Origin of the sequence: Clostridium sp., assembly GCF_047718555.1 — a bacterium.
Lineage (GTDB): Bacteria > Bacillota > Clostridia > Clostridiales > Clostridiaceae > Clostridium_I.
In genome coordinates, this window is record NZ_JBDNRK010000026.1 from 1 (window position 1) to 55,483 (window position 55,483).

The window sequence follows — 55,483 nt, forward strand, 5'->3', positions numbered from 1 at the left end:
ATGTGCTGATGGTACTGCAGGGGTAGCCCTGTGGAAGAGTAGGTCGATGCTGGGTAATGGATCTTTAGCTCAGTTGGTTAGAGCAACCGGCTCATAACCGGTTGGTCCGGGGTTCGAGTCCCTGAAGGTCCACCATATGGGGGTATAGCTCAGCTGGGAGAGCATCTGCCTTGCACGCAGAGGGTCAAGAGTTCGAATCTCTTTATCTCCACCAAACAGTCCATTAGGGCTGTTTTTTATTTTACTATAAAATTAAAAGACCTTTCTTATATATTTTATAAGAAATTATCTTAATTATTAATGATTATTTAAAGTCAGTATTAATGTGAAGTTTTATCTATTTTCCATAATACTGGCTTTTGTTTATATTAAAATATATAATATTTTTAAGAGAAATAAATATAGTATATTCTATTAATTTAAGTGAGGTAGACTTTTAATGTTTTTTTATAGAATAAAACAATTCATCTTATATATTAATGCAAAGCCTACTAAAGATGATTTTAAATATATAAAACAAAATTTAAATAATAATGAATTAATGTTATTTAAAAATCTTTCTCTACATGAACAAAAGCATTGTATAAATGTGGCTAAAGATATTGAAAAAATTTGTTATGATAAGAAAATAAATTCTTCTTATTTAATAAAAATAGCATTATTACATGATATAGGAAAGATAAAAGGAAATTTAAATATTATAGATAAGTCTATATTGGTAATTTTAGATTATTTATCTAAAGGAAAAATGAGAAAATTTAATGGTGTAAAAAAAATTAATATATATTATAATCATGGTAAAATAGGAGCGGATATTCTAAAAAAATATGGATATGATAAAAGATTTCTATACTTAATTGAGAATCATCATAATAAAATAAATAATGATGAATTAGAAATAATTAAATTTTGCGATAATAAAAATTAATTAATAAATAAATCATTTTACTAATTGAATATAAGGTAAAATATTTTGGAGGTAAACTTATGAATTCTTATGAAAGAAGAAATTATATAAAAGATATTTTACAGGAAAAAGAGGATCCATTAAAGGGTAGTATGTTAGCAGAAAAACTTGGAGTTACAAGGCAAATAATAGTTAAGGATATAGCTATATTGAGGGCAGCTGGAATTGATATTATTTCCACTCCAAAAGGATATATAATATCTAAAAATAAAAGTAATAGAATAAAAAAAGTTATAGCAGTGTGTCATAAGTCAGAGGAAATAGAAGATGAGCTTTTAACTATAGTAAAATTTGGTGGAATAATAGAGGATGTGATTATTGAGCATAAGCTTTACGGAGAAATAAGAGGAATACTAATGATTAAAACCATTTTCGATGTAGAAAATTTTATATCGAAGTTGAATAAATATGAAGCTGAACCTCTATCAATTTTGACTGGGGGTGTTCATATTCATACTATAAGTGTAGAAGATGAAGATTCTCTAAAAAATATATTAAATGAATTAAATAAAAAGAGATATTTGGTATCTGATTAGTATAGTATATAATATATGATTAAAAGAGATTTAATTGATGAAATTTATCCGATGACTAGTTGCTGGATAATTCATCTAAACTTTGTGGAAGTACAAACTTCCACAAAATAAGATTCATTGATAAATTAATGGAGAGTGATGTTTTGAAAAAGCAGATTATACTTGTAACTACTATTTTTTTTATAATAGTTGCTTTAATATTCTCTGACAGAATAGTAAATTTTATAATAAATGTTCAGTGGTATAAGGAAGTGGGATATTTATCTATATATTTTACAAAATTATTTTCTGTACTAAAATTAATGATTCCTATGTTTGCAATTTTGTACTTCGTATTTTATTTATATTATAAAAGCATTAGAAAGAGTCTCATCACTTATAGAAAAGAATTAAACGTTGAGATTAATAAAAACAAAATGGAAAAAAGAATTTTTATTATAATCAATTTTATAATATCTTTTGTAAGTTCCTTCTATGTTTCTTCTAGGTATTGGTATAAAATATTACAATTTCAAAGTTCATCACCTTTTAATATAAAAGATCCAATCTTTAATATAGATATATCCTTTTATATTTTCAAATTACCATTAATAGAATCATTGTATAGAGTTATCATGATTTTATTAATATTTTTAATTGTTATAACATTTAGTGTATATTTTGTACTACTTACTAGAGATAGATATATGTATGGAAAAAATAAATTTAATAGTATTCATAATTTCAAATATATAAAAAGTGGAATAACTAAGTTTGCAGGAAGGCAGCTTGCAATAGTTTCAGCAATAATATTTATAATGTTAGCTGTTGGATACATTATAAAAGGATGGAATTTAGTTTACAGTTCTAGGGGAATATCCTTTGGGGCCAGTTATACTGATATAAATGTGTCTTTATTATTTTTTAGATTAATTGCGTTAGTATGTTTAATTTCGTCAGTTATTACTGTTGTAAGTTTATTAAAAACTAAAGTAAGACCTATAATTATTTCTATTACTTTAATAATCGTTCTTGTGATTTCTGAAAATGCCATTTCATTTATGGTACAAAATGTAATTGTAAAATCAAATGAGAGAATTTTAGAAAATAAATATATAAAATATAGTATGGATTTTACTAAAAAAGCATTTAATTTAGATAAAATTCAGATAAAGCCATATGGTATTAAAGATAGTTTATCACAGGAAGATATAAATACTAATATGGATACTATAAATAATATAAAATTAAATTCCTTTAGACAATCTTTAGAATTTTATAATCAAGTTCAAGTATATAGATATTATTATAATTTTAATGATGTTGATGTAGATAGATATGATATAGGTGGAAAACAGACAGAGGTTTTTATATCACCAAGAGAGATTGACCAAAATGCACTAACGGGTAATGCTGGAACATGGCAAAATAAACATCTTAGTTATACTCACGGATATGGCCTAGTAATGAGTAAAGTAAATTCTATTACTAGTGAGGGACAACCACAATTTCTAATGAAGGACATACCTACCAATAATAATTCTGGTATTACTTTAGACAATCCAAGAATTTATTTTGGAGAAAATACAAATGATTATGTTATTGTTAATAATAGATTAGGAGAATTTGATTATCCAAAGGGTAGTTCAGATACAACTTATAATTATAATGGAAAAGCTGGATTAAAGGCCAATTTTATAAATAGATTATTGTTTACAATTAACAAGAGGAATTTTAATTTTATAGTTTCTAACTCTATAAATTCAAGTAGTAAAATTTTAATCAATAGAAACATATTAGACAGAGCACAGAAAATAGCACCTTTTTTAACTTATGATAAAGATCCATATGCCATTGTATATAATGACAGAATTTATTGGATAATGGATGCTTATACTACTTCTGATAGATATCCGTTTTCTCAGCCTGTAAATAATATAAACTACATAAGAAATTCAGTAAAAGTTGTGGTTGATGCTTTCAATGGTGACATTAATTTCTATCAGATAGATAAAGAAGACCCTGTTGCCAATAGCTATAATAAAATTTTTAAAGGATTATTTAAAGATGTAAATACACTTCCACAAGGAATAAGAGAACATTTTAGATATCCAGAGGATCTATTTAATATGCAATGTAATATATTTGATAAATATCATGTAACAGATCCTAGTGTTTTTTATAATGGTGAAGATTTGTGGTCCGTTTCTGAAAATCAAAAAAGCATAAATGGTGCAAAAAGTGTGAATGACTCATCTTATGTTATTATGAAACTTCCAGATGAGAAAAAGGAAGAAGCTGTTTTACTTGAATATTTTAATATGAAAAATAAAGAAAATATGGTAGGTATACTTGCAGCAAGAATGGACGGAAATAGCTATGGAAAATTAATCATGTATAGTCTACCAACAGAAAAAACTATATATAGTCCTTATTTATTTAAACAAAGAATAAATCAAAATCCTGATATATCTAAGGAAATAGCACTTTGGAATACTCAGGGGTCAGAGGTTCAATTTGGAGATACGTCAATTATTCCTATAAATAATTCACTGCTTTACGTGGAGCCGCTGTATTTAAGAGCTCAAGGTAAAAATAGTATACCAGAAGTAAAAAGAGTTATATTATCTTCAGGAGAAAAGTTTGTAATGGCACCTGATATAGGTAGTGCTTTAAAACAATTATTTAATAATAACGATGAGAATAATGCGGTTGACACAAGTGAAAATAAATCTGTTATAAGTGATGAAAGATTAAAGCAGGCTAAGGATATTTATGATAAAGCAATTGAGTCACAAAAGAATGGAGACTGGGTAAAATACGGTGAGTATATTAAAGATTTAGGAAATGTACTAGAAAATAATAAATAAAAAGCTTACTAATTATAAACTTTATACTAATATGTTTAAAATTTATTTAATGGTTAATAATGTTAAATATATTATAGTATTTGGAGAATATTAGGATGAAGTTTAAGAGTATTGGTAGATTTTTATTATCATGTTTAATATCTATAATTATGACTTGTTTTTTTATTATGGTGCCGTCATTTTTATTTGGATCTGTATCAAATCAGGATAAGGCAATAGAAACTTCTTCAAAGGTTGCAGATGAAAATTCTATTAAAAATCAAGTAATAAAGAATATGCAAAATCAGATAAAAGACAATATATCTATATTTTCGCTTAATGACTGTTTCAAAAAAACATATTATATAAGTCAAAATGGTATAAAAATGTATAAAAAAATTGGAGATGAAAGTAGTTTAATAAAATGTTTAGACAGAGATAGTGAAATTGTAGCCTATGAAGAAAAAGATGGATATATTTATTGTGAAGATAATTTTTCAGTTAAAGGATGGGTAAAGAAAGATAATAATAATTTAAAAGCTATGCCTCTTGAGTTTAGTAACTATATAATAGACGTAGATCTAACAAAACAGATTGTTAATATATACAGCAATGGAAATGTTATAAGAAAAAAGATTGCTTGTTCTACTGGCATATTAGGTAATGCGGATACCGAAACTCCTGTTGGTATTTTTAAAGTAAAGAAAAAATTAGTTTATCCAAATGGACTTAAGCTTAATAATAATGATGGAACAAATGAAACAGTAATGTATCCTGTGCAATTTTTTTCAAATTATTTAATACATTCGGTTCCAATTGATGAAATTCAGCATAATAATAAAGTAGAACAAGAAGAAAATAAAGTAGAAAAATCAAAACTTGGAAAGACTGCTTCTCATGGATGTGTTAGAGTATCTATGGATGATGCGAAATGGATATACAATAATACTCCACAAAATGCTGAGGTTTATATACATTACTAAAATAATTGTCAAATTGCTTTAATTTTATATTTATAAAATTTTTAAGATAATAAAATAATTAATATTATTTATAAAATTTAACTTTTATATGTAAGATAATTGATAAATTATATTTAAATAGATATATATTAATAAAAATATGATTATTATGTAAACTAAAATTAGAAAAATAAATATAAATTATTATTGACATAGTATTTTGGTGAGCATATAATGATAATAAATTTATAAAACCTGTGAAGAGAATAGTAACTTGATGAAATTTTTAGAGAGTCGATGGTTGGTGTAAATCGATAGTTATCATTTAGTGAATCCACCTCAGAGGGATTGCGATGAGCAATACGGTATTAATAGCCGTTATTTAAATTAAGAGGATCAATTTATTTGATCAATTAGGGTGGCAACGCGGAGCCTTTCGTCCCTTTATTTGGGACGAAAGGCTCTTTTTATTTTCCGGAGAATAAAAAGGTCTACTTTAATAATTCCAAAATATATAATATTTGGGGCAATATTATAAAAATATTTATTTTATTAAGGGGGCAATAAAATATGCATAAAAAATTATTTATTCCAGGGCCTGTAGAGGTAAGTGAAGATGTACTTTTAAAAATGGCAACACCAATGATTGGCCATAGAGGTAAAGATGCATCAGAACTTCAGAAAAGAATAAGTGAAAAATTAAAAATAGTATTTAATACAAAAGAAGAAATATTACTTTCCACATCATCTGGAAGTGGACTTATGGAAGGTGCAGTTAGATCTTGTACTAAAAAGAGAGCAGCAATATTTTCAATTGGAGCTTTCGGAAAAAAATGGTATGAAATTGCAAAATGTAATGGTGTGCCTGCTGATCTATATGAATTTGAGTGGGGAGAGGCATTGAAGCCTGAATTTGTAGATGATGTTTTAAAAACAGGGAAATATGATTTGATTACTATTACTCATAATGAAACTTCTACAGGAATAATGAATCCAGTTGAAGAGATTGCTAAGGTAGTCAAAAAGTATCCAGATATAATCTGGTGTTTAGATACTGTAAGTTCTATGGCTGGTACGAGAATTGATGTAGATGAATTGGGAGTTGACATCTGTGTAACATCTTCACAAAAAGCTCTAGGATTACCTCCAGGAATAGCAGTATGTTCATTTTCAACTAGAGCAATAGAAAGAGCAAAACAAGTTGAAAATAGAGGATTTTACTTTGATCTTTTGAAATTACATGAAGCTATTATAAAGAGAAATTATCAATATCCATCAACACCATCAATTTCTCATATGTATGCTTTAGATTATGCTCTTGATAAAATGTTAGAGGAGGGCATGGATAATAGATTTAAAAGGCATATAGAGATGGCAAACTATGTAAGAAATTGGGCTGAAAAATATTTTGATGTGTTTGGCGATAAAAATCATCTTTCCAATACTGTTACTGTAATAAAAAATACAAGAGATATTAGTATAGCTGATTTGAATAAGGCTCTAGGGGAAAGAGGTCTTACTCTTGCAAATGGTTATGGAAAAATAAAAGATAAAACTTTTAGAATTGCTCACATGGCAGAATGTTCATTGGATGATATCAAAGATCTTATAGAAAATATAAATGATATACTGAAATTGAAATAAATCTGAGATAGGCAAGTAATCTTTCTAAATGTGGCAAGTAATAAAATATTTAATTGGTGCTAATGTTTTGGATTACTTGCTTAATTCAATAATAAATTTTTGGGGGGGCAAAAACATGGTAAGAATATTGGCTAATGATGGAATGGAAAAAGGGGCAATAGACGCATTAGAAGAAAAGGGTTATGAAGTTTTAAAAGATCATTTTGAGGGCGATGAGCTTTTAAAGCAAATAAAAAGTATAGATTGTCTGGTTGTTAGATCTGCTACTAAAGTTAGAAAAGATTTAATTGATATAGCAGCTAGTACTGGAAAACTTAAACTTGTAATAAGAGGTGGAGTTGGAATTGATAATATAGATGCTGCTTATGCACTAGAAAAGGGTATAAAGGTTAATAATACTCCTAATGCAAGCAGTATATCAGTTGCAGAAATGACCTTTGGGCATATGCTGGCTGTTGCAAGAAAAATTCACTTATCCAATGTAACAATGCGAGATGGTAAATGGGAAAAGAAAAAGTATGAAGGTACTGAGTTATATGGAAAAACTTTGGGACTGATTGGTTTTGGAAGAATAGCAAAAGAAGTTGCAAAAAGGGCTGTTGCCTTTGGTATGAAGGTAATTTATTATGATATATGTACTACAGAGAATAATGAAAAATTTATCTGTACTAATAAAGAAAGTGTTTTAAGGGAATCAGATTTTATATCACTTCATATTCCTTATAAAAAAGGAGAACCTTATGTTATAGGGGAAAAGGAATTTGAAATTATAAAAGATGGTGCTTATATAATAAACTGTGCCAGAGGAGGCGTTATTGACGAAAATGCATTAGTTAAAGCTTTAGACAACGGCAAAATAGCTGGAGCGGCATTAGATGTATTTGAAAAAGAACCTCCTGTTAATGAAGCAATAATAAAAAATCCCAAAATATCTTTAACTCCTCATATAGGTGCTGCTACTGTAGAAGCGCAAGGTAGAATAGGAGAAGAGATTGTGAGTATTGTAGAAGATTTCTTTAATAATAAGAACTAATTTTAGGAGGAGTTAAAGTGGTTAAAATTAAGTCTTTCAATGCACTAAGGCCCCAAAATATATTTGTGGAAAAGGTAGCTGCTCTTCCTTACGATGTTATGAATTATGAAGAAGCTAAAAGAATGACAGAAGGAAATCCCTATTCCTTTCTCCATGTGGATAGAGCAGAAATAGATTTTAATGAAGTAATAGATCCATATGATCCAAAAGTATATGAAAAAGCAAAGGAAAATCTAAACAATTTAATAAATAAGGATGTATTTGTTAAAGATGGTAAACCTAATATATATATATATAGGCAGATAATGAATGGAAGAATTCAAACTGGAATAGTAGGCTGTACAGCCATAGATGATTATATAAATGGAACTATAAAAAAGCATGAGTATACAAGAGAAGATAAGGAAAAGGATAGGATAAATCATGTAGATAGCTGTAATGCAAATACAGGTCCTATATTTTTAACCTATAAAAAGAATATAGAAATAAGTAATATAATTGATAATGAAACAAAAACCATTCCATTATATAATTTTACTACAGAAGATGAAATTACTCATATTGTATGGGTAATAGAGAAAGAGGAAATAATACAAAAATTAACTAGTTTATTTGAAAAAGTTGATTCTTTATATATTGCAGATGGCCATCACAGGGCAGCCGCCGCTGTTAAAGTTGGTGTAAACAGGAGAAAAGAAAAGATAAATTATGGAAATGAAGAGTTTAATTATTTTCTATCAGTTTTATATCCTGATAAAGAATTAAAAATTTTTGATTATAATAGAGTGGTTAAAGATTTAAATGGATTAACATTAGAAGAATTGTTAAATAATATATCTGAAAATTTTGAAATAGATAAATTAGATAATGAAAGTGCGTTTAAACCTAGTGAAAAACATACTTTTGGTATGTATGTTGAAAATTCATGGTATAAATTAAAAGCTAAAAATAACACTTTTAACGATAAGGATGCTGTAGAATCATTAGATGTTTCTATTCTTCAAAATAATTTATTATCTCCTGTTTTAGGTATTAAAGAACCAAGAAAGGATAAAAGAATTGATTTTGTAGGTGGTATAAGGGGCATTGAGGAACTGGTTGAAAGAGTAAGAACTGATATGAAAATAGCTTTTTCATTGTATCCTACTACCATAGATGAACTCATGAGAATTGCAGATGAAGGAAAGGTTATGCCTCCAAAATCCACCTGGTTTGAGCCTAAAATAAGAAGTGGAATATTTATACACACCTTGGATTAGTTTTAGGCATGTGAAAAGAAATAATAAATCGAAGATTATAGCATACTGACTAATTATTTCTTTGGAATATGCCTTGTATATAAAAAATTCTAAAAGTAGTGTCCTTTATACGTTTGATTTGGTATTATAATTGAATTTTTAGTATATAAATGATAAACTAACATGGTGAGTTAAAATATTGTAAATATTTTAGTAATAAATTGTAATTAATAATCTATGTTTAATATTGTTTGTTAGTTAATGTAATTAATAAATTTTATACAAATTGTGATAAAAATTTTTATATAATATTTTTAATACCCTTAAGCGGAAGGAGGAATCTATAAAACTTATAGTAAAGTTTTATAGTAACATTATGTTAGATTTAAAAAGAATAAGAACAAATCCAGAGGAAATCAAAAAATCACTTTCTAATAGAGGTGAAGATTTTGATTTAGGTGATATTGATAAGGTTGTAGGTCTAGATGAGAAGAGAAGAAAAATTCTTGTAGAGGTTGAAAATTTAAAGAGCACAAGAAATAAGGAATCTGGAGAAATTGCAAAGTTAAAAAGAGCCGGTGAAAATACAGATAGTCTAATGGCTGATATGAAAAAACTTTCTGAAGAGATAAAAACTTTAGATGGAGAAGTAGTAAAAGTAGATGAAGAATTAGATTATATAATGATGAGAATACCAAATATACCTCATGAAAGTGTACCAGAAGGTAAATCTGATGAGGACAATGTTGAAATAAGAAAATGGGGAGAACCAAGAAAGTTTGATTTTGAATTAAAAGCACATTGGGATATTGGAAAAGATCTTAATATATTGGATTTTGAAAGAGCAGGAAAAGTAACTGGATCACGATTTACTTTTTATAAAGGTCTAGGTGCAAGACTGGAAAGATCAGTTATAAACTTTTTCTTAGATACACATGTTGAAAAGCATGGTTATACAGAAATTCTACCACCATACATGGTAAATAGAGATAGTATGACTGGAACCGGTCAACTTCCTAAATTTGAAGAGGATGCATTTAAGGTTGAAAACAATGGGTTTTTCTTAATTCCTACCGCAGAAGTACCTGTTACAAATCTATTTAGAGATGAAACGCTAAAGGGAGAAGATTTACCTATAAAATTTGCTGCGTATAGTGCATGTTTTAGATCAGAGGCTGGTTCAGCTGGAAGAGATACTAGAGGGCTTGTTCGCCAACACCAATTCAATAAAGTAGAGCTTGTTAAATTTGCCAAACCTGAGCAGTCCTATGCAGAGCTTGATAAACTTACTGCAGATGCAGAAGAAATACTTCAGATTTTAGGTATTCCTTATAGAGTAGTTAGAATATGTAAAGGTGATCTAGGGTTTACTGCTGCAATAAAATATGATATTGAAGTTTGGATGCCAAGTTATAATAGATATGTGGAAATATCAAGCTGCAGTAATTTTGAAGATTTCCAGGCAAGACGTGCCAATATAAGATATAAGGAAGATGCTAAATCTAAGCCACAATTTGTTCACACTATTAATGGTTCAGGATTGGCTGTTGGTAGAACTGTGGCCGCTTTACTGGAAAATTATCAAAATGAAGATGGAACTGTAACTATACCAGAAGCTTTAAAAGCATATATGGGCGGAAAAGATTTAATAAAATAATATATATAATTTGCAATTAAAATTGTTCATTTAATAAATAAAATTTAGTTAGAATTTGTTTAGATGCAATGAATATGATTTATTGCAATATATAATTAAAAAACAACTATGAAAATCATGTAGTTTTTATTGATTTTTATAGTTGTTTTTATTTTATTCAAATCGTAAGGAATCTACAGGATTTAATTTTGCTGCTTTTCTAGCAGGTATAATACCTGCAATCATAGCAACTACTATAGTAAATATGATTGTAAATAATACGGTAGATGCATGTATATCTACTATTTTCATGCCTTCTTCAAAACCGCCTATTTTATTTGCAATAAGTATTTTATTAATGGCAGTTCCAATTATTAAGGCAATTATAGTACCAGCAGCAGCCCCCACAAAGCCAAGGCTTCCAGATTGAACTATAAACATTCTTCTTATATTTTTTCTAGAGGCTCCCTGTGCTTTCATTATGCCTATAGATTTTGTCTTTTCATATACTGCCATTGACATGGTATTGATAACTCCTATGGAAGCAACTAAAAGAACTATAACTCCAGCAGCTGTGAGAAGAACTTTAACAATAGTCAGCATATTATTCATTTGATTTGCTTGGGAAACATTTGATTGAGTTTTATAACCTAATTTTGTAATAGAATCATTTACTGCTGAAGCTTCTTCCATAGATTTAGCTTCAATTTGTGCATTTGTATATCCATGCTTATTTAAATAGTCGCTATCATTCATGTAGTAGTTTTGAATTTTTGAAGCTAATTCATCAGAAGCAGTAATAGTATATCCACCACTTTTGAAAGCTTTATTCACTACACCAGCTATTTTTGACTTTATTATAAGAGGATTTTTTTGTGGAACACCTTCTATTACAGGAAGAGAAACTTTTATTTCTATGTCAGTTCCAATAACATTTTTGTAATCTTTTATTCCCATTTTATCCAGTAGGCTCTGGCCTATAAGTACAGAATCCTTATTGCTTTGTTGCAATATTTCCCCAGCAATAATGGGATTTGAACCATATTTTCCAACCTTTTTCTTATCAGCGTTAACTTCATTTTTTTCTCCATCAGTAAATATAGAAAAATTTAAATTATTACCATTTATATCAACTTTTTTACTTGTTTTATTTTGTAAAGTGATTTCTGTGGCTGTTGTATTTATGGATGCTGTAACTTCTGAAACTCCATTTATGTTTTTAAATTTGTTAAGATTACTCACATCTATTATCTTACTTTTAGTATCATTTCCAGAATTATTTATGGATATTGTTCTAAAAGAATCTACTTGTTTTATTTGATCGCTGCTTATTGTTTGAATGCCTTGGCCAAGTCCTCCCATTACTATTACTAGAAGAGTACCTATAGCTATACCAAAACAAGTGAGGCTTGTTCGAAGCTTTCTTTTGTTAAGATCACTGAAAGCCATTTTTATACAATCAATTAATTTCATTTAAATCACCTTCCTTATGAATTTAATGCATCTACAGGATCCATCTTTGAAGCCTTTATTGATGGATAGATACCAGCTATTATTGATATTAAAATTGAGAATAAAAGAGAGCCTAATATAAGCCAGGAAGGCATGACAAAATTAATTGTTTCTTTTATATTTTTACTTTGTAAAAATATTCTTAGTGCCAATTGAATTATATTTATATTAATGGTGCTGAATATGAGTCCCATTATACCTCCGATAAAGCCTATTATACCAGACTGCATTAAGAATATTCCGTGAATATTACTTCTATTTGCACCTATAGATTTCATAATTCCTATGGACTTAGTTCTTTCATATATAACCATTACCATAGTATTTATTGTACCTACAGCTGCAACAAACAATACTATTAGTCCTAAAACTGCAAGTATAACCTTTATTACTTTAAAGGATCCTTTAATCTGTTCTATTATTTTTTGATAGCTTGAAGAATAATAGCCCATATTTTTTACTGAATTTGATATATTTGATACATTATTCATATTATCAGTATATAAATCTACAGAATCATAGCCATTAGTATCAATATAGTTTTCCTGAAGAGAATAATAACTTTTTACTTTATCTACTATATCTATTGAGGTTATTAATACATCTTTAGTTTCAAATTTATCATTTATAACTCCAATTATTTTTGCTTTAACTTGAAGTGGGGGTATAGTGATGTTGGGATTTTGTGTTTTATTTTGAATTATAGTTATATCTTTTCCTATGACACTTTTATAATCTTTTATACCCATATTATTAAGATAATTTTTACCTACCAATATCGAATTCTTATCTGAACTACTTAAATTTCTTCCCTCAATTATAGGATTTAAATTATTATTGTTATTGTCTTTTCTAATAGATTGAATTGAATCATTACTAAAAATACTATTGTTATTGTATAGGCCTACTATTTTAGTAGCATCTTTACTTTCATAATTATCTATTTTAATACTGCCAATAGGAGATGTTACATTGGCTTTTACTTCATTTACTCCAGATATGTTAGAAAGTTTTTTTACTAAATTAGTATCAATTTTTTTAAACATAGAATCTATGTCAAAATCTGAAAAATCAGTGTTTTCGTCGTCAAAATATTTCAGAGGTGCCACAGTTACTTTTTTTAATGAAGCATTATTTTCAAATTTACTTAAAATGAGATTTTCGCCGGAAGTTCCAAGGCTTACTAGAGTAACTATAAGCATAGTACCAACTGCAATTGCAAGTGCAGTAAGAAATGTCCTTAGTTTTCTCCTTCCTAGGTCTCTTGATGCCAGTTTTAATCCGTCATTAAATTTCATCTATTGACACCTCCTGAACTTGTCCGTCTTTAATTTTTATTATTCTTTTAGAGTTTCTTGCTTCCTCCATATTATGTGTAACCATAATTATAGTGTAACCTTTTTTATTTAAATCCGTTAAGAGATTCATTATAAGTTCACCATTTTTAGAGTCAAGGTTTCCAGTAGGTTCATCAGCAAAAATTATTTTTGGTTCATTTACAAGAGCTCTTGCAATACTTACCCTCTGTCTTTGTCCACCAGACATTTCAGTAGGTCTGTGCTTTATTTTATCTCCTAGGCCAACCATCTCAAGAGCGTTCTTAGCCTTTTCTTTTCTTTCTCTTCCACCTACTCCTGCAAATATAAGAGGCATCATTACATTTTCCAGTGCTGTCTGAGTATTTTCAAGATTAAAAGCTTGGAAAACAAAGCCTATTGTTTCATTTCTGTATATGGACATATATTTGTCCTTTAATTTACTAATATCTTTGCCGTCAACATAAATACTTCCTGAGGTAGGGGTATCAAGACCTCCTACTAGGTGCATAAGAGTGGATTTACCAGAACCAGAGGGTCCAACAATAGCTACAAATTCACCATCGTTTATTTTAACATTTACATTATCTAAAGCTGTAACTATTTCCTTTCCCATTTTGTAAGTTTTTGAAACATTTTTTACTTCTATCATGATATACCTCCTTAAAATTTTAAAATTTACTATTTTATTACTGCTAATGAGTAAGTAAAGCTAAATATTAATAGCAAACTAATAAACTTGGTTTTAATAAATACGTTATTGTGTTATATGTAAATAGTACACTATATAAATATTAATGTCAAATATATTTATTAATAAATATATTTGACATTAATATTCTTAGGTTGTGAAAATAAGTAATAAAGCATAGAAAATCTTTAGTAATGCTTAATTTTTTATGTAAATAATTTATATAGAATTTTAAAAAGAAATTTGTAGTAAATTAAATTTACTAAGATTATTATATAGATTGTTCATTTTAACTTACATGACTTATGGATTACAGTTATAGATTTAATCTTACAAGTTTGTAAGATTGATTTTTTAATTATATAGACGATAAGAAGTGATAAAATCCCATGGAATTCTAAAAGATTTATATTATTTTAGATTTATTATAAATGTTCATAAAAAAATTGTTGACAGCATATATATGACCTGATATAATAATACATGTCGTAAGACGTGGAAAGATGGTCGAGTTGGTTTAAGGCACCGGTCTTGAAAACCGGCGTGCGAGTGATCGTACCTAGGGTTCGAATCCCTATCTTTCCGCCATTTTAATTTAAAAGTAAATTTTGAGGGCATGGAGAAATACTCAAGTGGCTGAAGAGGCGCCCCTGCTAAGGGCGTAGGGCGGGTAACCGTCGCGAGGGTTCAAATCCCTCTTTCTCCGCCAGTAAAACATCTAACAAAAGTTAGATGTTTTATTATTTTTTGTACAAAATATTAACTTAATGTTAAGTTATGTAAAATTATGATTTTTAATGTAAATGATCCTTAATAATCATGTATAAAAATAAGTTTATAAATTATACTTTAAATAAGTTTCAATTTAGCAATAACCAAGTAAACTAATCTATAAACATAACTTTGTTCATAAATATTTTATAAGCATACATATACGATAATGTTTACTTAAGTTATTTGCTAAAAAGTACTACATTATTAGGGGGTAATATAACATGTTAAAAAGAGTAAAGAGAATAGTGGTTTTATTATTAACAACTACCATGCTATTTACAACAAGTATTACTGCATTTGCAGGAGTTACTGATGATTGGACTGAAGCTAAGCTTACAGATGCAGCTAAAAATGGAGCTTGGGATAAGTGGGTACAAACATGGGAAACAGTAAAAAAAGATCCTATAGAAATATCATTGACACCTGGTAAAAATGCAAGTGAATTGAATTTTGCTTGGTATTCAAAAGTTTCTGAGCTCAATCCAAAATTTAAAATAGGCAAAAAGCAGGATCTTAGTGATGCAAAAGAATTGACTGTAAATACTGCAGCTGCTGTTACAGGATATAATAGTAATAAAACTACAGCTACAGGACTAGAAGAAAATACGACTTATTATTATAGCTATCAGATAAATGGTGTTTGGGGAAAAGCTACTCCTTATAAAACACAAAGCACAAAGAGCTTCAGTTTTCTATATGTTGGTGACCCGCAAATAGGTTCTTCAAGTAGTAATACTGCTGAAGGTGCTGCTACAGCTCAAGGTCAAGATGCTGCAGTAAGAAATGATAGTTTTAACTGGAACAACACTATAAATTCAGCTTTAAAAGCACATCCAAATGTAAGCTTTATGCTTTCAGCAGGAGATCAAGTCCAAACATCAAGTCCAAAAAGTAACGAACAGGACATTGAATATGCAGGATATTTAAGTGCGGATGCATTAAAATCACTACCTGTTGCCACAACAATTGGTAATCATGATTCAAAAAGTCCAAACTATTCATACCATTTTAATAATCCAAATGCATCTACTTTAGGTGCAACAGGAGCAGGTGGAGATTATTATTATTCCTATGGTAATACATTATTTATAACTTTAAATACTAATAACTCAAATGTAGCAGAGCATGAACAAGTTATTAAAAAAGCTATTAGCGAAAATCCAAATGCAAAATGGCGTGTAGTAACAATACATCAAGACATATATGGATCTGGTGATTCACATTCCAATGAAATATCAGTAATTAATTTGAGATATGCTATAGTTCCTATACTTGAAAGGAATAAAATTGATGTTGTTTTAACAGGACATGATCATACTTATTCAAGATCTTTAATATTAAAGGGTGGAGTAAACGATCAGTCTAAAATGATAGATCAAGATACCTATGATGCTCAGTATGATAATGATGTAAATGGACAACCAACAACTCAAGCATATAAAGATTATTTGACTAATGTTGATGATAATGAGGCAATTCAACCGGTTACACAAGATGTTACTTATAAAAACGGAAATGTAGTAGATCCAAATGGTATATTATATATGACTGCTAACTCAGCATCAGGTAGTAAATACTATAATTTAGTACAGCAGAAACAAGCTTATATAGCTGCAAGATGGCAGGAAAATATTCCAACTTATTCTACTATTGATATTGATGAAGTAAGTTTTACAATAAATACTTATAGAACAGATAATGGAGAAAAGATTGACAATACTTATTCAATTATAAAATCTATTGATAAATCAAGTTTAAATGAATTAATTGCTGCAGGACAAGAAAAAGTTAATGCTAAAGATACTTATACTCCTTCAAGCTTTAATAAATTAGAAAAAGCATTAACAGCTGCAAAAGCAGTTTCAAGCAAGCCATCTGCTACTTCACAAGAAATTGCTGATGCTTATACAAATTTAAAAGAAGGAATTAATGGTATTGAGCAAAAAGGGGACAAGTCACAATTAAAAACTTCAATAGATAATGCAAATGCTCTATTAAATAGTGCAGTTGTAGGAACTGGCAAAGGTCAATATCCATCTGAAGCAAAAGACAAATTTAGTGCAGCAATTGCAGCAGCTAATACTGTTTTAAGATCAGATGATGCTAATCAATCAGCAGTAGATGCAGCCGTTGATACTTTAGAATCTTCAGTAGAAAGCTTCAAAGCAGCAGTTATTAAGCAAGATCCAGTTGTAACAAACAATAATCAAAATGCAACAAATGCACAGAGTTCTAACAGTAATAATACAAAATTAGAAGGTGTTAAAACTGGTGATAATTTCAATGTATATCCTATAGTTGCTGTAGCTGGTGTAGCTGTAGCAGGATTAGTTTATGTAAATAGAAAGAAATTATATAAGCTGGCAAAATAGATACTTACATTTAAATATTAATTAATAATTAATGCATATCCTAAAAATTATAAAAGATTTTTAAAACTACATTTAAAATTAGATTCAAAATAATAAAAACACTATGAGAATCAAAATTGTATGAATTTCATAGTGTTTTTAGAATTATGAGAGTTTAGTTATAAATCTTAGTTATAAAATATTTTTTGGAGAACTATGTAATTTAAATAAAACTGGAGGATATTAAATTATGCTTTCAAAAGTATTTAGTAATAAATTAACTAATATTAAAAGAATAGTTATAATTATATTAGCATTAGGATTTTTTATATTCTTATATTTTTTTAATCAAGTGAATAAAGTAGAATTAACTAATCAAAAGGGTACAAGTTTTGATAAAGCTGTGGTTGAAGAAGTTGTAAAGGATAATATACAAAAGGATGGATCACGTGTTGGAAACCAAGAGGTAAGAGTTAAGATGTTAAGTGGTGATATGAAAGGAAAAATATTAAATGCCACTAGTTTTTCAGGATATCTCTATGGAGCAGATTGTAAAAAAAACATGAAGGTTATAGTTTCATTAAGTAAATCGCAAAATAATTATGCAGCTTCTGTTTATAGTTATGATAGAGAACCAATTTTATATGGTTTTGTTGGATTATTTATTCTAATACTTTGGTTAATTGGAGGTAGAAAAGGATTTAAATCAGCTATAGCCCTTATATTTACATTTATTTGTGTAATATTTTTATTCATACCAATGCTATATAAAGGATATTCACCATTTTTAGCTGCTGTCATTGTAGGAATTTTAACTACTATAGTTACAATGTACTTAATTGCTGGTTTAAGTGTAAAGACAATAGCATCTATTTTAGGAACAGTTATGGGTGTAGTTATAGCGGGGATATTCGCCACTGGATTTGGTTATTTTGCAAAAATATCAGGTTATAATGTAACAGAAGTTGAGGAATTAGTATATTTGGGAGCTAAGGCACATTTAGATGTAGGTGGTATCCTATTTGCAGGAATACTTATAGCTTCATTAGGTGCAGTTATGGATGTCAGTATTTCAGTTGCATCAACTATAAATGAAATTTATGATAAAAATGCTGAATTAACCAGTAGAGAACTTTTTGCATCTGGAATAAATGTGGGTAGAGATATGATGGGCACTATGTCAAATACTCTTATATTAGCTTTTACTGGTGGTGCTATTAATACTTTAATTTTAATCTATTCCTATGATATGAAATATAATCAAATTGTTAATATGTATTCCGTTGGAATAGAGGTTATGCAAGGAATTTCTGGAAGTATAGCGGTTATTTTAACAGTGCCTCTAGTGTCCTTTATAACATCAAAATTACTTAAAAGTAAAGTTATGAAAAGATTTATATAGAGGTAAAATATGAATAGACGCATAAAAATCATTATAAATATAGTTTTAACTTTGGTAATAGTAATTTGTATTTTTAGTATAGGTTATAAATATTTTCAATACTATAGAGATAGTAAAAATTATTCCAAAGTTCAAATCTTTAAACCAAAGGTACAACAAAATGCTGGAGACAATTCTAATGAAGACAATTTAAAGCGTATTAATTCAGATTATAAAATGTGGTTTAGTGTTACTGGTACAGATATAAACTATCCCGTTGTACAAGGAAAAGATAATGAATTTTATCTACATAATAATTTTTATAGAGAAAAGAGCGACTCTGGAACTATTTTTATTGATTATAGAAGTAATATTGATTCAGATAAAAATATTATTATTTATGGCCATAATATGAAAAATGGAACTATGTTTAATAAAATAAATGATTTTAAAAAAGAAGATAATTTTAAAAATGGAACGATAAAAATTTTAAAGAATAATAAAGAATATACTTATGAAGTTTTTTCTGTATTTACAGTAAATGAAAATTATGCTGACTTGAAAATTAATTTTGTTTCAGATCAAGATTACATAAATTATATTAATTATTTGAAACAAAAATCTATGTATAAAAAAGATATTGAAAATAATTACAATAATATATTAACTTTATATACTTGCAGCTATGAATTTAATGGAGCTAGAACTATCGTATGCGCAGTTTTAAAATAAATAGAAAGATAGTTTTATAATTATGTTGATGACGGAGGGAACTGAGGAATTTTATTTGCATTTCTTTATGTAATGTGATAAAATCTGTTATGTTAATAATTATGTGCGTTAGTAGCTCAGTTGGATAGAGTAGCTGGCTACGAACCAGTTGGCCGGGGGTTCGAATCCCTTCTGACGCACCAGCAATATCAAGGGTTTGATAAAACAAACTCTTGATATTTTTTATTTGACGGGAGATTTTGACGGTGAATGAGATGTAAAATAAAAATCTCATTATGTATTCTTGTTTTATAAAAAAAATTATTTTTATTATTGATACGTATAAATATGATAATTTGTATATGATATTTATTAGTCCGTAAAGGTTAGAAAATTTATTTCACGGGCTTTGTGAAGATGCTTATAGCTTTTTTTTATATAGCGTTTTCTTTTTCGAGGTCTGCCATTTTCTTTTTCATTCGTCTTATTTCTTCATCTTCCGGTCTTAATTTACCCTTGCCAGGAAAAGTGTCTTCTCCATGAATTCCATATTGCTTTATCCATCTTCTAACTGAAACCTCGCTAACACCTATGTCTTTTGCTACTTGGGTTACTTTCTTCCCTTGTTCTGTAACAAGCTTAATTATTTCTTTTTTATACTCAGCTGAAAATTCTCTCTTGCTTCCCATTTCATAGACACATCATTTCTTCTGCACTTATTATACATACTTTTCTATGTGTCTATCAAATAGGGTATACTCCACTCAACAGATATTGCAAAATTCTTATGGTGGAAATAAAACTGTAATAATAAGTTCTAATCCAGTATTTTCAATAAGCATAGATGGTGCAGATAAAGATACCAAGGGTATTGTGGCAGAAATCGAAGGAGTATTGAGAAGTAAATTTGGAGATTATTTTGATAGTGAAATGAGAAAAATTCTTACACAGTTGGGATTGGCTTAATATAAGAAAAAGGCAAGAAGAGGAAGCTAAGAATAAAAATTTATTCTAAATATAGAAAGGTGAGTGGAATTTATACGATATATATTAATGATACTGATGTTAATATAGGAGAAACTTATGACAATTAGAAATTATTTTGATCCGATTGGATTAATTATTATTTTTTTATTATATATTTTTGGATTAGACTTTTTTATAAAAGGTGGTGGTGAAATTTGCCGATGTTAATATAACTAAGAAAAGACTAAGTAGCTATAAAGATTAATAAGACTAATAAATAGTGATTTTGGCTTATTGACAAATGAAATAAAATTATTTCAAATACACATTTACATTTAAGGAGGATTAGTATGGGTACAGATAGATTAGGCAGACAAAAAATGATTGCACTAATTGCTCATGATAATAGAAAAGCAGAGTTGATAGACTGGGCAGAGAATAATAGAAATATTTTATCCAAACATTTTCTATGCGGGACTGGTACTATTGCAAAGCTTATTTCTGAAAAAACAGGTTTGGAGGTAAAAGTATTTAAAAGCGGACTTATGGGGGGAGGCCAGCAGATTGGTGCCAGTATAGTTAATGATGAAATAGATTTTATGTGTTTTTTCTGGGATCCATTGACATCGCAACCTCATGATCCAGATATAAAGGCTCTTCTTAGGATTTCCGTCATTTATGATATTCCAATAGCTATGGGTAGATCTACAGCAGACTTTTTACTGAGTTCTCCACTTATGGATGAGGAGTACGACAGACATGTAATAGACTATTATAATAAAATAAGGAAAGCTAATTTCTAGATTTAAAATTAGCTAAAATACATAATACTATATACATAACTTTTCATAATATTTAATGCGATATGTGATTAAAAATTTGAAGAACTTTTTTACTGTGATTGAAGATATAAATACGATATTTCTTAATTTACAACTTCCTCAAAATGTGTACTTTAAGGTGCGTCTTTTTTTATTTTTTACCACAAGAGTATCTAAATCTAGCGTTTCTGCTAGATTTTTTGTTTTGCTTTAAAATAGGCTCGGATATATGCCTATTATGGCAGACATAAGGCTGTATAAACTTAAATATTAATTATGATTAAGAGGAGAGGATATAAATGTATAATACTACAATGGAACACGTTGATGATAATTCTATGAAGGACTGAACAAGGAGGTTTTGAAACTTTGGAAAACACAAAGAAATGTGATAACAGCAGATAACTTCATAATGAAGGTTACCTACAATGGGAATAAGGGTACATCAAAGTTCTTTTAAGAAACTTAAAATGAAACTTATATGATAATCTCAAAAGGCTTGGTATTGATGAATATAAAGCTTGAGAGGTCGCTGAATAAAAAAATATTATAAATTATGAGAACATATATTTATTTTTAAAAAGATTTGATATAATACAATTAAGAAATTGAGATAATGAAAGTAAGGTATTATCCTATAATTCCAGTTGTTTAGACAAATGAAACAATGCCAACTAATTGCTAGTAGTACTATTATTTTGTGGACATTTCTTGTTAAGAAGCACTGTTAATTATCAGAATATTCAATAATTATTTAAAATATATAAAAATTATTAATTCAAGATGGGGGAACAAATATGGAGTATATATCTAAGAATAAAATTTGTAGAGAAAAGTGGAAGTTTTATTTTGTACTCTTAGCATGGCCGTTATATCTGTTTCTAATGCCAATGGCATATAAATACATTGGCTACTTTTCAGTTATGATAATGATATTTCCTGGAGTTTATTTGTTTACTTGGTTAGGATTTTTAATGCATGAATGTTGGCATAAATATGTGCCGGAAATAAATAATAAAGTTTTTTACAAAGTTTTTTCATGGTTCTTATTGAATGATCCTCAAACATATAACCTTATTCATGGTATCCATCATTCTAAGGTCAACAGTTGGGCGGATATTGAGTTTCATTCTCTTGGTAAGATTAAAAATACTTCTCTTAGAATTTTATATAATTTAATGGAAATTATTTTTGGAATAGCCTTTGTTTCATTTGTAGTTAATAGTATACTGCCATATCATAAAGATTTTAAAAACAAATACAGTCGTAGAAGTCAGGTGTTATCTATAATTATGTACATAATAATTTATGGAGGATTGGCGTTAGCATGTCACTATGCTTTTAATGTTAAGTATTCAATAATTTTAATACTATACATTGTGAATTTGTGGATAGATTCTTTTGTACTACATCATTCCCAATTAATTGAACATGGTAATTTAATTTTGGAAGAAGATTATAGGAAAAGAAGCTTGAAAACTAGAAATTTAAGCAGCACGGGTATATTTGAGAAAATATTTCTTTTTTTAACTCATGGAGATTCTAGGGAACACGTATTGCATCATACACTTCCAGGGGTTTATTCAAGACCTTTTCCTAGAAAAGTTCCAATGCCTGCTGAAAGTACGTATATTAATTTAAAAGATTATATGAAAATACTTTGGGGTATGTTATCTGGAAAATAGGAATAATTTTTTCACCCATAGTACATTTTATAATAGATAAAGATGAGGTGAGTTTGTAAATTCAAAAAATATATGATTTACGCTGTGCTGCTTTTAACACTGGTGATTATTCAACATTAAATAATTATTACGATAATTTTGTATATTTTAATGATATTCTAATAAATCTTTAGTAAAATACAAATATTAAAATAAATAATAGATAAGATTAAATGTAAAGTTAAGGAGAAAAAATGATATTTAAAAATGAATTATCCTTGATAAATAAAAAATTTAATACAAAAAATAATATATTTCACAAAAGCTTTGAAATTGGAATATTATTAAAGGGAATCAATGGAATACTAGAAATAATAAGTGGAGTTTTATTAATATTTTTAAATCCATATAGATTAAGTAAGTTAGTTGTATTATTGACATATAATGAGTTATTAGAAGATCCAAAAGATATAATTGCAAATTTCGTTATGAGATCAAGTTTAGGATTTAATTTAAGTATTCAGCATTTTGGTATTTTTTATTTAATATCTCATGGAATGATAAAATTATTTCTTGTTATTATGTTGTGGAAGAAAAAGATGTTTGCTTATCCACTTACTATATTCTCTCTAATTTTATTCATTATTTATCAAATATACCGATATACATTTAGTAATTCAGTGTGGTTATTAGGATTAACAATTTTTGATAGTATAATGATAATATTAACCTTTATAGAATATAAAAATATTAAGGACAAAGTTTACGAATGAGTGTTGATTTATAATAAATATTTACTTTACAATCTACAGAATTCTTAAATAAAAAATATCTATACAACTAAAAGATGATTTTTGTATTATGCAAAAGTCATCTTTTTTTAGTTATTTTCACTTCTAATTCATAATTATTAGATTTATCTATGTTATGATTAAATTGTTTAAATAAAGCTAAATTTAAACTTTATCCGATGACTAGCCGCTGTAACACTCCACCGCACACAGCGAAAGCGATTCACACAAAATCTAAGATTTTGGTTCTCTGCTTTTCTAAAGGTGGAGATAACACCGGCACGTCCCTGGATAATTCATCTAAACTCAGTGGGAATACAAACTCCCACTGAGTAAGATTCATTGATAATAATCATGTAGAAATAATATTGAAATTAGGAAAATTGAATTAACACAATTTTAACGCCAAAGTGTATTGTAACAGTTATTACAACATGATAAAATACAACCAAATTTACAAAGGAGTTGGAAATATGACAGCTAATAAATGGCTCGTTATTACTTATAATTTACCATCAGAGCCTTCAAAATTACGTGTAAAAGCATGGAGAAAGCTAAAAAAACTTGGTGCTATAAATATTAACCAGTCAATGTGGGTTTTACCTTTTAGTGAAAAAAATTATTCAGTTTTAGATTCCTTATCTGAAGAGCTTGAGAATAATAATGGAGAAACGTTTATTATGCAATCTGTATTTATGGAGGAGAAATTTGAACAAAGAGTAATCGAATATTTTAATAAAGCAAGACAAATTGAATATGAAGAAATAATTGATAAATGTGAGGATTACTTTGCAGAGATAGAAAGAGAAACAAGCAGAAAGAACTTTACTTTTGCAGAGGCAGAAGAAAATGAAGAGGAATTAGAAAAACTTTTGGCATGGTTTGAAAAAATAAAATTAAGAGATATTTATGGGTCATCCTTAAGAAAGTCTACTGAGGAAATGTTAGAAAAATGCAAAAATGTATTTGAGGAATTCAATAATAAGGTTTATGAAAATGAAAGAGAAGACTAACAATCAATTCTAATTGTTTTTGCCAGTATATATTTAAATATAATAAAAAATCCTCTTTTTGATATATAGAAGTTTTCTTTGATGTCATCAATATTAAAAGGAGGATGTCTAAGCTCATTTCATTATCTTTAAGTACTCATGTCATAAATATTTTGTGCAAATATATTTATAATTAGTCTAATACAGTTATAACTATTGGAGATAATAAATCACAGTTAATTTCAGAGAAACAACACACATCTTTTTATCAGTTCATATATTAAATTTTCTACAATATCGCTTAACAAAGGTTAACCAGGAGTTAACGAAGATTAACTTGTAACACTTGTTACATATTGATATAATTTAGCATGTAACAGACGTTACAAGGAGGTGTGCATAGTTTTCAGTTAGAAACAAAATTGGAATAATACTTTTTATATTTTAAAATTTGTATCTAAATTTAAGGAGTGATTTAGAAATGAACAAAAGTAAATTGATAACTGTAGTACTAGCATCTTTTTTAACTCTTGCTTCTTTAACAGCATGTGGTTCTAGCCAGAATGCATCTCAGAATACGTCTTCTGGAACATCAGATAATAAATCTAAGGAAGTTGTTGTTTACTCTTCTGCAGGTTATACAGCTGATGTTGCTAAAGTGTTTGAGAGTAAAACGGGAATTAAAGTTAAAATAGTTGACGATTCGGCAGGAAACTTATTAGCTAAAGCACAAGCTGAGAGAAATAATCCTCAGTGGGATATGATGTGGATTGAAGGTACCGGAGCAATGGAAAGCTTAAATAAGCAAGGAATGTTATTGACGGGCTGGACACCAAAGAATGCAGAAAATTATACTGATCTTGGAAAGAGTCTTATTCCAAAGGATAAATCTTATATTCCAACTGGAACATCTGCAGCTGGTATAATTGCGTATAACACTAAACTAGTTACACCAGAACAAGCTCCGAAAGAATGGACAGATCTGTTGGATCCTAAATTTAAAAATTCTATTTCTATGAATGACCCTAATATTTCTGGACCGGCATATCCTTTTATAGCTGGTATATTTAAGGAGTTAGGTACAGACAAAGCACATACTTTCTTTACTGATTTAAAAAATAATGGATGTAAATTTTTCCCTTCAAGTGGAACTGCTACTCAAGCAATTGTAGCTGGTACTGTAAAAGTAGCTGTACTACAAGATACAGGAGCACTTGATCTAGTACAAAAAGGAAATCCTATTGCAATAGTTTATCCAAAATCTGGAGTTTCAATGGCCACTGGTGCTATAGGAATTCGAAAGAATGCAACTAATATGGATGCAGCAAAGCAATTTACAGATTTTATTCTTTCCAAAGAAGCACAGGATATTATGGTGAAAACAAAGGGAGGAGCTTCTAATTTTCAGCCTCTTATTAAAGATGTACAAGCTAAACCTGGGCGTCAACAGGATGTTAAGTGGAATGTAGAAGACCCTGTATGGTCTTCAAACCATGAAAATGAATTTAAAACTTGGTTCCATGAAAATATTATTCAAAATTAAACATATTAAAGATTTACGTCAAATCATGCCAGCTATTATTGCCTTTGTAGTTTTATTTGTGATTGTGGTTTATCCTTTAACCACAATCCTACTACAAAGTCTTTTCCCAAATATATTCGATGTGACGCCATCGTTAAAACTATCTTTTGGTGTGATACAGAGTGTTTTTACAAAGAAATATACTTATGAGGCAATAATGAATTCACTTTTGATAGGATTTTTTTCAACTGTAATTGCTACTTTTATTGGTACTGGTCTGGCAATTATAAATAAGCGCTGCGATATGAAGTTCTTAAAAGTTGTGGATTTATCTGCGTGGCTTGTTTTTATTACTCCATCGTATCTTATAGCTCAAGGATGGATTTTACTTTTACAAAGAAATGGTATTTTGAGTCAAGTAATTCCAGCATCTAATTCCATATCTAATTGGTTTTTTACTCCAGTAACATTAGTTATTATTATGGGATTAAAGCATTTTCCTTTAGTTTATATTGCAGTTAGTAATGCTTTGCTAGGTCTTGGTTCAGAGTATGAGAATGCATCACGTTTATCGGGTGCCTCTCAATTGACTTCTTGGTTTAGAATAAATATTCCTTTGCTTGTACCTGCTATGCTAGCTGGTGCTGCTATTGTTTTTGCCGAGGGTATAGGAGATTTTGGACTTACGGCTTCAATTGTTCGTACTACTCATTTACCTGTTATTACATATGCTATTTTTGCAGCTTTAAATCAATCTCCAGTTAACTATCCGCTGGCTGGTGCGTTGTCATTTATATTGATAATTATAATAAGTATTACTCTAATTTTTCAACTATGGTTTTTAAAAAGAGGTTCATATAGTATTATTAAAAATCAAATTAGTGCTTCTAACAAGATAAGGACAGGACTTAATAAGATATGGCTTTATCCAGTAGTAGGTTTTATTTTAATAATATCTTATGTAGTTCCAATAGTAACTACATTGATAGCTTCTTTAATGAAAACAATAAGTCATGGATTGGAAGCAAGTAATTTTACTTTTGATCATTACATGAATGCATTTAATATAGGTGGAGATTCATGGAATGCTATTAGCTTGTCTATGGAACTTGCACTTGCAGCAGCAGTGGTAGCTGTTATTCTCGGGCTATTATTAGCTTATATTATTCAATATACCCAAGTTCCTGGTAAAAAAGTGTTATATTTTCTTACTATGTCTACAATTGCTATACCAGGCATTGTACTAGCAGCAGGATTTGTATTTGCATTTAATGCTATATGGTTGGTTCCACTTCATCTAGCCATTTATGGAACAATAGCTTGTCTTTACTTGGCGTATATTGCAGAAGTTTTACCTTATTCTGTTAGACTTCATGTTAGTGCATTAACTCAGATTAGTCCAGCTTTAATTACTGCTGGGCGTATACACGGGTCATCACCATTATCTCTATTTAGGAGAATTATAATTCCACTGGTTGCAAGTACATCGATATCAACTTTTTTCTTAGCTTTCGTTCATACGCTGTTTGAATTGCCTGCTTCACAATTGTTATATCCGCCTGGTTCACCACCTTTCTCTACAGTTTTAGATACTTTATATCAAAACAATCAATGGGAGAATGGAGCGGCATTAACTATAATAGCGGTAATTACTACAATTGCTTTATATTCTATAGGGCAAGCTGCTTCAAAGAAATTTCTTTCTGTGTCATACTCATCACATTCAAATAATTCACAAAAGATTATAGAAAAGTCTGAAAGTAATAATATGCAGGAATCATTACAACCTGTAAATTATGTAAATAAATCTAAAAGTGAGATGATAAATTAATGGGTTTAGAAATTAAAAAAGTAGCCAAAAGATATTCCAATAAGAATATTTTACATGAGATTTCTTTTGAAGTAAAAGATGGTTTCTTTATCTCTTTGTTAGGACCTTCTGGTTGCGGCAAGACTACATTGCTCAATATTATAGCAGGGCTTACAGAATTAGATGAGGGTGAAATACTAATGGATGGAATTACGGTTTCCTCAAAATCCTTAAATCTTCCACCAGAGAAGAGGAAGATTGGAATGGTATTTCAGGATTTTGCACTTTGGCCACATATGACCGTATATCAAAATGTCGCTTTTGGTTTACAAATGAATGGAATGAAGGGTAAGGAAATTGAAAAAAGAGTGTATGAGACTCTTGAAATATTTCACATGGAATCATATATAAATCATTTTCCATCAGAACTTTCAGGTGGACAAAAACAAAGAATTGCTATGGCAAGGGCTATTGCACCGCGCCCAAAATTAATTTTAATGGACGAACCTTTATCTAGTTTAGATGCACAACTTCGTGAAGAGATGCGCTGGGAATTAGTGCGTATTTTTCATCAGTTTAAAATCACCACAATTTATGTTACTCATGATCGAATAGAGGCAATGAGCATGTCAGATGAAATTATATTATTGAAAGATGGCTATATTGAACAAATTGATTCTCCTGAGAATATGTATAATTTCCCTAAAACATCTTTTGCAGCACGTTTTTTAGATGTAACTAATGAAATTTGTGGAAAAGTTTCAAGAGTAAATTCAGAATATATTTATGTAAAATCTTCAATTGGAATTATTAAGGCATTTAATACCTACAATGTGGAGGAAGGGCAAACTGTGACATGGATGTGTCGTCCATGTGATTTAGTCCCTGTAGAGAATAATTTAGAATCAAGTTTTGATAAATCAACAAATAATGTTTTCTTAACAAAAATACTATTCAGATCATTTCATGGAGGGGTTTGGCGTTACATTGGTACTTTAATTACCTTAGAGATAGTTGAAGAATCAAAGCAGCAATTGCGTTTTGAATTTTCCTCATCAGTGAAATATAAAATTGATGAAATGGTTCATTTAATAGTTCCAGTTAAATTGTGTAGGTTATTACAGGAAGTAGATGTTTCTACTGCTTCCAAGGAAAAAGGTGCATAAACTTTTTTGTAAACAAATAATATAGTGTTAAAAATTCATAAACATATAGATTTTTACCATAATATAGGCTATAATTTAATATAATGTAACAAGCGTTACATTTGTAAATTATTTATTACTATATACAGATGGGAAATCACATTAATAAAAAATTGAAAGGAGAATTATTATGATTTGGTCTTCTATATTACCATCTTTCTTTGCTTCAATTGTTGAATTTGTTGAAGCACTAACCATAGTGCTAGTTGTAGGTGTTACTATTAATTGGAAAAGTAGTTTATTGGGAGGACTTGCTGCGTTCATAACATTGGCAGTACTTGTTGCAATTTTTGGTTCAACAATAGTAATATTTGTTCCAATTGAGGTATTAAGAGTTGTTATAGGAGTAATACTGGTGTTATTTGGCTTACAATGGCTCAAGAAAGCACTACTTCGTTATAGTGGATTTAAGGATCTACACGATGAAGCTGCTATATATCAAAAGAAGATGAAAGAACTAAAAGAACTTGGTAATGTAAATACTAATGAGTTTAATGGCTTTGGCTTTGTTACTTCCTACAAAAGTGTGCTTTTAGAGGGCTTGGAGGTTGCATTTATAGTTATTACTTTTGGATCTACTGCTACAACAAATAAAGTTGATGGTATATGGGCAGCAACCATTGGAGCAATTTTAGCATTTGCAGTTGTGTCTGTAATTGGATTAATACTTCGTACGCCTCTTACCAAAATTCCAGAGAATACGCTAAAATTTATAGTTGGAATAATGCTTACAGCTTTTGGAACATTTTGGGCAGGAGAAGGTCTTGGAGTAAGTTGGTTATTTTCTGATTTATTCTTACTAATATTAATGGCATTCTTCGTTGCATTAAGTGGCGTAATTGTATGGTGGCTTAAACGTTATAAAGCAGCTGAAGGAAAATACAAAACAGAACTAGGGGGAATAGCAAAATGAACCTAATTACTAGTGTACTTAAAAAAACATTTGAATTTTTCTGTGGCGATTGGATAATATTTTGGGGTGTAGTAATAACCTTAGTTATAGTAAAATTAATAGAACAACTTGGAATGACATATATTGGAACCATAGCAGGTATTATTTTTATGGTTGGAGTATCAGTAAGTTTAGTAAGTGCTCTTAAAAAAGAGGCTAATGTTTAATTACAAAAGAGGCTTTATCGCAATGCATATTTATGCATTGCGATAAAGTTTTTTAATTTTATTTATATATCTTCTATTAGCTGATATTAAGTAAATGTATAATCTTTATTGGAATTTGTAGAACATATTTTTTCAAAGTATACTTTATGGTAAAAATATCTAATTTTGCAGTTAAGTATTATAGTACAGTTTGATAAAATTTTAACAGATATAGTACAGTTTTAATTTATAAATGAAAAACCTATTTAGCCATAAAATTTGACTAAATAGGTTTTCTATTATAAAAAAGCTATGAATAAATCTTTCTGTAACATCATAGTTTCACAGACAAATATATTTTTTCGCTATTTTTTATATTTAAAATGCAATATTTTATGAGCAAGGCCCTCACCAGGCTTACCAAGATAATCTTTGTACATTTTAAGTAATGCAGTATTCGTATGAGATTTTCTCTTTGTAAGATGAGCATCTTGATTATAAAGTACAGAAGCCCTTGCTTTTTTTATATCTACTTTCTCTAAATCTTTTGGATTCACATGAGGTTGTCCCCCACCATTTACACAGCCTCCATGGCAAGCCATAACTTCTATAAAGTGATATTGTTTTTCATTCATTTTACCAGATTCCATGAATTTGAACAGATTTGAAGCGCCATTTATTACAGCTACATTGTATTTTTTACCTGCTAGTTCTACTTCGGCTTCTTTTATTCCATCTAGGCCTCTTACTTGTTTGTACTCTATATCTTCAAGTTCAGCATTTTCAGCAAAATCTTTTGCACTTCTTAGAGCTGCTTCCATAACGCCACCTGTTGCACCAAAGATAGCGCCAGCACCACTGTATTCACCCATTGCCGGATCTACTTCACTATCTTCAAGTTTAGCAAAAGGTATTTTAGCATCTTTTATCATCTTAGCTAATTCTCTAGTAGTTATAACGGCATCTATGTCTCTAATACCGTCATTTTCCATTTGCGGTCTATCAGCTTCAAATTTTTTAGATGTACAAGGCATAACCGTTACAGTAACTACATTTTTAGGATCAAGTCCAGCTATAGTAGGATAATAGGTTTTACTTGCAACACCAAATATCTGTTGAGGAGACTTAGCAGATGAAAGATTACCTAATAATTCAGGATAATAATTTTCAGCTTGTCTTACCCAGCCTGGACAACAGGATGTAAACATTGGAAATGGGCCATTGTTTTTTATTCTCTGAACTAATTCAGTGGCTTCTTCCATAATAGTCATGTCAGCTCCAAAATTTATGTCAAATATTTTATCAAAGCCAAGTTGTCTTAAAGCTGTATAAATTTTTCCTGTTACATCAACTCCAAAACCCATATTAAAAAGCTCTCCTATGGAAGCTCTAACAGATGGAGCCATGGCAACTATAACATGTTTTTCAGGATCATTTAAGGCATCTTTTACTCTGTCCATATGTGATTTTTCTGATAAAGCAGCTACTGGACAGGCAATTATACATTGACCACATAGTAGACAGTTAGTATCGTCAAAACATTTCTCATTTTCTGCTCCAATAATAGTTTTATCACCTTTATCTATAAATTTCATAGCATTAGTTCCTGTATTTATTGTACAGGCGTTAACACATCTGCCGCAAAGTAAACATTTTGTTCTATCTACAATTAATGATTTACTTCTTTCATCTACATATTCTGATTTATCTTTAGGCAAGAATGGTTTTGAAGCTCTTGCTTTGTATTTTATAACAAGCTTTAATAATTCGCAATTTTCGCGTCTATTACAAGGACCGCATTTAAATTCATGCTTATCTAGCAATTCTGATATTCTGTTTTTAATTTTTTCGGTAACAGCTTCAGAATCTGTACTTATAACCATACCATCTTCAATGTAAGTATCACAGGCACTTACTAAGCCTGTACCTTCTACTTCTACAGTACATATTTCACATTTATTTACGTCATTATTACAATTATTTAAAAAACATAGTGCAGATATATCAATATTGTTGTCTCTTGCTAATTTAAGAATAGTAGTGTTTTCATCAGCTTTAAGCTGTACACCGTTTATAATTACTGTTTTCATATCTAGCCCCCTAGATTTATTTTTAAGATCATTATTGTTTAAAATAGAAATATTTATATTTATTAGCTATTTATAGTCATGGCTTTTATTCATATTTAAAAATTTAACTCAATTACAAAATTATATTTTTGTATACGAACGAATTTTTACATTTCCTCTAAAAAATATGTGAAAATATTCACAATTATTAAGAAGAAATATTTCCATAAGAAAAATAAAGATCCCTTTCAACTATAAATTTTACAAAACTTAATGGTTTTTTGCAATAACTAAATTTGTAATATTAGTAGAAAATATTGCAGAAACAAGAATATAATATCATTATACTAAAAAAATAAATTATCTGTGATAATTTTATGATTTACATAGAAGTTTATAGGTGAAAATTTACTAAAAACATAATAAATTTGTAAGTTTTTATTTAAAATTAATTTTTTTATTTTGTAAGCATTATAATTACTTGCAAAATTTAGCTCCAATTTTTTCGCCAATTAATATCTTTGTCTCAAAACCAAGTTTTGATTGCTCAGATATATCTTCATCTATAATTATTTTTTTGTTTTCAAAGAAAAGTACTATAGTAGAGCCCCCAAATTTAAAAAAGCCTTTTTCCATTCCTTTGAATACTTTTTTATTTGGAGTATAAGTTTGTATTATTGAGCCAACACAGGTTGCACCGACCTCTACATAAAGAACATCTCCAAAATTATCAGAATGAAATATACTCCATTCTCTTTTGTTTTCGCAAAACACCCCATTTATTTTATTTAAAGCTATAGGATTAACTGAATAATAGCTGCCCGTAATTTTAACAGTAGATTCACAAATACCACTATCTAAAAAATGAAATCTGTGATAATCTGTAGGACAAAGTCTTAAAATGATGCAGCTGCCATTTTTATACTTTTTAGCAATAATATCATTTTTAATAAAATCACTTAATTTATAGGTTATACCTTTAACTTGTATTAGATTATCTAGATTTATATTATTGAAAGCAGTAATTCTACCATCACAGGGTGAAATAAGAGAGTTTTTATTTTTATCAATAGGCCTGGAGTTTTCAACTAATTTTCTTGAAAAAAAATCGTTAAAAGATTTAAACTCCTTTATAGATTTTTCACTGTGAGATATATCTATATCAAAATTAGTTACAAATTTTTTTATTTTGTAACTGCTCATTCTAGAATTACAATAGAAACCATAAAATTTAGAGAAAAGTTTTTTCTTTAAGAATTTTTCTAATAAATTCATTCCCATAGGAGAATTATATATCCAATTTAAATATTTTTCGCCAGCTACCTTTTCTATTTCATAGTTTTTGGTTTTTCTATTATAGTATTTAATCATTTTATAATTCCTCATCAAATTTATTTAAACAGGTCTAGTGTTGATTATAATCTCTTTTTATACAAAATGTCAAAATTATATAGCATAAATAATTTTTTAATAAATTTACAATTTTGTTTATTTATATGATTGAATTTTATGAAAACATATTGTTATATGACATTTTAATAGTATAATTAAGCAGAGAACAAAAATCTTAGATTTTGCGTGAATGGTTTTTGCAGAATGCAGTGGGAGTATTAGAGGCTATAGTCATCGGATGAAATGGAATTGTATTGATGATAAATTATAGCTATGGTGAAATTAATTTAAAAATTCAATAATTAATCAAATAAAATATGTTTCAGTTGATTTGGGGTGATTTTATGAATAAAACTAAGAATGCAATTTTTCATTCTGCAATTAAAGTTTTTTCAAATAATGGATATAATGGTGCTACTATGGACGAAATAGCTAGTAATGCAGGGGTTGCTAAGGGAACGTTATATTATCATTTTAAAAGTAAGGAAGAAATATTTAAATACATAATCACAGAAGGTGTAGATCTCATGAAAAATGAGATTGATGAAGCAACTAATAATGAAAAAAGCCCACTAGAAAAATTACAAGCAGTGTGTAGAGTTCAGTTGAACTTAATACATGAAAATAGAGATTTTTTTAGAGTTATTGCTAGTCAGCTTTGGGGTAAAGAACTTAGGCAATTAGAGCTTAGAGACATAATGAGGCGCTATGTTATTCATATTGAAGAGTTTATAAAAGCCGCAATGGAGGTAGGCTCTATTAAAGAAGGCAATTCGCTATTTTTAGCTTATGCATTTTTAGGAACACTATGCTCTGTATCTCTTTATGAAGTAGTAAATGCAGAAAGCGATAATATTAATGGTACTATCAACAATTTAACGGATTATATTTTGACTGGTATAGGATTACAAAAGTCAACTGCTCCAATTTAAAGAAGTAAGAGTTTACTGCTTCCAAGAGTTCATAATGTACTATCCACTTTACTTCTACATGTAATGGGATGTATTATATGTTGTGTAAAAACAAATAAAAAGCTTATAAACCAATAGAAACTGGAAAAGCACTGAAAAGTTCAATTTAAATTGAATTTTCAGTGCTTTTTTGCATCAAAATTTTACTGTAAAAATAATAAATTTATTAAGGTTTTTACATGTTCATGTTTTCAAGTATTGACAGAAAATAAAAAAAGAGTTATAAATATAACTGACCAGTCAGTATAAAATATTAAATGTTTTTTTAAAATAACAGCTTTAGGGGAGGAAGATAAATTGAATTTCTTAAAAATTACATCTAGAGACATAAAGAAAATTTTCAAAAATAGATTCATTGGAATTTCTGTTGTTGCTATTATAATTACTCCTTTATTCTATAGTCTTTTTTATCTATCCTCATTTTGGGATCCTTATGGCAATTTACAAAATATGCCTGTGGCTGTAGTAAATTTAGACAAGGGTACTATAAATGATGGTAAAAATGTAAACTATGGTGGAGATTTAGTAAACGAGCTTAAGAAAAATGATGATGTTGGTTGGCGATTTGTATCGCAAAGTGATGCCGATAATGGTCTAACGGGAAACAAATATTATGGTGAGGTAGTAATTCCTGTAGACTTTTCAGAAAAGGCACTTAGTGCTAAATCTGGAGTACCTGAAAAACCTAATATTGTATTCAAGGATAATCCAAAGAAAAATTATATTGCCACAAAAATATATTCAAGTGTAAAGACAAATTTAGACGATAAAATAACTAAAACATTGGTAAATGAATACACAAAAGTAACCTTTGATAACTTGTATGATGTTAAAGATGGCATGAATCAGGCTGTAGATGGAAGCAGTAAATTAGCTAATGGTATTTTAAGTGTTAAAGATGGTAGCAATCAATTAACTAGTGGTGTTTTAAGCTTAATGGGTGGAAGTAATCAACTGAAGAATGGCTTGGCAACTGCTGTAGATGGAAGCAGCCAGCTTAAAACAGGTATAGCCAGTGCTAACGATGGAAGTGGTCAGCTTAAAACTGGTTTACAACAATTGAACAGTAAAATACCAGAATTACAGAATGGGGTTCTTGATTTGTTCAATGGCTCAAATCAATTGGTTAGTGGAATTGGAATTAGCAATCCAGATGATTCTTCTAAATTAATAGGTGGAATTAATAAGCTTACAACAGGAATTAGAACTGCACAAGATGGAATTTCAACCTTAAATAATGGATTGATTAGTGAATCCACAGGAGTAAGTGAAGTTGGAGGTGCTATAGGAATTCTTAATAATAAGATAAATGGACAAAATGGTTTAGTGCCTAGTATAAATCAATTAGGGGGTGCTATAGGAACTCTCAATACAGAAGTAAATGTAGGTGGAAATGGGCAGCCAAGTTTAGTAGACGGAATTACTAATGGAGATCCACAAAAGGGTTTGGGGTCGGCTGTACAGAAAATTAATGACAGCATAAATGGTGATGATGGATTAGTAAATGAAAGTAAGAATGTAAATTCTAATTTAGATTCACTTAAAACATTAGCAGTTGGATTAAATGGGGCTATTCAAGATAAACAATTACAAGGATTGATTAGTGAGTATAGGAATTCTTCAACCAGTGATAGTAAAAAATTGCAGATTGGTGCTAATTTAGTTTCTACAATGAATGAATTATTAAATAATGAGTTAAGCCTTAATAATGGTGTTATTGCAGTAAGTAATGTCAATGAAAATATTGCAAGTAGAATAAATGATTTAGGGAGGGCATCAGAAGGGCTTAATACTAAAGTAAATGGACAAAATGGTTTAGTATCTAATATAAATCAATTAGGAGGATCTATAGGAACTCTCAATGCAAAAGTAAATGTAGGGGGAAATGGGCAGCCAAGTTTAGTGGATGGAATTACAAATAAAGATCCACAAAAAGGTTTAGCTTCAGCTGTAGGTGCATTAAATACGGCAGTAAATATAGGAATTAATGATAAACCAAGCTTAGTGACTGGTATGCAGCAATTAAAGGATGGTACAACTAATAATCTTGTTCCTGGAATAGGTGAACTATTTGATGGTAGTAACAGCATTCTTTCAGGAGCAAATGCAATTGGAAATGGAGCATTACAATTAAATAATGGTTTAAATAATTTAAGCAATAGCACTCCAACTCTTTCGAGTGGTATAACACAGCTCTATAATGGAGCAAGTACTTTAAATGATGGAACAAATAAGCTTTACACAGGAACAAGTGATTTAAATAATGGTATAAATAAACTTTATAATGGAGCAGTGAGTTTGAATGATGGAACAAGTAAATTATATGATGGAGCGAATGGATTACAGGATGGAACAAATAAACTTTATGATGGTTCCAAAGAACTTAGTGATAAACTTTCAAGTGGTGCAGAAGATTTAAATAAAAATCTTAAAAATTCAAGTACTACTATGGGTAATTTTGTATCACAGCCTATAAATGTGGAAACAGAGCATCTATTTGCAGATGAAACTTACGGTGTTGCACTAGCTCCTTATTTTATACCTATTTCTATATGGGTAGGGGCTATACTCATGTTCTTTGTAGTTTCTGATGAAGTGGATGAAGATATAAAGGCAAAAGCAAAGTCAATTGTCATGGGAAAATATCTAGTATATATAGGAATTGGTGCACTACAAGCAATTTGTGTAAGTACAGCAGTGTTATTTATAGGTATAAGACCAAGCAATCTATTTGTATTCTACTTATTTAATATATTTATATCCTTTGTTTTTATATCTATAATTCAGTGTTTAATATTCTTACTAAAGGATGTAGGAAGGCTTCTTGGTATAATACTTCTAGTTCTGCAGCTTGCATCATCAGCAGGAACTTTTCCTATAGAACTTTCACCAAAATTCTATAGAGTAATTTCTCCATTTATGCCTTTTACTTATGTAGTTTCAGGATTGAGAGAAGTTATAAATGGAATAAATTATAGTGTACTTGGTAAAGATATTGCATTCTTAGTATTTGTATTTATTATATTCTTTACATTATCTCTAACTTTTAGAGGTAAAGTTATTAAATTTCATGAAATTATAGAAGAAAAAAAGAATGAGTCAGTAGCTTAAAAACTATCAATAAAAATAAAAATTTATTTAGAATTATTATAAAAATTAATAAAATAACAGATTTAGTGGAAATATAGTAATAGAATTTTCATTAAATCTGTTATTTTTTATTTATGGAAATTTTAAGGCTGTATGGATAAATAAATAAAAAAAACATATGTAAATATTATTCCAATAAAGTTTGCTGAAAAGTAAATAAAATATTTAAAGAAGGGATGCTTATGACATTAAAAAAATTAAAAGATTTTTTTTCTCTAAAGGAGCCACAAAATTTTGATAATACAGTTCTAAGTTATAGCGATGAGAAAAAAGATAATAAAGAAAATAATAAGAAAAAATATAATAATAATCAAAGTATATATAAGATACTTGAACAGAATGAGAATTATATAAAAGGTATTTTTAATAATTGCTACGATTTAATTATAAGGGAGATATCGTTATATGATAATAATAAAGGTAAAATTGCTATAGTTTATTTAAATGAATTCATTACTGAAAAATTAATAAATGATAGTATAATTGATAAATTTCCATTAAAGCAAAATACTGAAATAAAGGATATAGAACAGTCAATAAAATATATGCTTGCTATAAAAGATGATAGTATTTGCAAAGCTTTTGGTCAGTGTATAGATGCAATACTTGATGGAAATGTAGTGATTTTTTCAGATATGCTGGATAAAGCTTTTATTGCAAATATTAAAGAGCCACCACAGAGAGCTATTCAAGAACCTAATGTTGAAAATGCTATAAGAGGCCCTAGAGAAGGGTTTACAGAGTCAATTGCTAAAAATATTAGTCTTATAAGAAAAAAAATTAAAAATACAAATTTCAAAACGGAAAAATTTATAGTTGGTGAAGAAACTAAAACTGATGTTGCTATATGCTATATGGATGATGCTGTTGATAGAAAAATATTAGAGGAAGTTAAAGCTAGGATCAGAAAAATAAAAATAAGTCCAATTGCATCTAATTATATTGTAGAAGCTATTAATGATGATCCTGTATCTTTAGTACCAACTATATTTAAAACAGAAAGGCCAGATGTAGCAGCTTCTAAATTATTGGAAGGTAAAATTCTTATTATTGTAGATAATACTCCTATTGTTTTATCTGTACCTGCACTCTTTGTTGAGTTTATGCAAGCTAGTGATGATTACTATACAAATTATATACCGGCTACTTTAAACAGATGGTTTAGATATATAGGTTTAATGATATCTATGGCATTACCGGGAGTGTATGTAGCCTTATTAACCTTTCATCAAGAACTTATACCTACTCCTTTTATTACTACAATAATAAGAGCTCGATCAGGAATACCTCTTCCATCAATGTGGGAATGTTTTTTAATGCTTTCTGCCTATGAAATAATAAGGGAAGCAGGTCTTAGAATACCTAGAACCATTGGTCAAACTGTAAGTATAGTGGGAACCTTAATTCTTGGTGAAGCAGCAGTAAGAGCAGGTATAGTAAGTGCCCCAATGATAATTATAGTTGCTTTTGTTGGAACAGCACTTTATACTATCCCATCTCCAGAACTAAATTCAACTATTCTTTTCATAAGATATACTATATTATTTTTAGGTGGTGCCCTGGGGATTTTTGGCGTTTTATGTGGGTTATTATTTTTAATTACATATATGACATCAAGAAGATCCTTTGGAGTACCATATATGTATCCATTTATGCCATTTAGCTTAAAAAGAAACCAGGATACTATTATTAGAATACCAATGGAAAAATTAGATAACAGTATTAAGCTATTTAGAAAATAAAACGTTTTGGAGAATGTATATGAAGAAAATCATTAAGAAATTTATCATAATATTATTAATATTAGCTATACCAGTTGTAAGTCTTACAGGGTGCAAAGACGCGACGGAAATAGAAAAATTAGGAATTATATTAGCCATAGGTTTTGACTTAACTAGTGATAATAATTATTTGGTTTCTGTTGAAGTTATGGATAGTAACAGTGTTAGCGATACTGTAAAATCAAATAGCTACACTGCCGAGGGCGAAACTGTTTATAAAGCTATAACTAATCTTTATAAAAGAGTAGGGGAACAATTTAATTATGCCCATATACAATATATTGTCATTGGAGATAGTATGGCAAGAAAGGGGATAGCCCCTATTATGGATTTTTCCCTAAGATACAATCAGATAAGACCTACAATACCTTTTTTGGTTACAAATGGGGAGGCCCAGGATATTATAAGGGCCAAGGTTTCTACAAATGCCACCTCTGCTTTTTCAGTAACAAATTTATTGGAGCTGCAAAGGAGAAGAGGAGAAACTGTTCTTACTACTAATTTAGACTTTGTAAACAGTGTTGCTCATGGATCAAAATCAACGACCTGTGGTTTAATTAATATAGATAATTCTAAGTTAGATAAAAATAAAAACTATAATTTAAGTGGTTCAGCCGTATTTCATAAGGATAAACTTGCAGGCTATCTATCAATTAGGGAAACTGTAGGGCTAAATTGGATTCGTGGAAGTATAGATAAAAATATACTTATGGCAGAATACATGATAAAATACCCTGAAAATTATAAAATAAGTTTAGATGTTACATCTGCTTCAGAGAAAACAGATATAAAATTACATAATAATAAAGCAGATATTAAAGTTAATATTAAGGCAAAATCATCAATAAGAGAAATGACAGGAATGATAGATCCAAACAAGAATCCTAATATCATGGATGTGCTTGCTAAAGAACAAAATAAAGTTATTTTTAACGATGTATATCTAGTGATAAATAAAGCTCAAAAAGATTTTAAACTTGATATATTTGATTTTGGAAATATCATGATGAGAAAATACCCTAATGAATGGACTTACATGGACAAAAATTGGAATGATATTTTTAAAGATTTAAAAGTAGATATAAATGTTAATACACAAGTAAATAAAACGGGAGTTCTTTCAAAACCTCCAATATAGACAAAAATTTTAAATAAAAGGTTAGGAGGGTAATAATATGAAGGAAAAAATAACATCATATCAATTTCTAGCAATAATGTTTTTAGTACCCTATGGAACTGCAAGTTTATTTTTTCTAACTCCAGATACTAAAAATGATATTTGGATCGCAATGCTTTTTTATGCATTAGTTTCTATAATTATTCAAATGATTTATATAAGTCTTTTTAATAAATACCCTGAAGACTCTATAGTAACATATTTGCCTAAAATATATGGAAAATATATTGGATTTGTATTAGGTATTATATATATATGGTTTTTTGCTTATGATGCTGCTAGAGATTTAAGAGATTCTATTGAACTTACAACTTCATTTTCACTGATAAGAATGCCTATGTATATAACAGCATCAGTTTTTATGATTGTTATTACCTATAGTGTTTATAAGGGTATTGAGAATATAGGGAACATGGCATTGGTAGGTTTTATGATTATAATATTTTCAAGTATTTTTGTTTTTATATTATTATCTATGACTAAAGGTGCTTTTAAATTTTACAATGTGTATCCAATTTTACATATAGGTTTCATAAAATTGATTTCAAAAGGATGGAAACTTTCTACATTTCCTTACGGTGAATTTATAACTATGACTATGCTGTATCCGTTTTTAATGGAAAAAAGCAAATTAAAGAAAACTGTGATTTTTACATCAATTATAGAGGGTATTTTTTTAGCATTAAATAATATTCTATTTATAGTAACTTTAGGATATGAGTTTGCCAGTTCAAATGACTATCCTTTACTTGAAACTCTTAGATTAGTGCATATTGGAGACTTTTTAAATAGATTAGATATAATATTTATAGTAGTTTTAATGCTGAGAGGATTTTTTAAAATATCTGTGTTGATGTATGTATCGGCACTGGGAATTTCACAGGTATTTAAGGTTAAAAATTGGGGACTATTATGTACTATATTAGGTGTACTAGTATTAATTACCTCACTAATAACTGCAAGAAATAATTCAGAGCATATAAATACTGGTTGGAATTTTGTATTACCATACGTAAATCTGCCTATTGCAATTATTATTCCTGGGATAACACTTGTAATTTACTATTTAAAAAGGCTGATAAAAGCATAATTTTATATTATGACTATTATTAAATATAAGATTATTGTTATTGTATAATAGAAATTTATTTACATATTGTAATTTAATCATTTTTATATGTTATACAATAAATATTTGGGAGAGATATATTCATGAAAGAAAAGATAACAGCACATCAATTTTTTATAATAATGTTTTTACTTCCCTATGGCAGTGCAGTTCTATTTTATTTATCCCCAGAAACTAAAACTGATATTTGGATTGGAATTTTAGCTTATGGAATTATATTTGTAATCATACAAATGATTTATATAAGTTTGTTTAATAAGTATCCAAATGATTCTATAGTAACGTATTTACCAAAAATATATGGTAAATTTATTGGTTATATATTAAGTGCTGTATATATATGGTATTTTTCTTATGTGGCATATAGAGTATTAAGGGATTTTATGGAGCTTACAACATCATTTAATTTAATAAGAATGCCTATGTATGTTGTAGCAGTAGTTTTTATGATTGTTGTTGTATATAGTGTATATAAGGGTATTGAAAATATAGGAAACATGGTGCAATTAGCATTGATAATAATTATAGGAAGCAGTATTTTATTATGGATATTACTGATTATTACAGGTAATGTAATACATGGTTATAATATCTTACCAATATTACATGATGGACTTGTACCTGTATTGTCAAAGGGATGGAAGCTTATAATGCTTCCTTATTCTGAGTTTGTAGCTATGACTATGTTATACCCCTTTGTTATGGAAAAAACAAAAGTAGGAAAAACTGTAATTCTTGTAGTGCTTACAGAAGCAATAATGCTAGCTATAAATAATATATTATTTATATTGGCTTTAGGATATGAATTTGCCAGTTCAAACAATTACCCTTTACTTGAAACACTTAGGTTAGTACATATTGGCGATTTTTTAAATAGGCTGGATATTATATTTATAGTAATTTTAATGCTGGGAGGATTTTTTAAAATATCTATATTTATGTATTGCTCTGTGTTAGGAACAGTTCAATTATTTAACATTAAAAATTGGGGATTATTATGTATTATATTTGGAACTCTTATATGTGCTAGCTCCATTACAATGTCAATGATAAATACTTATCCTAAACATCTTTCTACAGGATTAAATCATATACCTCTATCTATTATAATTCCATTATTATCACTAATAGTATATTATTTAAAGAACCTTATAAGCAGCAGATGATTATAAGGTTCCAGATCTTAATATTGATATTAATAAATAGAAGCCCATTAGCGCTGCAATCATAAAGCCACTTATGCCTATGATAGAAATATCATAAATTTTTGGTCCTATATTTGTTCTAAGTATAAGTGATGAGCCAATAATCATAGAAGATATAATAATGGCAAAAACCATTCTATTAACCATTCTATTTAAGTCTTTAATAGGCTTTTGTAAATTATTATGTTGTAATTGTATTTTAGCTCTTCCACTAATTAAGCTATCGGAGAGTTCTACAAACTTTGAAGGAAATTCAGAAGAACTTTTAATAAATCTAAATCCATTTAATAATAATGCATCAAGATCTAAATCCTTTAAGAATATATTTTTATTTTGAGATTTTACATAGGGTATTAGTACGTCTACTATGGACAAATCTGGAGATATTTTTGCAATAACTCCTTCAATTATAAGTGTACTTTTTAGCAGTGTTGTCAATTCTTTTGGAAGTCTTATATTATTATTTTTTGAAATTTCAAAAATTTCCTGAAGCATAATTGAAATTTTTATATTCTTTAAAGAGGCAGACATATAGCTAGCAAATAAATAATCTATAGCTTCATAAAGAGAATTTCTATTTACATATCCCTTTCTTATGCCTAGAGACATAATCACAGATGTCATTTTATTTATATCATGATAGGCTATGGCAAGTATTGCCTCATTAAGTGATGATTTTAATGACTTTGAAATGGTACCCATTATTCCAAAATCTATATAATATATATGGCCATTCCGTATAAGTAGATTACCAGGATGAGGATCTCCATGAAAAAATCCATCTTCAAACACTTGTTTAAAATAGGAAAGGGTGAGTTTTTTACCTAGGTCATCTAAATTGTAACCTGACTGCAAAAGTTTTTTTAAATTATCTATTTTAATACCTACTATCTTTTCCATAGTAATTATTTTTTTAGTACATAATTCATCAATAGTATAAGGAATGGATACGAAGGCAACATCTTGATTTAACTTTTTAAATCTTTTTATATTATTTAGTTCATTTTTAAAATCTAATTCTAGGGTTGTTGATATAAGTAATTCATCTAATGCGTCTTTTGGATCTATTAGAGCATCTGTAAACTTAATTTTTGTAATATTTAATAACTTTTTTATTATGGATAAATCTGTTTTCATTTTTTCAGCAATTCCTGGGCGCTGAATTTTTATAATAACAAATCTTCCATCTTTTAAAATAGCATCATATACCTGAGCAATAGAAGCAGATCCAATGGGATTTTTATCAAAATACAAAAATGTATCTTCAATGGTAGCATTCAATTCATTAAAAAAAAGATTTTGTATATTGTCAAATTTTTCGTGAGGGACATTATTTTGCAGCTTAGATAGTTCTTTTATGTAAGGTGAAGGTAAAATATCTGGTCGGGTACTCAAAATTTGACCTATTTTTATGAAAGTAGGACCTAATTCTTCAAAAGCTTTTCTTAAGTTTTCAGGTGATTTTTTATTTCCATTTAATTTTGAATCAACAATAAATCCAAAACCATAGTAAGCTAGTACCTTAACTATTTCTTTTAATCTATGTACAGAGTTTCTATGCATACTTGTTTTCCCCTCTTAAAAATAAAAGCCCTAACAAATAAGTTTGGGCCTCTTAAAATTATTTCAGTTTTTCTTCAAGTTCAGTAAGTCTGTTTTTGATATCTAAGATTTCATCCTTTGTAACAAAATTTGCTTCTTTTAATATGTCTATAATGTCTTTTTTGGTTACAGGTTTAACTTTTTCACTTTTTGCTACAATATCTCTTTTTAATTCCTCAGATAATTCTTTACCTTCATCAATAGTTAATTTACCTTTAATAACCATCTCATCTATGACTTTAGATGCCTTTTCATAGGTGTAAGCAGCTGAACCAAGACCAGCCAGGAGAGCTTTTTTTAATTGATCTACCATTATATACACCTCCCATATACAATATTCGTATTATAATACAATGATATCAAATAAATAAAAAATTGTAAATTGAAAAATAGTAAGTAAATTCCATTAAATTCATATTTAATATTCTTTATTTAAATGATAAAATGTATACATTATTTTAATAAAATTATATAACTTTATTTTAAATAATAAAGTTAGTGTTTAAATATAAAAATTTTCAACTATAAAAATTGATCATTATAATAGTTGAATAAGATTATTAATAGAATTTAAATTTATATAAAATATATGTTTAGTATATGTAGATAATAAAATTTTATAAAAAAGTATTAATTCAGTAAAAGTATATACGATTATTTATAAAGGTATATAAGATAATCTAAAAAGATTGTTTGCGAAGGGTGTATTTATATGGAAAAGAAGAAGAAAATATTATCAGTAGAAGATTTAGAGGCTGGTATGATAACTGTTAATGAAATAAAAAGTGATGGAATAATACTTGTAGCAAAGGGAGTTCAATTAACAGAGCGTGTAATAAATACATTAAAAGAAAAATATATTTATAGTAAAGTTGAAGTATATTATGAGGAATATGAATCTATCTCCGAAAGTTTAAAAAATATAGAAGATAATTTTATTGAACTTACTTTTGATTTACAAAGAATATTTAAACACATTGACAGATTACAAGTGTCCGATATAGAGGAAATTAGAAAATTTTCAATTAAAATAAAAAATGAATTGAAATCTACGGATTCCATTATAAAAAATATTGTACTATATGGTAGTGGAAAGGACAGTATATACAGGCATGGAGTTAATGTAGCTGCTCTTAGTTCAATTCTTGGAAAGTGGATTGGTTTAGATGAAATACAATTGAATTTACTTAATTATGCAGCTATTTTGCATGACTTTGGTAAAACTAAAATATCAGACAATATTATAAATAAAGTAGGTCAGCTTACAGACTCTGAATTAAAAAAGATAAGAATGCATCCTGTAACAGGATATGAATTTATAAATAAAATACCATTTTTAGATAGATCAGTAGGACTTGCTATACTTATGCATCATGAACGAGAAGATGGTTCGGGATATCCTTTTGGAATAAAAGATAATAAAATTCATCCTTTTGCTAAAATAATTGCCATTGCTGATGTATTTGATGCTGTTAATTCAAACAGAGGATATAGAAATAGCAGAGGACCTTTTGAGGCTTTAGAGATAATTAAAGAGGATAGTTTAGGAAAATTAGATTATAACTATTGTACTATATTCCTAAATCATGTAATAAATTACTACATGGGGGAGAGTGTATTACTTAATAATGATAAAATATACAAGATAATACAGGTAAATAAAAATGATTTTCAAAGACCATTGTTATTAGCTGATAATGAATTTCTTGATTTAAGAAATAATAAGGATTTGTACGTAAAGCAATTAATTCTCAATAATAATTATATTTAGTTCAAAAATTTTTTATAAGAAATAATATTGAATTGACATTACAATTAAACTATAATAGAATATTAAAGTGAAAGATATGCATCTATAGCTCAGTAGGATAGAGCGGTGGTTTCCTAAACCATGTGCCGGAGGTTCGAATCCTCTTAGGTGCACCAAGTAAGAAACACTATAATAATTTAGTTATTATAGTGTTTCTTTTAAGTTTGTAATTAATTAAATATCAATGAAAGTTTAAATATTATATTGAGTCTTGTATCTTAATTTACAAAATATATTTAAATTTTAAATACAATAGTTACAATATGGAAAATAAACTGTAACATTAATTTATTATTATAAAAATATAAGGATTACCCCTTTTAAATATATATTTTAATTTAGCACCGGTTATAACTGGTGTCTCTTTTATTGTGATAAAATAGATGTATCTATATAATACAGACATTAATTAGTTAAATAATTTTGCAACCCATTGATAATATCTAAATTTCTATTAAAAAAATTTTTACAATTAGTTTTAGCAGCAATATTTGTAGGGATTACTTTCGAAATATAGAATAAACGCATATAAATTAAGAGCAATAATTATTATAAAAATTAGTATTTGATAATGCTATAAACTAAATAATTAGGAGAAAATATATGGAGGAATTATACATAAAAGAGGCGTTAATAGAAGCTGAAAGAGCAAAGCAAATAGGAGAGGTTCCTGTGGGTGCTGTTATAGTTAAGGACAATATAATATTAGCTAGAGCTCATAACCTAAAAGAAACTTTAAAGGATTGCACAGCACATGCGGAAATATTGGCAATAAGACAAGCATCTTCAGTGTTGAAAAATTGGAGATTGAATGGTTGTGACATGTATGTAACATTAGAACCTTGTCCCATGTGCGCTGCCGCAATTTCAGCTTCTCGAATAAGAAAAGTATATATAGGAACTTTTGATCCCAATATGGGAGCGGGAGGGTCTGTTGTAAATTTGCTTCAAAATGAATATTTAAATTATAATATAGAGGTTAAATGGATATATTCAGAAAATTGCAGTAAAATTATTAAGGATTTTTTTAAAGAAAGAAGATAATAAACAAAAAAGTGAAAATACATGCTTGAGATTTATACTTGTATAATAGTATAATTAACTGATAAATTAAGTTTTATAATGAAGGAAAATATAAAAGTCCAAAGTCTAAAGAGCTAGGCAAATTAATGTCTGCTTAATTCTGCAACAGACTAATTAAGTACAGTAATAAGGAGAGATGTCCGAGAGGTCGAAGGTGGCAGCCTCGAAAACTGCTGCGGGGATAACTCCGCCAAGGGTTCGAATCCCTTTCTCTCCGCCATAATTTTCAACGAAAATGAAAAATCTTTAGAAATACTTTAAAATCAAGGGTTTACAAATCTTCAATTTAATTAATAGATTTTAAAATAAATATGTTTTAATAAAGTATTAACAAATTTGCCAAGTTAAAGACACAGAACAAATCTAAACTATTATTCATAGATAAATTATTTATAAAGGATGTGTTTTTTGTGGCAAAGTTTAGAACTTTTAATAAGATAGCTATAATGCTATTGGTTTTAGCTATGTCTGCATTTTTAATTATGGGATGCCAAAGCAAAAATAGTGGTAGTTCCCAGAATTCTTCAGGGTCAAATGGCAGAAGAACTTTTAATGCAGATGCTGTTAAACAAAGATATGAGCAAGATCTTCAGGCGTTGGTAAAGGCCGGTACAATAACGCAAGATCAATCTACTAAAATATTGGATTCTCTTACAGCAAATATGAATAATATGGGACAAGGCAGGAGGAGAACAAATAGTCAAGGAAATTCACAAAATAATACTGCACAAGGTAATGGTAAGAATAATCAAACAGGTACACCTAGAAATAACCCTTTAAGTAAGTTAGTAAGTGATGGGGTTATAACTCAGGAACAAGCAGATAAAGTAATGCAAGGTTTAAGAGGTAATAGACAAAATTCTAATAATCAAAGTAATCAAAGCAATCAATAATTAATTGTTTTACAAATACCAACGATTTGAATTGTTGGTATTTTTTTATTTTAGCATTAAATTAAAAAATAATTTAATAAGACCTTAGCTTAACTTATTTGTTAATATTTGATATAATACTATAAAGAAGTAGTAATTATGAGGTGTAGAATGATAGAAGAAATAATAGAATCTATGATCAATTATTTTGGAAATGATGTACCTAGAATTAATCATGCGTTAAAAGTATATGGATTTTCTAAAAATATAGGGAAATTAGAGGGATTAGACAATGATGAACAGCTTACTTTAGAAGTGTCAGCAGTTTTACATGATATAGGTATAAAAATAAGTGAAAAAAAATATAATTCATCATCAGGAAAATATCAGGAATTAGAAGGGCCAAGCGTGGCAAAAGAAATATTGGAGAAATTTAACCTCGATATTAAAATACTAAACAGAATACTATATATTATAGGAAATCATCACACTTATTCAAAAATAGATGGTATAGATTTTCAAATATTAGTAGAATCCGATTTCTTAGTTAACATATTTGAAGATAATGTTAAAAAAGATTCTATTGAAGTTATAAAAAATAAGTATTTTAAAACTACCTATGGTACAAGATATTTAAATAGTATGTATTAAATAAATTGATAATCATTTACCATAAAGGACAACGAGTTCTAAGTATCATAAATACCGATACTTAGAACTCTGTTATAATAAATAATAAAGCTAAACTACTTTAAAAAATCACCTTTCTTGCGAAGCACAAGCAAAAATATTACCCAAATACCTATACCAAATAAACTTACAAGCTGTGCTACTCTAATAGGGCCAAGCATAAGACTATCTGTTCTTAAGCCCTCTATAAAAAACCTTCCCAAAGAGTATAAACCTATATAGGTAAATATTACAATTCCTGTTTTCTTCGTATTTTTTAATAAGATAAATAATAAAATAAAGATTAAAATATCCCAAATTGATTCATATAAAAAGGTAGGATGATAATAAACACTATCTATATACATTCCCTTTTGTATAAAACTTGGAAAATGACTTATAAAAGCAGCAGAAACTGGTCCGCCATGAGCTTCCTGATTGAAAAAATTTCCCCATCTGCCTATTCCTTGAGCTAGTATTATTGAAGGTGCAGCTACATCTGCATACTTCCAAAAATTAAGTTTTTTATAATATGTATATAAATATGCAACAATTAAGCCGGTAATAACGCCACCATGTATGGCCAGACCACCTTGGCGTGTATTAAAAATTTCTGATAAATTGCTTTTGTAGTAGCTAAAATTAAAAATATCGTAATATAATCTTGCTCCTATAATAGCCAGAGGTAAAGCTATTAAAATCATATTAAATAATTCATCATAATTTATATCTTTGATTTTTGATGTGAAATTAGCAATTATGATACCAATTAACATACCACAGGCTATTATAATTCCATACCATCTTATAGACAAACCTAATATTGTAAATGCTACTGGATTCACTGTATCACTTCCTTTTATATTTTATAAATCAATAAATATATTCTTAAGAGAGAATTACTTCAAGCATTATTTTACAACATAACTAAAAAAAAATAAATTGATTCATGTAATTATAACAAAAAAATAATATATGATAGAGTTTCATTCTGGTATTCATTGCCATTATATTTTATCTACAAAAGGGTAAAAATAATTTAGAAATAAAATATTAAAAATAACTGGAGGTTATATTATGGATGCTACAGCTACAGCTTCAAAGCAAATAGAAGTCAATAATTTAAAAGTAATTAAAGATGAAATTGGATATGAGTTATTAATGAATAAAAAGTTTCATAAATATGCAGAATGTTGTAATGATGCTCAACTCAAATCTTTATGTAATGAAGCAAGTAATGCACATAGAGAAAATTTTAATAGTTTAAAAACTTATATTGATTCACATCAATAATAAAAATTTGGAGGTATATATTATGGAGAGCAATGGTAATTTTACTGAAAAGGAAATGATGGAAGATTTATTAGCCACAGAAAAACAAGTTATTTCCTCATACAGCACAGGTATAACTGAAACATCTTGTACTAATCTAAGAAATACACTTGTAAATAATTTTAGAAGTGCTCAAGATATTCAATATAAAGTATTTGACGCAATGAAACAGAAAGGTTGGTATTCTACTAAAGATGCACCAGAAAATGAAGTTCAACAGTTTAAAACTGAAGTTACTCAAATGGTAAGTGAATTAAAATAATAATAATAAGAGCAAGAAAAGAGATTTTAATCGTTTCTTGCTCTTATCTCTATATTTTGTACTAAAATTTAGATATTTAATAATTTATGCTAATATTTACTTATTGACGAGGCAAAATTAAAAGTATATAATAGACTGCGTGACAATTTGTTCTGTAAATTGTATAAAAAATATGGAGAGATGTCCGAGCGGTTTAAGGAGCACGCCTGGAAAGCGTGTGTTGGGGAAACTCAACCGGGGGTTCGAATCCCCCTTTCTCCGCCATTAAAACTTTGTCGTGCTAGATGGGGAGTTAGCGGTGTCTTGTAACCTGCAATCCGCTATAGCAGGGTTGAAGTCCTTGTTGAGGCTTTAATCTGTGAGGTCTGCCTTATATAAGTGGTGTTGAGAGCTTGGTCCCACGCAACGAAAATTCATGAACCCCGTCAGGTCCGGAAGGAAGCAGCGGTAAGTGAACCCTTTCGTGTGCCGTGGAAAAACCTGGTTTGAGCTAACTGTATAAGTAACGCTCATGGATTATGGTCGAGGCAAGGTGCACGACATTTAATTAAATATAGAATCTTAAGGTGCATATAGCATCTTTTTTTATTATATATCAAATTAATTTACATAAATGTAGTATAATATAAATGGATATTATTTACTATAAGCTTTATATTTGTTTTAACAGCAATGAGGTGAAAAAAAGTGGGATATACAGCTTTATATAGGGAGTGGAGGCCAAAGACTTTTGACGAGGTTGTAGGACAAAAACATGTTACCATAACATTAAAAAATCAAGTTAAGGATAATAGGATAGCTCATGCTTATCTATTGTGCGGTACAAGAGGAACAGGTAAGACCTCAACTGCCAAAATACTTTCAAAGGCAGTAAATTGTTTGAATCCTCAAAACGGGGAGCCATGTAATCAATGTGAAATGTGTAAAAAAATTAATGATGGTCTTGAAATAGATGTTACAGAATTAGATGCAGCTTCTCATAATGGAGTAGAGGACATAAGAAATATTATAGATGATGTTCAATATCCTCCACATGAAGCAAGATTTAAGGTATATATTATAGATGAAGTACACATGCTTTCTATGGGGGCAGTGAATGCTTTCTTGAAGACTCTTGAAGAACCACCTAAAAATGTTATGTTTATCTTGGCTACAACAGATCCTCAAAGACTACCAATAACAATACTTTCAAGATGTCAAAGATTTGACTTTAAAAGAATAAAAAAAGATGAAATGTTTCAAAGACTTAGAGAAATAGTTACAACACAAGGTGTATTTGCAGATGATGAAAGTTTAAATTTAATAGCAAGAATCTCTGATGGGGCCATGAGAGATGCGCTCAGCATATTGGATCAAGCCATATCAACAGGAAGTGGTAAGGTTAGATATGATGATATTATTAATATGCTTGGACTTGTGACCAATGAATACCTTATTAAAATAACATCTGCATTAATAGAAAAGAATATTGAAAATGCCATGAAAACAGTGGATGACATTGTATTTAGTGGTAAGGATATAAATATATTTATTAAAGATCTTATAATTCATATGAGAAATCTTATGATGGTTAAAATTAGTAAGAATGCAGAAGAAATTTTAGATATGTCACAGGAAAATATAAAGCTTGTTAAAGAACAGTCTGAAAAAATAAGAGTTGAAGAGATTATGAGATATATAAAGATACTTCAGGATACAGAAGAAGAGTCTAAATGGAGTAAGCAAAGCAGGATATATCTAGAATTAGCTGTTATAAAAATGTGTAAAATAGAATATGATACCTCTAATGAAATTATACTTGCAAGACTTAATAAGCTTGAGGGTATGATAAAAAATGGAAGTATAGTATATAATAACAGAGAATCCAAGAAAAATGCTGCAAAACAAGATATAAGAAAAATACCTAAGGAAGCTGTTGAAGAAAATAATTCCTCTGTAGAGACAGCAGATAATTTTATAAATATTGAATCAAAATTAACTTTAGATGATATAAAAAAAGTTTGGAAAGACATACTTGAAACTTTTAAAGCTAGAAGATTAAGAGTATTAGGTGCTCATCTTAGTAATGGTGAACCTGTAAGCTGTAAACATAGTATAATAGAAGTGAGATTTAAGAAAAGTTATAATTTCAGTAAGCAGAATTTACAAAAGTCTGAAAACAATAAAAAAGTTGAAGATATATTTTCAGAGATACTTAAGGAAAAGATAAAAGTGCAGTATAGTGTAGAAAAAGATGAGGAAGAAACAAAGTTATCATCGGAGGATATAATAAAGCAGACCTTTGGAGAAGAAATAGTTGATATTATTGATGAATGATGTTTTAAATGGTAAAATGTTAATACTGAAACTTAATTTAGTTTATTTTAGGAGGTTATATATATGGCAAGAGGTGGATTCCCAGGAATGGGCGGAGGAAACATGAACAACTTGATAAAACAGGCACAAAAGTTCCAAAAGCAAATGGAAGATATGCAAAAGGATCTTGAAAACAAAAGCTTTGAGGCTACTGTAGGTGGCGGTGCTGTTACTGCTGTAGTTAATGGAAAAAAACAATTAATTGATGTTAAAATAAAACCAGAAGTAGTTGATCCAGATGATGTAGAAATGCTTCAAGATTTAATTATATCAGCCTGTAATGAAGCTTTTAAAAAAGCCGAGGATGAATCCGCAGGTGAAATGAAAAAAATGACAGGTGGAATGAATATACCTGGAATGTTTTAATAATTGAGGTGACGGTGTTGGATTTTTATCCAGTAGCAATAGAGAAGTTAATAGAAGAATTTGCTAAACTTCCTGGTATAGGGTATAAAACTGCCCAAAGACTAACCCTTTATGTGCTAAATTTGCCCAAAGAAGAAGTTGAAGAATTTTCGAAAGCACTTGTTAAAGCCAGAGGTACTATAAAGTATTGTTCTGTATGTGGAAATTTTACAGATACTGATCCATGTGCTATATGTTCTAATCCAAGCCGGGATAAAGAGATTATTTGTGTGGTAGAGGAACCCAAGGATATTATGGCTATAGAAAAAGTTAGAGAATATAATGGTGTATATCATGTGTTACATGGAGTAATATCACCAATGTCTGGAAAAGGTCCGGATTCCATAAAATTAAAAGAGCTAGTAAGTCGTATGAAGGATGAAATTAAAGAAGTGATAGTTGCAACAAATCCCAATGTTGATGGAGAAGCTACTGCTATGTATATATCTAAATTATTGAAGCCGTTAGGTGTAAAAGTTACTAGAATTGCACATGGAATACCTGTGGGTGGAGATCTTGAATATGCAGATGAGATAACTTTATCAAAAGCTCTTGAAGGAAGAAAAGAAATATAACAGGAATATTATTCCCATTTTATGTCTATAATTGTAAAGAGGTATAAAATGGGAGGTTTTTTTATGGTTAAGAAAAAAAGTGTAAAATTAAATAACAATATTAAATATAATTTAGATCAAAAAGATATTATTGCTGCTATAGAAGAAGCCAGAAAAGAACTACAAGCTTGTAGAGATTATTTTGAACTTGTGAACGAGCCTGTATTAATAGATTATGCTATTTACAAAGAAGCGGCAGCTAAGTCAAGATATATATATCTTCTTGCAGAAGCAAAAAAATTAAACATAAGAGTTGACGGATTTAACATATATACTGGGGAAGAGAATGTTGATTAACATGTATAAATAGGGGGATGATTAAATGGAATACGTAGGATATTTTTTAATAGCAATAATAGGACTATTTATTGTTGTTAGACTACTAGCGTGGCCATTAAAGATATTAATTAGATTGATAATAAATGCAGTACTTGGCACTATACTCTTGTTTATAGTAAATTTAGTAGGGGCTCATTTTGGATTTACCATAGGAATTAATTTAGTAACAGCACTTGTAGCAGGTTTTTTTGGTGTTCCAGGAGTTATTTTTTTATTGATTTTTAAATTTATTTTATGATTGAAGCACAAAAATCTATAGATTAATTTCAACTACATTATTTATATCGGTTTCAATGGGAGATTTTCAACATATATAGTATATGTGTTATTAAATATATTTTTGTAAACTAATAATTTTATAAATTATTTAGATGTTGAACAGCGTAAAATGTTAATTGATCATAATAAATTTGGTTTCAATTATTGATACTACATAATATTCTCATTATTATTATAAAAAAATATGAAAATTATTCTAAATTAATTTAATAGCATGGGAAATGTTATTAAGTTTTTGATGAAAGTTTCTTATGTATTTTCTTAATGGACTAGTTTGTGCGTATACTGGCCCTAGCGTATCTATAAGTAAGAAACACTGTTTAAAATAGATATAGTCAGCATATAAGACTAATATTAATATAATGAGTAATAACATATTATAATAGATTAAGCTTTATGATATTATAATAACCATTGTAATTCATAAAAATAATCTGCTCAATAATAAAAAAATGTTGACAGGATGTCTAAATAATGATATTATATAAAAGCTGTCAGATGACAGGAATTGATCTTTGAAAATTAAACAGAGTATAAG

46 protein-coding genes, 8 tRNA genes, 1 other RNA gene, 1 pseudogene and 1 other annotated feature are annotated in these 55,483 nt (G+C 28.6%); of the genes and pseudogenes, 47 read left to right on the forward strand and 9 right to left on the reverse strand.

Annotated features, from left to right (window positions below; genetic code table 11):
- Nucleotides 1-58 precede the first annotated feature (58 nt).
- The 10 genes from ABF633_RS11700 (at nt 59) to serS (ending at nt 10,865) form a co-directional block, all read left to right on the forward strand.
- A tRNA-Ile gene (locus ABF633_RS11700) sits at nt 59-135 on the forward strand.
- Between the two features lie 3 nt (nt 136-138).
- Nucleotides 139-214: transfer RNA gene (locus ABF633_RS11705), tRNA-Ala, on the forward strand.
- Nucleotides 215-439: 225 nt separating this feature from the next.
- Nucleotides 440-928 (forward strand): HDIG domain-containing metalloprotein, encoded by a 489-nt coding sequence (locus tag ABF633_RS11710; protein ID WP_415523931.1) that lies wholly within the window; start codon nt 440-442, stop codon nt 926-928.
- A 59-nt stretch (nt 929-987) separates the two neighbouring features.
- Nucleotides 988-1,503 carry a transcription repressor NadR gene (locus ABF633_RS11715; protein WP_415523932.1) on the forward strand — a complete coding sequence of 172 codons (516 nt, stop codon included), beginning with the start codon at nt 988-990 and terminating at the stop codon, nt 1,501-1,503.
- Nucleotides 1,504-1,646: 143 nt separating this feature from the next.
- Nucleotides 1,647-4,352, forward strand: a complete 2,706-nt coding sequence (locus ABF633_RS11720; RefSeq protein WP_415523933.1) for a UPF0182 family protein — start codon at nt 1,647-1,649, stop codon at nt 4,350-4,352.
- Nucleotides 4,353-4,447: 95 nt separating this feature from the next.
- Nucleotides 4,448-5,314, forward strand: a complete 867-nt coding sequence (locus ABF633_RS11725; RefSeq protein ID WP_415523934.1) for a L,D-transpeptidase — start codon at nt 4,448-4,450, stop codon at nt 5,312-5,314.
- Nucleotides 5,315-5,541: 227 nt separating this feature from the next.
- Nucleotides 5,542-5,740: a binding site (T-box leader), on the forward strand.
- A 123-nt stretch (nt 5,741-5,863) separates the two neighbouring features.
- Nucleotides 5,864-6,937, forward strand: coding sequence for a pyridoxal-phosphate-dependent aminotransferase family protein (locus ABF633_RS11730; protein WP_415523935.1), 1,074 nt, complete (start codon nt 5,864-5,866; stop codon nt 6,935-6,937).
- A 115-nt stretch (nt 6,938-7,052) separates the two neighbouring features.
- Nucleotides 7,053-7,970 (forward strand): D-2-hydroxyacid dehydrogenase, encoded by a 918-nt coding sequence (locus ABF633_RS11735; protein WP_415523936.1) that lies wholly within the window; start codon nt 7,053-7,055, stop codon nt 7,968-7,970.
- A 17-nt stretch (nt 7,971-7,987) separates the two neighbouring features.
- Nucleotides 7,988-9,229: a DUF1015 domain-containing protein gene (locus ABF633_RS11740; RefSeq protein WP_415523937.1), complete on the forward strand. Its 1,242-nt coding sequence runs from the start codon at nt 7,988-7,990 to the stop codon at nt 9,227-9,229.
- A gap of 355 nt (nt 9,230-9,584) precedes the next feature.
- Nucleotides 9,585-10,865: a serine--tRNA ligase gene (gene serS, locus ABF633_RS11745; protein WP_415523938.1), complete on the forward strand. Its 1,281-nt coding sequence runs from the start codon at nt 9,585-9,587 to the stop codon at nt 10,863-10,865.
- 153 nt (nt 10,866-11,018) lie between these two features.
- Here the strand turns inward: serS and ABF633_RS11750 are convergent, their stop codons facing one another.
- Genes ABF633_RS11750 through ABF633_RS11760 form a run of 3 tightly spaced genes read right to left on the reverse strand, consistent with a single transcriptional unit; the run spans nt 11,019 to nt 14,324 of the window.
- Nucleotides 11,019-12,317 carry an ABC transporter permease gene (locus ABF633_RS11750; protein WP_415523939.1) on the reverse strand — a complete coding sequence of 433 codons (1,299 nt, stop codon included), beginning with the start codon at nt 12,315-12,317 and terminating at the stop codon, nt 11,019-11,021.
- A 14-nt stretch (nt 12,318-12,331) separates the two neighbouring features.
- Nucleotides 12,332-13,654 carry an ABC transporter permease gene (locus ABF633_RS11755; protein WP_415523940.1) on the reverse strand — a complete coding sequence of 441 codons (1,323 nt, stop codon included), beginning with the start codon at nt 13,652-13,654 and terminating at the stop codon, nt 12,332-12,334.
- Nucleotides 13,644-14,324, reverse strand: a complete 681-nt coding sequence (locus tag ABF633_RS11760; protein WP_415523941.1) for an ABC transporter ATP-binding protein — start codon at nt 14,322-14,324, stop codon at nt 13,644-13,646. Before ABF633_RS11760 ends, ABF633_RS11755 begins: the two co-directional genes overlap by 11 nt.
- A gap of 536 nt (nt 14,325-14,860) precedes the next feature.
- Here ABF633_RS11760 and ABF633_RS11765 point away from each other — a divergent pair.
- The 6 genes from ABF633_RS11765 (at nt 14,861) to ABF633_RS11790 (ending at nt 19,783) form a co-directional block, all read left to right on the forward strand.
- Nucleotides 14,861-14,951: transfer RNA gene (locus ABF633_RS11765), tRNA-Ser, on the forward strand.
- 30 nt (nt 14,952-14,981) lie between these two features.
- Nucleotides 14,982-15,072, forward strand: a tRNA-Ser gene (locus tag ABF633_RS11770).
- 286 nt (nt 15,073-15,358) lie between these two features.
- Complete coding sequence (locus tag ABF633_RS11775) at nt 15,359-17,509, forward strand: metallophosphoesterase (protein ID WP_415523942.1); 2,151 nt, start codon at nt 15,359-15,361, stop codon at nt 17,507-17,509.
- A 229-nt stretch (nt 17,510-17,738) separates the two neighbouring features.
- The gene (locus ABF633_RS11780; RefSeq protein WP_415523943.1) at nt 17,739-18,890 is read left to right on the forward strand and encodes a YibE/F family protein; all 1,152 of its coding nucleotides are present in this window, start codon (nt 17,739-17,741) and stop codon (nt 18,888-18,890) included.
- Nucleotides 18,891-18,899: 9 nt separating this feature from the next.
- Complete coding sequence (srtB, locus tag ABF633_RS11785) at nt 18,900-19,601, forward strand: class B sortase (RefSeq protein WP_415523945.1); 702 nt, start codon at nt 18,900-18,902, stop codon at nt 19,599-19,601.
- A 105-nt stretch (nt 19,602-19,706) separates the two neighbouring features.
- Nucleotides 19,707-19,783, forward strand: a tRNA-Arg gene (locus ABF633_RS11790).
- A 234-nt stretch (nt 19,784-20,017) separates the two neighbouring features.
- Here the strand turns inward: ABF633_RS11790 and ABF633_RS11795 are convergent.
- Nucleotides 20,018-20,269: pseudogene (locus ABF633_RS11795) on the reverse strand (transposase); the annotation flags it as partial.
- Nucleotides 20,270-20,315: 46 nt separating this feature from the next.
- On the opposite strand from ABF633_RS11795, the gene ABF633_RS11800 reads away from it, so the two are divergent.
- The 10 genes from ABF633_RS11800 to ABF633_RS11845 all read left to right on the forward strand — a co-directional run bounded on the left by ABF633_RS11800 (nt 20,316) and on the right by ABF633_RS11845 (nt 30,470).
- A complete protein-coding gene (locus tag ABF633_RS11800; RefSeq protein ID WP_415523946.1) occupies nt 20,316-20,546 on the forward strand; it encodes a hypothetical protein in 231 nt (76 codons plus the stop codon).
- A gap of 350 nt (nt 20,547-20,896) precedes the next feature.
- Nucleotides 20,897-21,349, forward strand: coding sequence for a methylglyoxal synthase (locus ABF633_RS11805; RefSeq protein WP_415523947.1), 453 nt, complete (start codon nt 20,897-20,899; stop codon nt 21,347-21,349).
- Between the two features lie 815 nt (nt 21,350-22,164).
- Nucleotides 22,165-23,052 (forward strand): fatty acid desaturase, encoded by an 888-nt coding sequence (locus ABF633_RS11810; protein WP_415523948.1) that lies wholly within the window; start codon nt 22,165-22,167, stop codon nt 23,050-23,052.
- Between the two features lie 233 nt (nt 23,053-23,285).
- Complete coding sequence (locus tag ABF633_RS11815; protein WP_415523949.1) at nt 23,286-23,804, forward strand: DUF2127 domain-containing protein; 519 nt, start codon at nt 23,286-23,288, stop codon at nt 23,802-23,804.
- Between the two features lie 491 nt (nt 23,805-24,295).
- Nucleotides 24,296-24,835: a Chromate resistance protein ChrB gene (locus ABF633_RS11820; protein ID WP_415523950.1), complete on the forward strand. Its 540-nt coding sequence runs from the start codon at nt 24,296-24,298 to the stop codon at nt 24,833-24,835.
- A 460-nt stretch (nt 24,836-25,295) separates the two neighbouring features.
- On the forward strand, nt 25,296-26,357 hold the full coding sequence (locus tag ABF633_RS11825) for an ABC transporter substrate-binding protein (protein WP_415523951.1): 1,062 nt from the start codon (nt 25,296-25,298) through the stop codon (nt 26,355-26,357).
- The gene (locus ABF633_RS11830) at nt 26,314-28,167 is read left to right on the forward strand and encodes an ABC transporter permease (protein ID WP_415523952.1); all 1,854 of its coding nucleotides are present in this window, start codon (nt 26,314-26,316) and stop codon (nt 28,165-28,167) included. The genes ABF633_RS11825 and ABF633_RS11830 overlap by 44 nt, the downstream gene beginning before the upstream one ends.
- Nucleotides 28,167-29,312, forward strand: coding sequence for an ABC transporter ATP-binding protein (locus ABF633_RS11835; RefSeq protein WP_415523953.1), 1,146 nt, complete (start codon nt 28,167-28,169; stop codon nt 29,310-29,312). Before ABF633_RS11830 ends, ABF633_RS11835 begins: the two co-directional genes overlap by 1 nt.
- A gap of 169 nt (nt 29,313-29,481) precedes the next feature.
- A complete protein-coding gene (locus ABF633_RS11840) occupies nt 29,482-30,264 on the forward strand; it encodes a COG4280 domain-containing protein (protein WP_415523954.1) in 783 nt (260 codons plus the stop codon).
- Nucleotides 30,261-30,470, forward strand: coding sequence for a hypothetical protein (locus ABF633_RS11845; RefSeq protein WP_415523955.1), 210 nt, complete (start codon nt 30,261-30,263; stop codon nt 30,468-30,470). The genes ABF633_RS11840 and ABF633_RS11845 overlap by 4 nt, the downstream gene beginning before the upstream one ends.
- Nucleotides 30,471-30,814: 344 nt before the next feature.
- Here the strand turns inward: ABF633_RS11845 and ABF633_RS11850 are convergent, their stop codons facing one another.
- Both ABF633_RS11850 and ABF633_RS11855 read right to left on the reverse strand, forming a co-directional pair.
- A complete protein-coding gene (locus tag ABF633_RS11850; protein ID WP_415523956.1) occupies nt 30,815-32,539 on the reverse strand; it encodes a ferredoxin hydrogenase in 1,725 nt (574 codons plus the stop codon).
- A gap of 456 nt (nt 32,540-32,995) precedes the next feature.
- The gene (locus ABF633_RS11855) at nt 32,996-33,889 is read right to left on the reverse strand and encodes a phosphatidylserine decarboxylase (RefSeq protein ID WP_415523957.1); all 894 of its coding nucleotides are present in this window, start codon (nt 33,887-33,889) and stop codon (nt 32,996-32,998) included.
- 365 nt (nt 33,890-34,254) lie between these two features.
- On the opposite strand from ABF633_RS11855, the gene ABF633_RS11860 reads away from it, so the two are divergent.
- The 6 genes from ABF633_RS11860 to ABF633_RS11885 all read left to right on the forward strand — a co-directional run bounded on the left by ABF633_RS11860 (nt 34,255) and on the right by ABF633_RS11885 (nt 43,284).
- Complete coding sequence (locus tag ABF633_RS11860) at nt 34,255-34,842, forward strand: TetR/AcrR family transcriptional regulator (RefSeq protein ID WP_415523958.1); 588 nt, start codon at nt 34,255-34,257, stop codon at nt 34,840-34,842.
- Nucleotides 34,843-35,178: 336 nt separating this feature from the next.
- Entirely contained in the window at nt 35,179-37,992 is a 2,814-nt protein-coding gene (locus ABF633_RS11865; RefSeq protein ID WP_415523959.1) for a YhgE/Pip family protein, read from the forward strand.
- A 221-nt stretch (nt 37,993-38,213) separates the two neighbouring features.
- Nucleotides 38,214-39,773: a spore germination protein gene (locus tag ABF633_RS11870; protein ID WP_415523960.1), complete on the forward strand. Its 1,560-nt coding sequence runs from the start codon at nt 38,214-38,216 to the stop codon at nt 39,771-39,773.
- A 19-nt stretch (nt 39,774-39,792) separates the two neighbouring features.
- Nucleotides 39,793-40,950, forward strand: a complete 1,158-nt coding sequence (locus tag ABF633_RS11875) for a Ger(x)C family spore germination protein (protein ID WP_415523961.1) — start codon at nt 39,793-39,795, stop codon at nt 40,948-40,950.
- Nucleotides 40,951-40,987: 37 nt separating this feature from the next.
- Nucleotides 40,988-42,079: a GerAB/ArcD/ProY family transporter gene (locus tag ABF633_RS11880; protein WP_415523962.1), complete on the forward strand. Its 1,092-nt coding sequence runs from the start codon at nt 40,988-40,990 to the stop codon at nt 42,077-42,079.
- A 122-nt stretch (nt 42,080-42,201) separates the two neighbouring features.
- Nucleotides 42,202-43,284, forward strand: coding sequence for a GerAB/ArcD/ProY family transporter (locus tag ABF633_RS11885; protein WP_415523964.1), 1,083 nt, complete (start codon nt 42,202-42,204; stop codon nt 43,282-43,284).
- Here ABF633_RS11885 and ABF633_RS11890 read toward each other — a convergent pair whose 3' ends face one another.
- A complete protein-coding gene (locus ABF633_RS11890) occupies nt 43,285-44,886 on the reverse strand; it encodes an ABC1 kinase family protein (protein WP_415523966.1) in 1,602 nt (533 codons plus the stop codon). It lies immediately after the preceding gene.
- A 58-nt stretch (nt 44,887-44,944) separates the two neighbouring features.
- On the reverse strand, nt 44,945-45,238 hold the full coding sequence (locus ABF633_RS11895; protein WP_415523968.1) for a phasin family protein: 294 nt from the start codon (nt 45,236-45,238) through the stop codon (nt 44,945-44,947).
- 399 nt (nt 45,239-45,637) lie between these two features.
- Between ABF633_RS11895 and ABF633_RS11900 the strand changes: the two genes are divergently transcribed.
- The 6 genes from ABF633_RS11900 (at nt 45,638) to ABF633_RS11925 (ending at nt 49,341) form a co-directional block, all read left to right on the forward strand.
- On the forward strand, nt 45,638-46,696 hold the full coding sequence (locus ABF633_RS11900; RefSeq protein WP_415523969.1) for an HD-GYP domain-containing protein: 1,059 nt from the start codon (nt 45,638-45,640) through the stop codon (nt 46,694-46,696).
- Nucleotides 46,697-46,774: 78 nt separating this feature from the next.
- A tRNA-Arg gene (locus ABF633_RS11905) sits at nt 46,775-46,851 on the forward strand.
- Between the two features lie 487 nt (nt 46,852-47,338).
- Nucleotides 47,339-47,779 carry a nucleoside deaminase gene (locus ABF633_RS11910; protein ID WP_415523970.1) on the forward strand — a complete coding sequence of 147 codons (441 nt, stop codon included), beginning with the start codon at nt 47,339-47,341 and terminating at the stop codon, nt 47,777-47,779.
- Between the two features lie 169 nt (nt 47,780-47,948).
- Nucleotides 47,949-48,038: transfer RNA gene (locus ABF633_RS11915), tRNA-Ser, on the forward strand.
- Nucleotides 48,039-48,228: 190 nt separating this feature from the next.
- A complete protein-coding gene (locus ABF633_RS11920; protein WP_415523972.1) occupies nt 48,229-48,711 on the forward strand; it encodes a hypothetical protein in 483 nt (160 codons plus the stop codon).
- Nucleotides 48,712-48,861: 150 nt separating this feature from the next.
- Nucleotides 48,862-49,341, forward strand: a complete 480-nt coding sequence (locus ABF633_RS11925) for an HD domain-containing protein (protein WP_415523973.1) — start codon at nt 48,862-48,864, stop codon at nt 49,339-49,341.
- A 95-nt stretch (nt 49,342-49,436) separates the two neighbouring features.
- Here the strand turns inward: ABF633_RS11925 and lgt are convergent, their stop codons facing one another.
- On the reverse strand, nt 49,437-50,204 hold the full coding sequence (gene lgt, locus ABF633_RS11930) for a prolipoprotein diacylglyceryl transferase (RefSeq protein ID WP_415523974.1): 768 nt from the start codon (nt 50,202-50,204) through the stop codon (nt 49,437-49,439).
- Between the two features lie 232 nt (nt 50,205-50,436).
- Between lgt and ABF633_RS11935 the strand changes: the two genes are divergently transcribed.
- The 9 genes from ABF633_RS11935 (at nt 50,437) to ABF633_RS11975 (ending at nt 54,904) form a co-directional block, all read left to right on the forward strand.
- The gene (locus ABF633_RS11935) at nt 50,437-50,652 is read left to right on the forward strand and encodes a hypothetical protein (RefSeq protein WP_415523975.1); all 216 of its coding nucleotides are present in this window, start codon (nt 50,437-50,439) and stop codon (nt 50,650-50,652) included.
- A 22-nt stretch (nt 50,653-50,674) separates the two neighbouring features.
- Complete coding sequence (locus ABF633_RS11940; RefSeq protein ID WP_415523976.1) at nt 50,675-50,953, forward strand: spore coat protein; 279 nt, start codon at nt 50,675-50,677, stop codon at nt 50,951-50,953.
- Between the two features lie 174 nt (nt 50,954-51,127).
- Nucleotides 51,128-51,217 (forward strand) — tRNA-Ser (locus ABF633_RS11945).
- 11 nt (nt 51,218-51,228) lie between these two features.
- An RNA gene (gene ffs, locus ABF633_RS11950) (signal recognition particle sRNA large type) lies at nt 51,229-51,493 on the forward strand.
- A 147-nt stretch (nt 51,494-51,640) separates the two neighbouring features.
- A complete protein-coding gene (gene dnaX, locus ABF633_RS11955; protein ID WP_415523977.1) occupies nt 51,641-53,269 on the forward strand; it encodes a DNA polymerase III subunit gamma/tau in 1,629 nt (542 codons plus the stop codon).
- Between the two features lie 63 nt (nt 53,270-53,332).
- Nucleotides 53,333-53,674, forward strand: a complete 342-nt coding sequence (locus ABF633_RS11960; RefSeq protein ID WP_415523978.1) for a YbaB/EbfC family nucleoid-associated protein — start codon at nt 53,333-53,335, stop codon at nt 53,672-53,674.
- Nucleotides 53,675-53,691: 17 nt separating this feature from the next.
- Entirely contained in the window at nt 53,692-54,288 is a 597-nt protein-coding gene (gene recR / locus ABF633_RS11965; RefSeq protein WP_415523980.1) for a recombination mediator RecR, read from the forward strand.
- 63 nt (nt 54,289-54,351) lie between these two features.
- Nucleotides 54,352-54,624 (forward strand): YaaL family protein, encoded by a 273-nt coding sequence (locus tag ABF633_RS11970; RefSeq protein ID WP_415523982.1) that lies wholly within the window; start codon nt 54,352-54,354, stop codon nt 54,622-54,624.
- Between the two features lie 25 nt (nt 54,625-54,649).
- Nucleotides 54,650-54,904, forward strand: coding sequence for a pro-sigmaK processing inhibitor BofA family protein (locus ABF633_RS11975; RefSeq protein ID WP_415523984.1), 255 nt, complete (start codon nt 54,650-54,652; stop codon nt 54,902-54,904).
- Nucleotides 54,905-55,483: the final 579 nt, after the last annotated feature.

Coding starts and splice junctions, on each gene's coding strand:
- ABF633_RS11725 (WP_415523934.1), top strand. CDS start 4,448: ATGAAGTTTAAGAGTATTGGTAGATTTTTATTATCATGTTTAATATCT.
- ABF633_RS11895 (WP_415523968.1), bottom strand. CDS start 45,238: ATGGTAGATCAATTAAAAAAAGCTCTCCTGGCTGGTCTTGGTTCAGCT.
- ABF633_RS11755 (WP_415523940.1), bottom strand. CDS start 13,654: ATGAAATTTAATGACGGATTAAAACTGGCATCAAGAGACCTAGGAAGG.
- ABF633_RS11885 (WP_415523964.1), top strand. CDS start 42,202: ATGAAAGAAAAGATAACAGCACATCAATTTTTTATAATAATGTTTTTA.
- ABF633_RS11900 (WP_415523969.1), top strand. CDS start 45,638: ATGGAAAAGAAGAAGAAAATATTATCAGTAGAAGATTTAGAGGCTGGT.
- ABF633_RS11925 (WP_415523973.1), top strand. CDS start 48,862: ATGATAGAAGAAATAATAGAATCTATGATCAATTATTTTGGAAATGAT.
- ABF633_RS11815 (WP_415523949.1), top strand. CDS start 23,286: ATGATATTTAAAAATGAATTATCCTTGATAAATAAAAAATTTAATACA.
- ABF633_RS11805 (WP_415523947.1), top strand. CDS start 20,897: ATGGGTACAGATAGATTAGGCAGACAAAAAATGATTGCACTAATTGCT.
- ABF633_RS11870 (WP_415523960.1), top strand. CDS start 38,214: ATGACATTAAAAAAATTAAAAGATTTTTTTTCTCTAAAGGAGCCACAA.
- ABF633_RS11935 (WP_415523975.1), top strand. CDS start 50,437: ATGGATGCTACAGCTACAGCTTCAAAGCAAATAGAAGTCAATAATTTA.
- ABF633_RS11940 (WP_415523976.1), top strand. CDS start 50,675: ATGGAGAGCAATGGTAATTTTACTGAAAAGGAAATGATGGAAGATTTA.
- ABF633_RS11830 (WP_415523952.1), top strand. CDS start 26,314: ATGAATTTAAAACTTGGTTCCATGAAAATATTATTCAAAATTAAACAT.
- ABF633_RS11760 (WP_415523941.1), bottom strand. CDS start 14,324: ATGATAGAAGTAAAAAATGTTTCAAAAACTTACAAAATGGGAAAGGAA.
- ABF633_RS11710 (WP_415523931.1), top strand. CDS start 440: ATGTTTTTTTATAGAATAAAACAATTCATCTTATATATTAATGCAAAG.
- ABF633_RS11825 (WP_415523951.1), top strand. CDS start 25,296: ATGAACAAAAGTAAATTGATAACTGTAGTACTAGCATCTTTTTTAACT.
- ABF633_RS11750 (WP_415523939.1), bottom strand. CDS start 12,317: ATGAAATTAATTGATTGTATAAAAATGGCTTTCAGTGATCTTAACAAA.
- ABF633_RS11850 (WP_415523956.1), bottom strand. CDS start 32,539: ATGAAAACAGTAATTATAAACGGTGTACAGCTTAAAGCTGATGAAAAC.
- ABF633_RS11730 (WP_415523935.1), top strand. CDS start 5,864: ATGCATAAAAAATTATTTATTCCAGGGCCTGTAGAGGTAAGTGAAGAT.
- ABF633_RS11875 (WP_415523961.1), top strand. CDS start 39,793: ATGAAGAAAATCATTAAGAAATTTATCATAATATTATTAATATTAGCT.
- ABF633_RS11860 (WP_415523958.1), top strand. CDS start 34,255: ATGAATAAAACTAAGAATGCAATTTTTCATTCTGCAATTAAAGTTTTT.
- ABF633_RS11960 (WP_415523978.1), top strand. CDS start 53,333: ATGGCAAGAGGTGGATTCCCAGGAATGGGCGGAGGAAACATGAACAAC.
- ABF633_RS11715 (WP_415523932.1), top strand. CDS start 988: ATGAATTCTTATGAAAGAAGAAATTATATAAAAGATATTTTACAGGAA.
- ABF633_RS11975 (WP_415523984.1), top strand. CDS start 54,650: ATGGAATACGTAGGATATTTTTTAATAGCAATAATAGGACTATTTATT.
- ABF633_RS11780 (WP_415523943.1), top strand. CDS start 17,739: ATGCTTTCAAAAGTATTTAGTAATAAATTAACTAATATTAAAAGAATA.
- ABF633_RS11800 (WP_415523946.1), top strand. CDS start 20,316: ATGTGTCTATCAAATAGGGTATACTCCACTCAACAGATATTGCAAAAT.
- ABF633_RS11775 (WP_415523942.1), top strand. CDS start 15,359: ATGTTAAAAAGAGTAAAGAGAATAGTGGTTTTATTATTAACAACTACC.
- ABF633_RS11735 (WP_415523936.1), top strand. CDS start 7,053: ATGGTAAGAATATTGGCTAATGATGGAATGGAAAAAGGGGCAATAGAC.
- srtB (WP_415523945.1), top strand. CDS start 18,900: ATGAATAGACGCATAAAAATCATTATAAATATAGTTTTAACTTTGGTA.
- ABF633_RS11890 (WP_415523966.1), bottom strand. CDS start 44,886: ATGCATAGAAACTCTGTACATAGATTAAAAGAAATAGTTAAGGTACTA.
- serS (WP_415523938.1), top strand. CDS start 9,585: ATGTTAGATTTAAAAAGAATAAGAACAAATCCAGAGGAAATCAAAAAA.
- ABF633_RS11810 (WP_415523948.1), top strand. CDS start 22,165: ATGGAGTATATATCTAAGAATAAAATTTGTAGAGAAAAGTGGAAGTTT.
- ABF633_RS11880 (WP_415523962.1), top strand. CDS start 40,988: ATGAAGGAAAAAATAACATCATATCAATTTCTAGCAATAATGTTTTTA.
- ABF633_RS11845 (WP_415523955.1), top strand. CDS start 30,261: ATGAACCTAATTACTAGTGTACTTAAAAAAACATTTGAATTTTTCTGT.
- ABF633_RS11855 (WP_415523957.1), bottom strand. CDS start 33,889: ATGATTAAATACTATAATAGAAAAACCAAAAACTATGAAATAGAAAAG.
- ABF633_RS11970 (WP_415523982.1), top strand. CDS start 54,352: ATGGTTAAGAAAAAAAGTGTAAAATTAAATAACAATATTAAATATAAT.
- ABF633_RS11840 (WP_415523954.1), top strand. CDS start 29,482: ATGATTTGGTCTTCTATATTACCATCTTTCTTTGCTTCAATTGTTGAA.
- ABF633_RS11835 (WP_415523953.1), top strand. CDS start 28,167: ATGGGTTTAGAAATTAAAAAAGTAGCCAAAAGATATTCCAATAAGAAT.
- ABF633_RS11910 (WP_415523970.1), top strand. CDS start 47,339: ATGGAGGAATTATACATAAAAGAGGCGTTAATAGAAGCTGAAAGAGCA.
- ABF633_RS11820 (WP_415523950.1), top strand. CDS start 24,296: ATGACAGCTAATAAATGGCTCGTTATTACTTATAATTTACCATCAGAG.